The 57671-nt window shown below is 63.1% G+C and carries 51 protein-coding genes (1 of these 51 running past the window's edge); 39 read left to right on the forward strand and 12 right to left on the reverse strand.

Going from position 1 to position 57671, the window contains the following annotated elements:
• Nucleotides 1-89: 89 nt before the first annotated feature.
• The gene (locus B4I46_RS10610; protein ID WP_058542066.1) at nucleotides 90-632 is read right to left on the reverse strand and encodes a hypothetical protein; all 543 of its coding nucleotides are present in this window, start codon (nucleotides 630-632) and stop codon (nucleotides 90-92) included.
• Nucleotides 633-949: 317 nt separating this feature from the next.
• On the opposite strand from B4I46_RS10610, the gene B4I46_RS10615 reads away from it, so the two are divergent.
• A complete protein-coding gene (locus B4I46_RS10615; RefSeq protein ID WP_054915652.1) occupies nucleotides 950-1954 on the forward strand; it encodes a sensor domain-containing diguanylate cyclase in 1005 nt (334 codons plus the stop codon).
• Between the two features lie 37 nt (nucleotides 1955-1991).
• Here the strand turns inward: B4I46_RS10615 and lpdA are convergent, their stop codons facing one another.
• The 4 genes from lpdA to B4I46_RS10635 are packed head-to-tail and all read right to left on the reverse strand — an operon-like array spanning nucleotide 1992 to nucleotide 6965.
• Nucleotides 1992-3374, reverse strand: a complete 1383-nt coding sequence (gene lpdA, locus B4I46_RS10620; protein ID WP_286900081.1) for a dihydrolipoyl dehydrogenase — start codon at nucleotides 3372-3374, stop codon at nucleotides 1992-1994.
• 2 nt (nucleotides 3375-3376) lie between these two features.
• Nucleotides 3377-4672: a dihydrolipoamide acetyltransferase family protein gene (locus B4I46_RS10625; RefSeq protein ID WP_286900084.1), complete on the reverse strand. Its 1296-nt coding sequence runs from the start codon at nucleotides 4670-4672 to the stop codon at nucleotides 3377-3379.
• Complete coding sequence (locus B4I46_RS10630; protein ID WP_043861770.1) at nucleotides 4673-5731, reverse strand: alpha-ketoacid dehydrogenase subunit beta; 1059 nt, start codon at nucleotides 5729-5731, stop codon at nucleotides 4673-4675.
• Between the two features lies 1 nt (nucleotide 5732).
• On the reverse strand, nucleotides 5733-6965 hold the full coding sequence (locus B4I46_RS10635) for a 3-methyl-2-oxobutanoate dehydrogenase (2-methylpropanoyl-transferring) subunit alpha (protein WP_043861771.1): 1233 nt from the start codon (nucleotides 6963-6965) through the stop codon (nucleotides 5733-5735).
• A gap of 199 nt (nucleotides 6966-7164) precedes the next feature.
• On the opposite strand from B4I46_RS10635, the gene bkdR reads away from it, so the two are divergent.
• The 3 genes from bkdR (at nucleotide 7165) to B4I46_RS10650 (ending at nucleotide 10647) form a co-directional block, all read left to right on the forward strand.
• Nucleotides 7165-7656 (forward strand): Bkd operon transcriptional regulator BkdR, encoded by a 492-nt coding sequence (gene bkdR, locus B4I46_RS10640; protein ID WP_043861772.1) that lies wholly within the window; start codon nucleotides 7165-7167, stop codon nucleotides 7654-7656.
• Nucleotides 7657-7891: 235 nt separating this feature from the next.
• Nucleotides 7892-9133: a glutamine synthetase family protein gene (locus tag B4I46_RS10645; protein WP_177332976.1), complete on the forward strand. Its 1242-nt coding sequence runs from the start codon at nucleotides 7892-7894 to the stop codon at nucleotides 9131-9133.
• A gap of 173 nt (nucleotides 9134-9306) precedes the next feature.
• On the forward strand, nucleotides 9307-10647 hold the full coding sequence (locus B4I46_RS10650) for an MFS transporter (protein ID WP_123753571.1): 1341 nt from the start codon (nucleotides 9307-9309) through the stop codon (nucleotides 10645-10647).
• 136 nt (nucleotides 10648-10783) lie between these two features.
• Here B4I46_RS10650 and B4I46_RS10655 read toward each other — a convergent pair whose 3' ends face one another.
• From B4I46_RS10655 to flgA, 4 genes are all read right to left on the reverse strand, one after another.
• Nucleotides 10784-11527 carry a flagellar brake protein gene (locus tag B4I46_RS10655; protein WP_043861775.1) on the reverse strand — a complete coding sequence of 248 codons (744 nt, stop codon included), beginning with the start codon at nucleotides 11525-11527 and terminating at the stop codon, nucleotides 10784-10786.
• An 80-nt stretch (nucleotides 11528-11607) separates the two neighbouring features.
• Nucleotides 11608-12075: a flagella synthesis protein FlgN gene (locus B4I46_RS10660; protein WP_043861776.1), complete on the reverse strand. Its 468-nt coding sequence runs from the start codon at nucleotides 12073-12075 to the stop codon at nucleotides 11608-11610.
• Nucleotides 12076-12121: 46 nt separating this feature from the next.
• Complete coding sequence (flgM, locus tag B4I46_RS10665; protein ID WP_043861777.1) at nucleotides 12122-12433, reverse strand: flagellar biosynthesis anti-sigma factor FlgM; 312 nt, start codon at nucleotides 12431-12433, stop codon at nucleotides 12122-12124.
• Between the two features lie 175 nt (nucleotides 12434-12608).
• Complete coding sequence (flgA, locus tag B4I46_RS10670; RefSeq protein WP_043861778.1) at nucleotides 12609-13361, reverse strand: flagellar basal body P-ring formation chaperone FlgA; 753 nt, start codon at nucleotides 13359-13361, stop codon at nucleotides 12609-12611.
• A 68-nt stretch (nucleotides 13362-13429) separates the two neighbouring features.
• On the opposite strand from flgA, the gene B4I46_RS10675 reads away from it, so the two are divergent.
• Complete coding sequence (locus B4I46_RS10675; RefSeq protein WP_043861779.1) at nucleotides 13430-14359, forward strand: chemotaxis protein CheV; 930 nt, start codon at nucleotides 13430-13432, stop codon at nucleotides 14357-14359.
• Nucleotides 14360-14408: 49 nt separating this feature from the next.
• A complete protein-coding gene (gene cheR, locus B4I46_RS10680; RefSeq protein WP_043861780.1) occupies nucleotides 14409-15236 on the forward strand; it encodes a protein-glutamate O-methyltransferase CheR in 828 nt (275 codons plus the stop codon).
• Between the two features lie 58 nt (nucleotides 15237-15294).
• Here cheR and B4I46_RS10685 read toward each other — a convergent pair whose 3' ends face one another.
• Both B4I46_RS10685 and B4I46_RS10690 read right to left on the reverse strand, forming a co-directional pair.
• Nucleotides 15295-17889, reverse strand: coding sequence for an autotransporter outer membrane beta-barrel domain-containing protein (locus B4I46_RS10685; RefSeq protein WP_286900187.1), 2595 nt, complete (start codon nucleotides 17887-17889; stop codon nucleotides 15295-15297).
• A gap of 139 nt (nucleotides 17890-18028) precedes the next feature.
• Nucleotides 18029-18187, reverse strand: a complete 159-nt coding sequence (locus B4I46_RS10690; RefSeq protein ID WP_286900092.1) for a hypothetical protein — start codon at nucleotides 18185-18187, stop codon at nucleotides 18029-18031.
• 59 nt (nucleotides 18188-18246) lie between these two features.
• Here B4I46_RS10690 and flgB point away from each other — a divergent pair, with 59 nt between their 5' ends.
• The 22 genes from flgB to B4I46_RS10800 all read left to right on the forward strand — a co-directional run bounded on the left by flgB (nucleotide 18247) and on the right by B4I46_RS10800 (nucleotide 46496).
• A complete protein-coding gene (flgB, locus tag B4I46_RS10695) occupies nucleotides 18247-18654 on the forward strand; it encodes a flagellar basal body rod protein FlgB (protein ID WP_054915646.1) in 408 nt (135 codons plus the stop codon).
• A gap of 3 nt (nucleotides 18655-18657) precedes the next feature.
• On the forward strand, nucleotides 18658-19101 hold the full coding sequence (gene flgC, locus B4I46_RS10700) for a flagellar basal body rod protein FlgC (RefSeq protein ID WP_043861782.1): 444 nt from the start codon (nucleotides 18658-18660) through the stop codon (nucleotides 19099-19101).
• A 15-nt stretch (nucleotides 19102-19116) separates the two neighbouring features.
• On the forward strand, nucleotides 19117-19821 hold the full coding sequence (gene flgD, locus B4I46_RS10705; protein WP_043861783.1) for a flagellar hook assembly protein FlgD: 705 nt from the start codon (nucleotides 19117-19119) through the stop codon (nucleotides 19819-19821).
• A 31-nt stretch (nucleotides 19822-19852) separates the two neighbouring features.
• Nucleotides 19853-21214, forward strand: coding sequence for a flagellar hook protein FlgE (flgE, locus tag B4I46_RS10710; protein WP_043861784.1), 1362 nt, complete (start codon nucleotides 19853-19855; stop codon nucleotides 21212-21214).
• A gap of 72 nt (nucleotides 21215-21286) precedes the next feature.
• A complete protein-coding gene (locus tag B4I46_RS10715; RefSeq protein WP_376787206.1) occupies nucleotides 21287-21478 on the forward strand; it encodes a hypothetical protein in 192 nt (63 codons plus the stop codon).
• 192 nt (nucleotides 21479-21670) lie between these two features.
• The gene (locus tag B4I46_RS10720; RefSeq protein ID WP_043861786.1) at nucleotides 21671-22411 is read left to right on the forward strand and encodes a flagellar basal body rod protein FlgF; all 741 of its coding nucleotides are present in this window, start codon (nucleotides 21671-21673) and stop codon (nucleotides 22409-22411) included.
• A 45-nt stretch (nucleotides 22412-22456) separates the two neighbouring features.
• Nucleotides 22457-23242 carry a flagellar basal-body rod protein FlgG gene (gene flgG, locus B4I46_RS10725; RefSeq protein ID WP_043861787.1) on the forward strand — a complete coding sequence of 262 codons (786 nt, stop codon included), beginning with the start codon at nucleotides 22457-22459 and terminating at the stop codon, nucleotides 23240-23242.
• A gap of 53 nt (nucleotides 23243-23295) precedes the next feature.
• Complete coding sequence (gene flgH / locus B4I46_RS10730) at nucleotides 23296-23991, forward strand: flagellar basal body L-ring protein FlgH (protein ID WP_043861788.1); 696 nt, start codon at nucleotides 23296-23298, stop codon at nucleotides 23989-23991.
• 12 nt (nucleotides 23992-24003) lie between these two features.
• The gene (locus tag B4I46_RS10735; protein ID WP_054915656.1) at nucleotides 24004-25113 is read left to right on the forward strand and encodes a flagellar basal body P-ring protein FlgI; all 1110 of its coding nucleotides are present in this window, start codon (nucleotides 24004-24006) and stop codon (nucleotides 25111-25113) included.
• Nucleotides 25114-25123: 10 nt separating this feature from the next.
• Complete coding sequence (flgJ, locus tag B4I46_RS10740; RefSeq protein WP_043861789.1) at nucleotides 25124-26329, forward strand: flagellar assembly peptidoglycan hydrolase FlgJ; 1206 nt, start codon at nucleotides 25124-25126, stop codon at nucleotides 26327-26329.
• A 10-nt stretch (nucleotides 26330-26339) separates the two neighbouring features.
• Nucleotides 26340-28379, forward strand: coding sequence for a flagellar hook-associated protein FlgK (gene flgK, locus B4I46_RS10745; protein ID WP_054915644.1), 2040 nt, complete (start codon nucleotides 26340-26342; stop codon nucleotides 28377-28379).
• A 13-nt stretch (nucleotides 28380-28392) separates the two neighbouring features.
• Complete coding sequence (locus B4I46_RS10750; protein ID WP_043861791.1) at nucleotides 28393-29976, forward strand: flagellar hook-associated protein 3; 1584 nt, start codon at nucleotides 28393-28395, stop codon at nucleotides 29974-29976.
• Between the two features lie 70 nt (nucleotides 29977-30046).
• Nucleotides 30047-33604 carry a glycosyltransferase gene (locus B4I46_RS10755; RefSeq protein WP_286900104.1) on the forward strand — a complete coding sequence of 1186 codons (3558 nt, stop codon included), beginning with the start codon at nucleotides 30047-30049 and terminating at the stop codon, nucleotides 33602-33604.
• Between the two features lie 57 nt (nucleotides 33605-33661).
• The gene (locus tag B4I46_RS10760; protein ID WP_286900107.1) at nucleotides 33662-36448 is read left to right on the forward strand and encodes a glycosyltransferase; all 2787 of its coding nucleotides are present in this window, start codon (nucleotides 33662-33664) and stop codon (nucleotides 36446-36448) included.
• Nucleotides 36449-36667: 219 nt separating this feature from the next.
• Nucleotides 36668-37831 carry a dTDP-4-amino-4,6-dideoxygalactose transaminase gene (rffA, locus tag B4I46_RS10765; RefSeq protein ID WP_058542058.1) on the forward strand — a complete coding sequence of 388 codons (1164 nt, stop codon included), beginning with the start codon at nucleotides 36668-36670 and terminating at the stop codon, nucleotides 37829-37831.
• Between the two features lie 37 nt (nucleotides 37832-37868).
• Entirely contained in the window at nucleotides 37869-41444 is a 3576-nt protein-coding gene (locus tag B4I46_RS10770; RefSeq protein ID WP_286900110.1) for a glycosyltransferase family 2 protein, read from the forward strand.
• Between the two features lie 238 nt (nucleotides 41445-41682).
• Nucleotides 41683-42624, forward strand: a complete 942-nt coding sequence (locus B4I46_RS10775) for a ketoacyl-ACP synthase III (RefSeq protein WP_286900112.1) — start codon at nucleotides 41683-41685, stop codon at nucleotides 42622-42624.
• A gap of 268 nt (nucleotides 42625-42892) precedes the next feature.
• Nucleotides 42893-43741, forward strand: coding sequence for a flagellin domain-containing protein (locus B4I46_RS10780; protein WP_043861795.1), 849 nt, complete (start codon nucleotides 42893-42895; stop codon nucleotides 43739-43741).
• A 72-nt stretch (nucleotides 43742-43813) separates the two neighbouring features.
• Entirely contained in the window at nucleotides 43814-44179 is a 366-nt protein-coding gene (locus tag B4I46_RS10785) for a flagellar protein FlaG (RefSeq protein WP_043861796.1), read from the forward strand.
• Between the two features lie 72 nt (nucleotides 44180-44251).
• Nucleotides 44252-45661 carry a flagellar filament capping protein FliD gene (fliD, locus tag B4I46_RS10790; protein WP_043861797.1) on the forward strand — a complete coding sequence of 470 codons (1410 nt, stop codon included), beginning with the start codon at nucleotides 44252-44254 and terminating at the stop codon, nucleotides 45659-45661.
• Between the two features lie 133 nt (nucleotides 45662-45794).
• Nucleotides 45795-46190: a flagellar export chaperone FliS gene (gene fliS, locus B4I46_RS10795; protein ID WP_043861798.1), complete on the forward strand. Its 396-nt coding sequence runs from the start codon at nucleotides 45795-45797 to the stop codon at nucleotides 46188-46190.
• A gap of 9 nt (nucleotides 46191-46199) precedes the next feature.
• Nucleotides 46200-46496, forward strand: coding sequence for a flagellar assembly protein FliT (locus tag B4I46_RS10800; protein ID WP_043861799.1), 297 nt, complete (start codon nucleotides 46200-46202; stop codon nucleotides 46494-46496).
• A gap of 94 nt (nucleotides 46497-46590) precedes the next feature.
• Here the strand turns inward: B4I46_RS10800 and B4I46_RS10805 are convergent, their stop codons facing one another.
• Nucleotides 46591-46779: a hypothetical protein gene (locus B4I46_RS10805; protein ID WP_229590459.1), complete on the reverse strand. Its 189-nt coding sequence runs from the start codon at nucleotides 46777-46779 to the stop codon at nucleotides 46591-46593.
• On the opposite strand from B4I46_RS10805, the gene fleQ reads away from it, so the two are divergent.
• The 11 genes from fleQ to B4I46_RS10860 all read left to right on the forward strand — a co-directional run.
• Nucleotides 46726-48144 carry a transcriptional regulator FleQ gene (fleQ, locus tag B4I46_RS10810; RefSeq protein ID WP_235384250.1) on the forward strand — a complete coding sequence of 473 codons (1419 nt, stop codon included), beginning with the start codon at nucleotides 46726-46728 and terminating at the stop codon, nucleotides 48142-48144. The two genes, B4I46_RS10805 and fleQ, sit on opposite strands and share 54 nt — an antisense overlap.
• A 206-nt stretch (nucleotides 48145-48350) precedes the next feature.
• Nucleotides 48351-49559, forward strand: coding sequence for a sensor histidine kinase (locus tag B4I46_RS10815; protein ID WP_286900119.1), 1209 nt, complete (start codon nucleotides 48351-48353; stop codon nucleotides 49557-49559).
• Nucleotides 49556-50941, forward strand: a complete 1386-nt coding sequence (locus tag B4I46_RS10820; RefSeq protein ID WP_104572215.1) for a sigma-54-dependent transcriptional regulator — start codon at nucleotides 49556-49558, stop codon at nucleotides 50939-50941. Before B4I46_RS10815 ends, B4I46_RS10820 begins: the two co-directional genes overlap by 4 nt.
• Nucleotides 50942-51057: 116 nt before the next feature.
• The gene (gene fliE / locus B4I46_RS10825; RefSeq protein WP_043861803.1) at nucleotides 51058-51384 is read left to right on the forward strand and encodes a flagellar hook-basal body complex protein FliE; all 327 of its coding nucleotides are present in this window, start codon (nucleotides 51058-51060) and stop codon (nucleotides 51382-51384) included.
• 15 nt (nucleotides 51385-51399) lie between these two features.
• Nucleotides 51400-53178 carry a flagellar basal-body MS-ring/collar protein FliF gene (gene fliF / locus B4I46_RS10830; protein ID WP_043861804.1) on the forward strand — a complete coding sequence of 593 codons (1779 nt, stop codon included), beginning with the start codon at nucleotides 51400-51402 and terminating at the stop codon, nucleotides 53176-53178.
• A complete protein-coding gene (gene fliG / locus B4I46_RS10835; RefSeq protein WP_043861805.1) occupies nucleotides 53171-54190 on the forward strand; it encodes a flagellar motor switch protein FliG in 1020 nt (339 codons plus the stop codon). Before fliF ends, fliG begins: the two co-directional genes overlap by 8 nt.
• Before the next feature lie 131 nt (nucleotides 54191-54321).
• Nucleotides 54322-55104 carry a flagellar assembly protein FliH gene (fliH, locus tag B4I46_RS10840; protein ID WP_054915633.1) on the forward strand — a complete coding sequence of 261 codons (783 nt, stop codon included), beginning with the start codon at nucleotides 54322-54324 and terminating at the stop codon, nucleotides 55102-55104.
• Entirely contained in the window at nucleotides 55094-56452 is a 1359-nt protein-coding gene (fliI, locus tag B4I46_RS10845) for a flagellar protein export ATPase FliI (protein ID WP_043861807.1), read from the forward strand. Before fliH ends, fliI begins: the two co-directional genes overlap by 11 nt.
• A 6-nt stretch (nucleotides 56453-56458) precedes the next feature.
• On the forward strand, nucleotides 56459-56911 hold the full coding sequence (gene fliJ / locus B4I46_RS10850) for a flagellar export protein FliJ (protein WP_043861808.1): 453 nt from the start codon (nucleotides 56459-56461) through the stop codon (nucleotides 56909-56911).
• Nucleotides 56912-57001: 90 nt separating this feature from the next.
• Entirely contained in the window at nucleotides 57002-57307 is a 306-nt protein-coding gene (locus B4I46_RS10855) for an STAS domain-containing protein (protein WP_043861809.1), read from the forward strand.
• On the forward strand, nucleotides 57304-57671 hold the beginning of the coding sequence (locus B4I46_RS10860; RefSeq protein WP_043861810.1) for a fused response regulator/phosphatase. The gene runs 1348 nt beyond the window's last position; 368 of the gene's 1716 nt are visible here — the first part of the coding sequence; it begins with the start codon at nucleotides 57304-57306; the stop codon falls past the right edge of the window. Before B4I46_RS10855 ends, B4I46_RS10860 begins: the two co-directional genes overlap by 4 nt.

Here is a 57671-nt window from a genome sequence, read left to right on the forward strand (position 1 = left end):
TAGGGGTTTTGTCTTTGTGGGCTGAAAGTTTCCTGCAAGGCGGGCATAAAAAAACCACCTTGGGAGGTGGTTTTTTTACGTAATACGATTCAGGCCAGCGGGTCCGTCCTGTCCTTCTCGTCGGTGCCTTCTGCCGACAGTGTCTGTGAACCTGCCAGTGCATTGACCGCATCCATCTGTTGAGGCGGTTGCAGCTTGGCCATGGTTTTTATCTCCATTTCTTCCTTGATGCGTTGAGCGATCTGCTTGTCGATCAGTTCTTTCTTCTCAGGGGGTAACTCTTCGTATTCTTCAAGGCTCAGCCCAAGTTCGCGCAGCATCTTTTCGCGAATTTTCTGCTCGGGAGACAGTGCCATGTAGTCGCGAAACTCTTGCAAGGCAGTGCTCTCTGGTTCTTTCGTGTCGAAGATCTCTTCCAGGTTCTGCAGACTGACCTTGAACTTTGCGAACGCTTCTTGCTGGTTGTCGTGAAAGCGCTGCTCGGAGTGACTGGCACTCCCGCGCGTGTCGGACGTCGACTGAATGGCAACTGAAACAGGTACATACGGCACAGCATCGCTGTCTGTAGAAACACTGCTACGTTGCTGAGTGGTAGCGGCTACCTGCCAACCATAATCATTGATGATGCTCACCTGAAGGTCTCCCGATACTGTGCAGAGCAAGGGAAGAGCAAGGGCTGTGCCAGTTACCTCACGCTCTGAACCCTCTGTATTACAAGGGGGCAGCAATGCTCGGCCGTTTACTCTGGCACGCTGTTGCCCCAAAGAGGAGGATGATTGCCGCAGGCGGCAACAGCCAAGGCCTGCAGTTGGACGTGCGGTCGGTTCCGCCTGCCGCTTCCATTCTTTCGCGAGTATATTGTTCGAAATTTCGCGCAGGCTTTGGCGCATAACAATCGGCAGCACCATCATTGAGCTGGGGCGTAGTTGCTGGACAGGGGAGAGTGTCCATGAGTGAGAATACCGCTTGCGTGATGGCGCCATTGAGCGACCTGGGGCAAGAGCAACTGCAAACCCTTCTGGACCTGGTCAGTGATGGCATCTGGGACTGGAACGCCAACACCGGGCATGTCTATCGCAACCCGGGTTGGTATCGCATGCTGGGCTACCCCAGCCACTCGCTGGACAATACGGTGTTCACCTGGGAAAACGTCATTCACCCCGAGGACTACCCGCGGGTGATGGCCTGCTTCGAGGACTACCTGAGCCAGCGCGCGCCAAGCTACCAGGTGGAGTACCGTTGCCGTTGCAAGGATGGCAGCTACCTGTGGATCGAGGACAGCGGGCATGTGGTTGCGCGCAACCCTGATGGGTCGGTGGCCAGGATGTTCGGTGCACACCGCAACATCGACGACCGCAAGCGCCTGGTTGCCCATCTGGAGCAGCGCAACAGCTCGCTGGAGTCACTGATTGCCGAACGGACCCGGGAACTGTGCTGGGTGAACGAGCAACTGAAACGTCAGCTCGATGAGAACCGTGACCTGGCCGAGCGCGACTCGTTGACCCTGGCGGCCAATCGTTATCGCCTGGAAAAGGCCCTGCTTCAGGAATGCGAACGTGCCGGCCGCTTTCGTTTGCCCTTGAGCCTGATCCTGATGGATTTCGACGATTTCAAGCCGATCAATGATCGTTACGGCCACGCCCGTGGCGATACCGCCCTGGTAGAGGTGGTCGAACAGATCCGTAAGTGTGTCGGCCCCGAGCACCTGCTTGCCCGATGGGGGGGTGACGAGTTCATGGTGTTGATGCCAGGGAGTGACCTGCAGGCAGCAATGGCGGTAGCCGATGCCATCCGCCAGCAGGTGTTGAGGTTGCCCCCAATTGGCGAGCACCGCGTCACATTGAGTTTTGGCATCGCCCAGTGGCGTGGCGGCGAGCGCCCGGAGCAACTGGTCGCCCGTGCCGACCAGGCGCTCTATCGCGCCAAGGCCGGCGGCAAGAACCAGATCGCCTGATGCCTGGGCGTCGATGATCGACGCCCAGTGGTTCTGGCTACAGGTGCAACGCGTGCCCCAAGGCACGCAATGCAGCCTCCTGCACAGCCTCTCCGAGGGTAGGGTGGGCATGGATGGTTCCGGCCACATCCTCGAGCCGGGCGCCCATCTCCAGTGATTGTGCAAACGCGGTAGACAGTTCCGAAACCCCCACGCCGACAGCCTGCCAGCCCAGGATCAGATGATTGTCGCGACGCGCCACCACGCGTACGAAGCCGCTTTTGGATTCCAGCGTCATGGCCCTGCCATTGGCCGCGAACGGGAACTGCGCAACGATGCAATCCAGGCCTTGCTGTTGTGCGGCCTCGGGTGTCTTGCCTGCCACCACCACCTCGGGGTCGGTAAAGCACACTGCCGCGATGGCCACCGGATCGAAAACCCGCTGCTTGCCGGCGATGAGTTCGGCCACCATCTCGCCCTGGGCCATGGCGCGGTGGGCCAGCATCGGCTCGCCGCTCAGATCGCCGATTGCCCACACATTGCGCATGCTGGTCTGGCAACGCTCATCGATGGCAATGGCAGAGCCATTCATCTTGAGCTCCAGGGTTTCCAGGTTGAACCCTTGAGTGCGTGGCCGACGTCCTACGGCAACCAGCACCTGATCGGTTTCCAGCCTCAACTGTTCGCCATGCGGGTCCCTGATCTGCAGGCACTGGGTGGCGTTATCGAAGCCTTCGACGCTGTGCTTGAGGTACAGCGTCATGCCCAGTTTCTTCAGCGACTCGGCTACCGGCTGAGTGAGCTCGCTGTCATACGTAGGCAGGATACGCTCGCGCGCTTCCACCACGCTTACCTCGACCCCCAGCTTGCGGTAGGCAATACCCAGCTCCAGGCCGATATAGCCTGCACCCACCACCGTCAGGCGCCTTGGCAGGCGTTGCGGGGCCAGGGCTTCGGTGGACGAGATGATCGCGCCGCCCAGTGGGAGCATGGGCAGCTCCACACTGCTGGAGCCTGTGGCGAGCAGCAGGTGCTCGCACTGAATGCGCTGGCCTTCGACGTCGACGGTTTTGCCGTCGACGATCCTTGCCCAGCCATGAATCACCGTCACGCCGTGTTTCTTCAGCAAGGCGGCAACGCCGCTGGTCAGGCGGTCGACGATGCCGTCCTTCCAGGCCACGCTCTGGGTAATGTCCAGGCTGGGAGCCTGTACCTTGATCCCCAGGCTGGAGTGCTGGCTGTGCTGACAAGTCTGGTGGAACTGCTCCGCTACATGGATCAGTGCCTTGGATGGAATACAGCCGATGTTCAGGCAGGTGCCGCCCAGTGCCTGGCCTTCGACCAGTACAGTGGGGATGCCCAGTTGACCGGCACGAATCGCCGCGACATAACCGCCGGGGCCGCCCCCAATGATCAGCAGGGTGGTATTGAGAGTCTGCATGGTCACTCCACAAACAGGCTGGCAGGTTGTTCGAGCAGGCCGCGGATGGCCTGGATGAAGAGCGCGGCGTCCATGCCGTCGACCACACGATGGTCGAACGAACTGGACAGGTTCATCATCTTGCGCACCACGATCTGGCCGTTGACCACCATTGGCCGCTCGACGATGCGGTTGACCCCGACAATGGCCACCTCCGGCGTGTTCACCACCGGTGTGCTGACGATGCCGCCCAGTGCGCCGAGGCTGGTGAGCGTAATGGTCGAGCCGGACAGCTCTTCACGGCTGGCCTTGTTGTTGCGGGCGGCGTTGGCTACCCGGGCGATCTCGCTGGCATTGCTCCACAGGCTGCCGGCCTCGGCATGGTGCAGCACCGGTACCATCAGCCCGTTGTCGCCCTGGGTGGCGATACCCACATGCACTGCACCATGGCGGGTAATGAGCTGGGCTTCGTCGTCATAGGTGGCGTTGATCTGCGGGAATTCGCGCGCGGCGATCACCATTGCCCGTACCAGGAAGGGCAGCAGGGTCAGCTTGCCGCGGCTGTCACCATGCTTCTTGTTCAGGTGCACGCGCAGTTCTTCCAGCGCGGTCACGTCGATTTCCTCGACATAGCTGAAGTGCGCGACGCGGCGCTTGGCATCCTGCATGCGCTGCGCGATCTTGCGGCGCAGGCCGATCACTGGCACCTGCTCGTTGTCGTCACGCCTTGCATAGCCACCGGGGCCCGATGCACTGCTGGTACTCGGTTGAACGAGAAAAGCGTCCAGGTCTTCGTGCAGGATGCGCCCGGCAGGGCCACTACCATGTACATAGCGCAGCTCTATGCCCGCATCCAGCGCGCGCTTGCGCACCGCCGGGGAGGCCAGCGGACGCTCGTTGGCCTCACGTGGCACGATCGTCGGTGAACGCTGTGCGTTGCCTGAAGATGCCGCTGCCGGGGTAGACACGACGGCGGGCTGGGGTTGGGCTTCGGGTACGCTGGCCTTCGGTGCGGCAGCTACCGCAGGCGGCGTGGCTGCTGCCGGCTTGCCGGCGCCTTCCTGATAGTTGCCGGCCCCTTCGACCTCGATGCGAATCAGCTCGCTGCCTACGGCCATGACCTCACCGGGCTGGCCGCCCAGGGCCAGCACCTTGCCGGTGACCGGCGAAGGAATTTCCACGGTGGCCTTGTCGGTCATGACGTCGGCGACCACCTGATCTTCGGTGACGGTATCGCCGACCTTTACGAACCACTCCACCAGCTCAACCTGTGCGATGCCTTCGCCGATGTCCGGCATCTTGATGACGTGCGTGCCCATTCAGACCTCCATGACCCGTTTCAATGCCGCACCCACTCGCGATGGGCCGGGGAAGTACGCCCATTCCTGCGCGTGCGGGTAGGGGGTGTCCCAACCGGTGACGCGTTCGATCGGGGCTTCGAGGTGATGGAAGCAGTGCTCCTGTACCAGCGCTACCAGCTCGGCGCCAAAGCCGCAGGTGCGGGTGGCTTCGTGCACGACCACACAGCGGCCGGTCTTCTTCACCGACTCGACGATGGTCTCCAGGTCCAGTGGCCAGAGGCTGCGCAGGTCGATGACCTCGGCGTCGATGCCGGTCTCTTCGGCAGCCACCTGGGATACATACACCGTGGTGCCGTAGGTCAGTACCGTCACCGCATTGCCTGGGCGGGTGATGGCAGCCTTGTCCAGTGGCACGGTGTAGTAGCCATCCGGTACGGCGCTGGCGGGGTGTTTGGACCAGGGCGTTACCGGCCGGTCGTGGTGCCCGTCGAAAGGGCCGTTGTACAGGCGCTTGGGCTCCAGGAAGATCACCGGGTCGTCGTTTTCGATCGAGGCGATCAACAGGCCCTTGGCGTCGTAGGGGTTCGAAGGCATCACGGTACGCAGGCCGCAGACCTGGGTGAACATCGCCTCCGGGCTCTGGCTGTGGGTCTGGCCGCCGTAGATGCCGCCACCGCACGGCATGCGCAGGGTCAGCGGGGCCACGAACTCGCCGGCGGAGCGGTAGCGCAGGCGGGCCATCTCCGAGACGATCTGGTCCGAGGCAGGGTAGAAGTAGTCGGCAAACTGGATTTCCACCACAGGGCGCAGGCCATAGGCACCCATGCCCACGGCGGTGCCGACGATACCGCTTTCGGAGATCGGTGCGTCGAACACCCGCGACTTGCCGTACTTGTTCTGCAGCCCTTCGGTGCAGCGGAACACGCCGCCGAAGTAACCGACGTCCTGGCCATAGACGACAACATTGTCATCGCGCTCAAGCATGATATCCATGGCCGAACGCAGGGCCTGGATCATGGTCATGGTGGTAGTCGCCATGGCGGTTTCCAACTGGATAGTGGTGTTGTGATCGTTCATGTCAGATCCCCAGTTCCTGGCGCTGGCGCCGCAGGTGTTCCGGCATTTCCTTGTACACATCCTCGAAAATGCTCGCCGGGCTGGGCATCTGCCCGCCGGCCAGGGTGCCGTACTGCTCGGCTTCCTTCTGCGCACTGATGATTTCGGCTTCCAGCTCAGCAGTCACCGCCTGATGCTCTTGCTCCGACCAGTGCCCGATGGCCACCAGGTGCTGCTTGAGGCGGGCGATCGGGTCGCCGAGGGGGAAGTGGCTCCAGTCGTCGGCCGGACGGTACTTGGACGGGTCGTCCGACGTGGAGTGCGGCCCGGCGCGGTAGGTCACCCATTCGATCAGGGTCGGGCCCAGGCCGCGGCGGGCACGTTCGGCGGCCCAGCGCGAGGCCGCGTACACCGCGATGAAGTCGTTGCCGTCGACCCGCAGCGAAGCGATGCCACAGCCAACGCCGCGGCCGGCGAAGGTGGTGGATTCACCACCGGCGATGGCCTGGAAGGTGGAGATGGCCCACTGGTTGTTGACCACGTTGAGAATCACCGGGGCCTGGTACACGTGTGCGAAGGTCAGCGCGGTGTGGAAGTCCGACTCGGCCGTAGCACCATCGCCGATCCAGGCCGAAGCGATCTTGGTATCGCCCTTGATGGCCGAGGCCATGGCCCAGCCGACCGCCTGCACGAACTGGGTCGCCAGGTTACCGCTGATGGTGAAGAAGCCGGCTTCGCGCACCGAGTACATGATGGGCAGTTGGCGACCCTTGAGCGGGTCGCGCTCGTTGGACAGCAGCTGGCAGATCATTTCCACCAGCGACACGTCGCGGGCCATCAGGATGCTCTGCTGGCGGTAGGTGGGGAAGCACATGTCGCTGCGGTTCAAGGCCAGTGCCTGGCCGCTGCCGATGGCTTCCTCGCCCAGACTCTGCATGTAGAAGGACATCTTCTTCTGGCGCTGCGCAACGACCATGCGGCTGTCGAACAGCCGGGTCTTGAGCATCGCGCGCATGCCTTGGCGCAGCACTTCGGGGCCGATGTCCTCGGCCCAGGGGCCAAGCGCACGGCCCTGTTCGTCGAGCACGCGGATCAGCCCGTAGGCAAGGTCGGCGGTACCGGCGGGTTCGGCATCGATGGCGGGTTTGCGGACCTGACCGGCGTCATTCAGACGCAGGTAGGAAAAATCGGTCTGGCAGCCTGGCCGGCCTGTAGGCTCGGGCACATGCAGACGCAGGGGGGCGTACTCGTTCATGCTTTTTTACGCTCGCTCTGTCTTGTGTTTTTGTTGAGCTTTGAAGCGGTCGCTACTGAACCCGGCTTGTGACCGGAGAGTCAGTCTTGCCTACATCATATTCCGCTGGCGGAAGAATATTTTTCTCAAGTTCATTGCCTTTGGGCTGGCTTGCGGATAAACATTCTTCAAAAGAACAAGAAGCAGGTGAATTTGTCTCATGCGCAAACTGGATCGTACTGACATCGGCATTCTCAACAGCCTTCAGGACAATGCCCGCATCACCAACGCCGAGCTGGCCCGTTCGGTAAATCTGTCGCCCACCCCCTGTTTCAACCGGGTCAAGGCGCTGGAGGAGCTTGGCGTGATTCGCCAGCAGGTGACCTTGCTGTCGCCCGAAGTGCTGGGGCTGGACGTGAACGTGTTCATCCACGTCAGCCTGGAAAAACAGGTGGAGCAATCGCTGCACCGCTTCGAAGAGGAAATCGCCGAGCGCCCGGAAGTGATGGAGTGCTACCTGATGACCGGCGACCCGGATTACCTGCTGCGTGTACTGCTGCCGAGCATCCAGGCCCTGGAGCGGTTTCTGGACTACCTCACCCGCTTGCCCGGGGTGGCCAATATTCGCTCCAGCTTCGCCCTCAAGCAGGTGCGCTACAAGACTGCGCTGCCGCTGCCGGCCAACGGTATTACGCTGCCAGGCACAGTGTAGACAGCTTCTACGGGTTGGCTGGCGGCGTTCGTCCAGCGATCGGGACTATATGGTGCTTGATATTTTTAACACCCCCGGACTATGTTGTTCGGGTCGCCGTTCGCGGCTTGTTAAAAATAACAAGGATCAAGTCATGACGACCAATGGCCAACGTTCTCTCGCCGAGCGATTGACGGGCATTGATGAAATCGAATGCGTCACCCCCGACCTCAATGGCGTGCCTCGCGGCAAGGTGATGACCGCCGAGGGGTTCCTGGAAGGGCGGCGCCTGCAGATGGCACGCGGCGTGCTGCTGCAGTGCATCATGGGCGGATACCCTGCGGCACGCTTCTATGGCAGCGACGACGGCGACCTTGCCCTGGCGGCCGACCCCCTGCATATCTACCGCCTGCCCTGGAGCGACGAACCAAGGGCACTGGCGATCTGCGATGCCAATGAGCTCGATGGACAGAGCTCGGGCTTGTCCACCCGCGGCCAGCTCAAGGCGGTGATCGAGCGGTATCGCACGCACGGCCTGGCGCCAGTGGTGGCCACCGAACTCGAGTTCTTCGTGTTCGCTCCCAATCCCGACCCGAGCCAGCCGTTCCTGCCGCCCACCGGGCTGGACGGTCGGCGCGAGGACGGCCATTCGGCGTTCAGTGTCAGTTCCAACAATGGCCTGCGCCCGTTCTTCAGCGAGGTCTACCGTTGCATGGAGGCCCTGGGCCTGCCGCGCGACACCTTCATGCACGAGATGGGCGTCAGCCAGTTCGAGATCAACCTGCTGCACGGTGACCCGCTGCTGCTTGCCGACCAGACCTTCCTGTTCAAGCACCTGCTCAAGGAGGTTGCGCTCAAGCATGGCCTGAATGTGGTGTGCATGGCCAAGCCGCTGGCCAGAACTCCAGGCAGTTCGATGCACATTCACCAGAGCGTGGTCGAGATCGACAACGGCCGCAACGTGTTCAGCGACGCCCAGGGGCAGCCCACGCCCGCCTTCTATCACTTCATCGGCGGCCAGCAGGCGTGCATGGCCGACTTCACCGCGTTGTTCGCGCCCAACGTCAATTCCTATCAGCGCCTGTGTCACCCCTATGCCTCGCCCAACAATGCCTGTTGGTCTGAAGACAACCGCGCTGCGGGCCTGCGTATTCCTGCCAGCGCACCGGTAGCGCGCAGGGTCGAGAACCGCCTGCCCGGGGCCGATACCAACCCCTACCTGGCCATCGCCGCCAGCCTGGCGGCCGGCTTGTACGGCATCGAACAGCAACTGGAGCCGGCGCCAGCGATCCAGGGCGAATTCGAGGTGCCCGACAACCTGTCACTGCCCTGCACGCTGCACGCGGCACTGGAGCGTCTCAAGCGCAGCCAGTTGGCGAGGGAACTGTTCGGGACTGAGTTCATCGAAGGTTACATCGCGTCCAAGACCCTGGAACTGACCAGCTTCTTCGACGAGATCACCCCGTGGGAGCGGCGCGTGCTGGCGGCACAGGCGTAACTGCGGGGCGGCAATGCCGCCTGGCGCCAGGGTAAGCGGAGGCAGGTGGCAGCCATGATCGAGATCATGGTTTGTCACCTGTTTTTTTATGCCCGGCCCGCCGCGTCGGCGTTTTTTTCACTTATGCTTTCAAGCAGTTTTTTCACCTGCTCAAGGGGCCCTCAGGGACGTCGATGCGAAGTATCTGGAAGTCTTTTCGCGCGCTGTATTTCGCCGCATTGATGATGTTGATCGGTTCCGGCCTGTTGAGCACCTACCTGGCCCTGCGCCTGGCGGCCGATCAGGTCGACAGCCTGTGGGTCGGTGCGCTGATGGCGGCCAACTATTTCGGCCTGGCGCTGGGGGGCAAGATCGGTCACCGGCTGATCGCCAGGGTGGGGCATATCCGCGCCTACGCTACGTGTGCCGGCATCGTCGGCGCAGCGGTGCTTGGTCATGGTCTGGTCAGCTGGCTGCCGGCCTGGCTGCTGCTGCGGGTGATCGTCGGCCTGGGCATGATGTGCCAGTACATGGTGATCGAGAGCTGGCTCAACGAACAGGCCGACGCCAAGCAGCGTGGGGCGGTGTTCAGCGGTTACATGATCGCCTCCTATCTGGGCCTGGTACTGGGCCAGCTGATTCTGGTGGTTCACCCGCAGCTGGGCCTGGAGCTGCTGATGCTGGTGGCCATGTGCTTTGCGCTGTGCCTGGTTCCGGTGGCCCTAACCCGGCGCATCCACCCCGCACCGCTGCGTCCGGCCCCCATGGAGCCGCGGTTCTTCATCAAGCGCGTCCCCCAGTCGCTGAGTACGGTGCTGGGGGCGGGGCTGATCGTGGGGTCGTTCTATGGTCTGGCGCCTCTGTACGCCTCCAAGCAGGGGCTCAGTACAGAACAGGTCGGTGTGTTCATGGGCTGCTGCATCTTTGCCGGCCTGCTGGTGCAGTGGCCATTGGGCTGGTTGTCGGACCGTTACGACCGGGCCGTGCTGATTCGCAGTGTGGCGGTGGGGCTGGCCGTCACCTCCCTGCCATTGGCGCTGCTGCCGAGCGTGCCGCTCGAGGTGCTGTTCATCACCGGTTTTGCGGTCTCGCTGCTGCAGTTCTGCCTCTACCCGCTGGCGGTGGCGTTTTCCAACGACCACGTTGAAAGCGAGCGACGGGTCTCGCTCACCGCGATGCTGCTGGTGACCTATGGCGTGGGGGCGAGCATCGGGCCGCTGGTGGCCGGTGTGCTGATGAAGACCCTGGGCGACCAGATGCTGTACGCGTTCTTCTGTTTCTTCGCGCTGGTGCTGGTGTGGCGCATCCGTCCCAAAGCTGTTACCAACCTGCATCAGGTCGAGGATGCGCCATTGCTTCACGTAGCGATGCCGGCGGCAGGTTCACCGCTGTCTGCGGCGCTCGACCCGCGGGTTGATGAGCAGGTGGTGCAGGATCAGATGCAGGCACCGGTAGGTGCCGAAGATACCGAGGAGGAGGGCTCGCCCGGGGAGGCTGAGGGCGTCGAACCTGTCAAGCCTGCGCCAGAAGTGTGAGTGGCGTGGGGGCAGATAGTGGCGAAGGGCTGCGTCTGAGTTCCGCCGGCAGGCGGGGCGCCAGGCGCCCCTTTGCGGATGAATCCGTTGCCGCTGAATGGGTAGCTACCCTTGGAAATGTGAAGCGTGATGTCTATCAGTAATCGTCTTTGTCGAAGCGTCGCGCTTCACGTTGCAGCTGGTACACAAAACTTTCGATCTTGCGCGCCATCTGTCCTGTCACGTTATGAAAGCGAATGCCGGCGAAGGTGGCGTTCAAGCGCTCTTCATAGTGCAGGTGGCGCAGCTCGACCATTACCTGAGAAAGCCCCAGCGGCAGGCCGGTAGCAAACTTCTCGTAGACCTGGCCCAACTGCAACCGCTCCTCGATATCGCCCTCGAAGCGAAGCTTGCAGCCAGTAGCCGAAATATCCAGCAGCTTGCCCTTGAGCGGGTGCTCGCCACGCAGTTTCTCGCCGTCGAAAATCACGTCGACCAGTTGCGACAGCTTCAGTGCCGCGCGAAACGCATTGCGACGCTGGTGATAGGTAACTTCTGTGGGCAGGCTGCCGCGGTAGCAGCGTGAGCCGTCAGAGGTGCTGATGCTCAGCGGGGTAGTGCAGTCCCAGGCAATGCGCACGCCGTCATGGAAGCCTTCGATACGGAATGGTTCGCCATTTTCGAGGAAGCGTTCGCCATCGCGCGGGATCATTTCGTCCAGGGCCATGCTGTTGCTGTCCCGGTCTACCTCCACCACATAACTCTGGAAGCGCTGGCTGCGTTCGGGGAACGTGATGATCAGTGGGTCATGGCTCTCTAGCAACATCCGCAAATGAGCGGCAATTTCCAAAGGCGTAGTCAGCACCTTCGGAGGCTGAGGAGCTTCTTCGTCATTGAACACGGTTGATGAATCTCCAGGCAAAAACGACACAGGCAATTGCTGGCATTCTGCCAGCATGAATCGTGCCTTGATAGAGGGGGTCACGCCTGGCTGAGTGCACGAGGCTTTGAAAGCGGCGATGTAGTGCCACGGGCATCGTAGAGCGACGGTGATTCGCCACCCATGAGGATCTTGATCTGGTTTTCGGTGGTGTACTGCTGAAGCTGGATCGCCTGGCCGTTGCGTGCGTTGACCGCCTGGCAATCATTCATCAGCGCAGCCAGCACATCGAGCTGCTCGATGAGCAGGGAGCCCAGGTCCGATTGCTCGGCCATGGCCACTACACCTTCGCGGCTTTGCGGCAGGCCCAGGTTCGCAAGCAGCGCACTACGTCGTTGTCCGCCTTGATCGAGCAGCACCACCAGCGATTGCTTGCGGGCCAGAATATTTTCCAGCAAGGGCATGTCGCGGCCATGCAGGGCCACGGCTTCAGCCTGCAACAACTCGAGCAGTTGTTGCGCTGGAGCAATATCATCTTCGATCAGTTGCAGCAGAGTAGTGTCGTGCATTGGCTGGCTCTTGGTTCTAGCGTCCTGAAGTCAGCGCGCCAGAGGGCTAGCGCTGGGCTTCGAAATTAAGCAGTTTGCTGGCGACGCGCTGGGCGTCCACCTGGTAGCTGCCGTCGGCGATGGCCTGTTTCAACTCGGCCACGCGGGCGCTGTTGACAACCGGTTGATCGCGCAGCTTGTCGCTGACCTGTTGCAACTGCTGGGCCTCGTGGCTCAGGTGTACGGCTTCTCCGCTCTGGCCAGCCTCGGTAGCGCTGGTGGCGGTGCGAGCAGTGGCCGTGCTTTCCTGGCTGTTGCCAGTGCGCACGGCGCCCGTCACGGACGGGGAATTATTCAAACGACTGAAGTCGATGACCATGATCAGAAAACCTCTGGGTGTTTGGACGCTTGCCTTGTTTTCGGCCAACCCGAAAGAAACTTTAGACGCAAATGCAGTGCAGCTTGCGCGGCCAGCCCATCAACCCGGTTCGACACAGTTTAGGAAAAGCGGTTCCTGATCGCCAGCCTTGTTTGTTCTGGCGTCGTGACCCGCTTCACATCGCGACTTCCACCTGCCCTGGTCCAGTGACCCGTGCCTTCACCACCCGTTTGGAGTTCAGATTGCGTACCCGTATCTGTTCACTGATGCCGCCCTTGCTCAAGGCTTCTCCCGGCATGCGCACGCTCAGCGTGCCGCTGCGGGCGATGATGACCACATGATCGCCCTTGCGGACCACTTCGGCCTGCTCCAGATGCAGCGGCGTGAGCACCTGATCGATGACCGTCGGTCGGATGACCTTCAGGCCCACGGCCTGCTCCAGGCTGGTCAGGTAGCCCTGGTTGAGCATGCCCACGTCCCGCTCGCGCAGGCTCACGTCCTGTTCGCCGACCACGCTGTCGCGCTTGAGCGGACGCGCCACGGTCACCACATTGCGAAACAGCCGCACCTGGGCCGGCACGAACACCGTCCACGGGGAGCTGCCATCGCAGCGTACGCGCACGGTCACCCTGCCCAGCGGTTGCGCCGGGCTTTCCAGGGTGGCGCCCAGTTGCTGGTCGCACAGTGGCATGCGCAGGCGCGGGTCGAGGCTGTTGACCTGGATCTCGAAGCGCCCTTCGGTCTGGCTGGTCGCCAGGTAATCCTCGACCGTGAATTCAAGAAACCCCTGAGTGACACCGATAAGCTGTTCAGGCAAGGTGAAAGCGTCAGCCAGAGTTCGAACGCCGGGGGCCAGCAGGCACAGCGCAGCAAGGATGCCGGGCAAGGGGCGGGTCAGGCGTCGGAAAAATGTCGTTTTCGTGTTCATACAGTTAAAAAAGCAAGGCGCGTGCCGACTGCGGTACGACGCTCGAGCATTTGGTCGAGGAGTCTGGCATGGCTGGTGTAATGGATTCGGTTAACCAGCGCACACAACTGGTAGGGCAGAACCGTCTCGAACTGCTGTTGTTCCGCCTCAATGGCGAGCAGCTGTACGGGATCAACGTGTTCAAGGTGCGGGAGGTGCTGCAATGCCCGAACCTGACCGTGATGCCCAAGTCCAACCCGGTGGTGCGCGGTGTGGCGAATATTCGTGGGGCAACCATCCCGATCCTGGATCTGGCGATGGCGACCGGCATGCCCGGTCTGAGTGAAGATGTCAGCAAGAGCTTCGTGATCATCACCGAGTACAACACCAAGACCCAGGGGTTTCTGGTGCACTCGGTCGAACGCATCGTCAACATGAACTGGGAGGAGATCCATCCGCCACCCAAGGGCACCGGTCGTGACCATTACCTGACGGCCGTGACCCGGGTGGACGGCAAGATGGTCGAGATCATCGACGTGGAGAAGATCCTCGCCGAGGTCTCGCCGACCTCCGAGGCGATCTCCCTGGGTGTGGTCGACGAAGAAGTGCAGGTCAAGGCCGTGTCGCTGCGCGTGCTCACCGTGGATGACTCCTCGGTGGCACGCAAGCAGGTCAGCCGTTGCCTGCAGACGGTGGGGGTCGAGGTGGTTGCGCTCAACGACGGCCGGCAGGCGCTGGATTACCTGCGCAAGATGGTCGATGAGGGCAAGCATCCGGAAGAGGAATTCCTGATGATGATTTCCGACATCGAGATGCCGGAAATGGACGGCTATACCCTGACTGCAGAAATCCGCAACGACCCGCGCATGCAAAAGTTGCACATCATCCTGCATACTTCGCTTTCCGGCGTCTTCAACCAGGCCATGGTCAAGAAGGTGGGCGCGGATGATTTTCTCGCCAAGTTCCGGCCGGATGACCTGGCGCAACGCGTGGTCGACCGGATCAAGGCCACCCACTAACGGCCAGGGCTCGTCCCTGGCGTTACACATGATTTAAGAGGCGGCATCATTGTCTACGGGTAATTTGGATTTCGAACAATTCCGGGTCTTCCTGGAAAAAGCCTGTGGCATCCTGCTGGGCGAAAACAAGCAGTATCTGGTCTCCAGCCGTCTCAACAAGCTGATGGAACAGCAGGGCATCAAATCGTTGAGCGAGCTGGTGCAGCGGATCCAGACCCAGCCGCGCAGCGGCTTGCGCGAGCAGGTGGTCGATGCGATGACCACCAACGAAACCCTGTGGTTTCGCGACAACTATCCGTTCGAGGTGCTCAAGAACAAGGTCTTGCCCGAGCAGATCAAGGCCAACCCTGGCCAGCGCCTGCGCATCTGGTCGGCGGCCTGTTCGTCGGGGCAGGAGCCGTACTCGATCTCCATGGCCATCGATGAGTTCGAGCGCAGCAACATCGGGCAATTGAAGATGGGCGCGCAGATCGTCGCCACCGACCTGTCCGGCTCGATGCTGGCCAACTGCAAGACCGGTGAGTACGACAGCCTGGCCATTGCCCGTGGCTTGTCCCAGGAGCGCCTGCAACGCTATTTCGACCCCAAGGGGCCGGGGCGCTGGGCAGTCAAGGCTCCGATCCGCAGCCGCGTCGAGTTTCGTTCGTTCAACCTGCTCGACAGCTACGCGAGCCTGGGCAAGTTCGATATCGTGTTCTGCCGCAACGTGCTGATCTACTTCTCCGCCCAGGTGAAGAAGGACATCCTGCTGCGCATTCACGGCACGCTCAAGCCCGGCGGTTACCTGTTCCTGGGGGCGTCCGAGGCGCTCAACGGGCTGCCCGACCATTACCAGATGGTGCAGTGCAGCCCGGGGATCATCTACCAGGCCAAGTGAAAAGAAAAAGGCCGGTGTCGCGAGACACCGGCCTTTTTCATGCAGCTGCTGTCATCGATCAGAAGTCGTAACGCACCTTGGCCGAGAACACATCGGCGTCAAAGCCCGATTTGCCGATGTAGTCGTAGTTCACGCCCAGGGTCACCGCGCCCAGCTTGTAGTCGGCGCCTACGCCGGCTTCGTAGCTGTTGCGCACGGCCTTGGCGCCGCTGGTGACGAACGGGGTGCTACCCAGCAGGAAGGTCGAGGTGCTCTTGGCTTCGTCCGCCGCGAAGTCATGGTATGCCATCAGGCGAGCCTGTGGCTGCAGGGTGCCGGCGCCCAGCGGATACTCGCCGGCAACGCGCAGGCCTGCGCCCAGCTCGATGGCCTCGTAGCGCTGGTCTTCGACCTTCAGTGCAGCCGACGAACCCTTCTCGCGGTAACCGTCGATGTTCACCAGGCTGTAGCGCGCGGCAATGCGCGGCTCGACCAGCATCTGCGGGTTGATGTGATAGGTGTAGCCACCCACCACGTTCAGGCCCAGCAGGTCGCTGTCGTAATCGGCCTTGGCCGAGGTGCCGGCAATCTTGCGTTTGCTGTCGTTGTCGTTCAAGCCATAGCTCAGGCTGGCATCGACGAAGTAGTTACCCTGCTCGAAGCCGCCGTACAGCGTGAAGGCGTGGCTGTCCACCTTGGTCTGGTTGCCGCTTTTGCCGTTGACGTCGGTGTTGATGAAGCTGTATGCCAGGCCCAGGGTCAGGTTGTCGTTGAGCTTGCCGTCGGCACCCACCGCGATGCCGCGGCTGTAGGCGTTGTAGCCGGCCACGCCGTCGCGCAGGTCCTGGCTGGCATCGCTGTAGAGGGTCTGCACCCACACGCCGGTGTTCTTGAACGCTTCGCCCGAGGAGGCGCCGCGCAGGCTGCTGGTACGGCTGCCGGTGACATTGCTCACCAGGTTCTGGCTGGTGGTGGCTGCCTGGGTGGCGCCGCCGTTGACTTCAGGTGTCAGTTGCTCGGCCAGCTTGGCCAGCTGGGCCTCGTCGGCATTGGCGAAGGCTTGCAGCAGCGGGTCGTTGGCGCTCAGTTTGCTCAGGATGCTGTCGCGGTTCAGGCTGCCCAGGGCCAGTTGGCTGTTGGCCGAGGCACCCTGGCCGACCAGGATGTCGGTGACTTCTTCGGCGCCCTTGCCGGTGACGGTAGCCACCAGCTTGTTGTCCTGCAGGCTGTAGCTGTCGATCTTGAGCAGGGCCGAGCTGCTCACCAGGTTCAGCTTGCCGTTGGCGTCGACATTGTCGGAAGCGTCCAGCAGATCGATGCGCCCGGCCTGGAACAGGTTGTACGTGCTGCCTTGGGCGCTGAAGTCGCTGCCCTGTGCGGCCAGGCGAATCTGTGCGCCCTTGCCGAACTCGGCAGTACCGCTGACGGCCACCACGGCGGTGTCGGCACGGGTGGCGCTGCTCAGGTTCAAGTCCAGCGACGAGTTGCCGGCCACGTACAGGTTGCCGTCGATGGTGGTGTGCGGCTGCACGAAGTTCAGGTGCGCTGGCGCATTGCGGCTGACGCTGCCCACGTCCATCCAGCCGCCCTGGCGCAGACGGATGTTGGCACCGTCGCTGCTGCTGTCGGTGCCGCTGAAGTCCACCTTGCCGTACACCTCGACGGTGGTCAGGTCGATCAGGTTGCCGGTGATCTTGCTGCCGTCCAGCAAGGTCAGGTACACGCTGCGCTCGGTTTCGGAGGCATCGACCGCTTCGTCTTCGGAGATCAGCGTGCCGCTGTTGACGATTTCCAGCCCTGCATAGCTGTTGTACAGCCGGTTGTCATCGTAGGCATCGATGTCGAAGTTGCCGATCACGATGGCCGCATCGGTCGCCTTGATGGTGCCGGTGTTGACGATCTGGCGCTCGGTGGTGGTGAAGCTGGCGCCGTCCACACGGATGCCTTCGGCGTCATCGCCGGTGGCGATGATGGTGCCGTTGTTGACGATGCCGGCCAGGTCGACCATGTCCACATTCTGCCCGTTGAAGCTGGTAGTGGCGTCGATGGCGGTAGCGCCGTCGCCGGTAACCTGGATCAGGCCGTTGTTGATCAGCTTGCCGTCGATACGGCCGCCTTCCAGGTTGATGCCCTTGGCGCTGGTGCCCTTGGCGATGATGCGGCCAGTGGTGTCATTGAGCAGGTCGCCCTTGATCGTGCCGGTGAAGTCCAGTGCACGGGCCACGTCCATTTCGCTGCCGTCGAGCAGCGGTTCGCCGGTAGCGCTGAGCAGGCCCTGGTTGATGACGCTGCCATTGATGGTGGCCGGGTCGATCATCAGGGCATTGGAGCCGCCGCCCACGGCGCTGATGCTGCCCTTGTTGATCAGGTTGCCGTCGATCTGGTTGCTGGCCCAGCTGCTGCCGTCTTCCCAGGCGTCCAGGTCGATGCCGCCGGCAAAGTCGCCGCTGCTGTTGATCGTGGTGTTGAGAATCAGGTCGCCCTTGACGTGGTTGCCGTTGAATTCGATCGCGTCTTCGGCGGCACTGCCGGTGTAGGCGCCAGTGAATTCGAGGTTGCCTTCGTAGGTCTTGTGCTCGCTGATGAAGCCGGCATCGGTCAACTCGATGGTCTGGGCGCCGACAGGCAGGGCGGTGGCAGTGATTGCCAGGGCGAGCAGGGTCTTGCGAAACATCACAGGAGTCACGGTTTATTCCTTAAACACAGCGTATTGAATTCGGCGCTTGCCTGCGTGGCGTGACGGCTGTGCGGTGATAGCCAGATGCCACGTAGCGGAGCGGGACGGATCTTAGATGAGAGATGGCGAATTGACATTAAAATTTGACGACAAAAGGGCGCAGGGTGGGGTTGCCGCTGCCAGGCAATTGCCGCTTTGCCGGTGTCTGGCGGAAATCCGTTGCCGCTTTTCTGGCATTACCATCGCTGGCAAGCGCGGCAAAGCCCCGGCTTTGCTGGGTTTTGTGTTTTGGCACGGGACTTGCTCTATCACCGGCAACGAACCCTACGGTCAACCTTCAAAGGTTTCCCCGACATGAGCATCAGTTTCGACAAAGCGCTTGGCATTCACGAAAAGGCACTGGGCTTTCGCGCCCAGCGTGCCGAAGTGCTGGCCAACAACATCGCCAACGCCGACACGCCCAACTACAAGGCGCGCGACATGGACTTCTCGTCCGTGCTGGCGGCCGAGACCGACAAGGTCAAGAACGGCCATTTCTCCCTCGAGCGCACCAACACCCGGCACATCGAGGCCCAAGGCCTGGCGATGGGTGACGAAACCCTGCAGTACCGCACGCCCATGCAGCCCTCGATCGACCAGAACACCGTTGACGCGCAGCTCGAGCAATCCAGCTATGCCGAGAACGCCGTGGGTTTCCAGGCCAGCTTCACGCTGCTCAACAGTAAATTCAAAGGGCTGGTGTCAGCCCTGCGCGGAGAGTAAGTCATGTCCCTTGCCAGCGTTTTCAACATTGCCGGTAGCGGCATGAGCGCGCAGACCACGCGCCTGAACACCGTTGCCTCCAACATCGCCAACGCCGAGACCGTTTCCTCGAGCATCGACCAGACCTACCGTGCCCGCCACCCGGTGTTCGCCACCACGTTCCAGCAGGCCCAGAATGGCGTCAGCCAGTCGCTGTTCCAGGACCAGGGCGAAGCCGGGCAGGGCGTTCAGGTGCTGGGTGTGGTCGAAGACCAGAGCAACCTCGAGGCGCGCTATCAGCCCAACCATCCGGCGGCGAACAAGGACGGCTACGTCTACTACCCGAACGTCAACGTGGTCGAGGAAATGGCTGACATGATCTCCGCCAGCCGCTCGTTCCAGACCAACGCCGAACTGATGAACACGGCCAAAACCATGATGCAGAAGGTCCTGACCCTGGGTCAGTGATAAGGGGCGTTTTTTATGGCTGATGTAAACCTGAACGACGTCATTTCTAATTCCGGCGTCAAGAAGTCCAGCAATACGAACGCGGCAAGCGGCCTGGGCGGCAAGACCGCCAACGGCCAGACCCTGGGCAAGGACGCGTTCCTTCAGCTGCTGGTTACCCAGATGCAGCACCAGAACCCGCTCGACCCCCAGGACAACAGCGAGTTCGTGGCCCAGCTGGCGCAGTTCTCCAGCCTCGAAGGCATCACCTCGCTGAACGATTCGGTCAACGCCATCACGGGGGCCATGGGTTCCTCGCAGGCGCTGCAGGCCTCCGGGCTGGTCGGTCGCTCGGTGATCACCCAGGCCGACAAGGCCGTGGTCGACACCACCAAGAGCTTCACTGGCCAGGTGGTGGTCCCGCAGTCGATCACTTCGGGCACCGTCACTGTCACCGACAAGGATGGCAAGACCATCAAGACCATCGACCTGGGCGAGCAGAAGGCCGGCAATGCCGACTTCATCTGGGACGGTACCAACGAGAAGGGCGAAAAGGTCGACCCGGGTACCTACACCTTCACGGCCAAGACCACCGTCGATGGCAAGTCGGCCGAGATGTACACCCTGCTGCCGGCCACCGTCAGCAGCGTCACCATCAGTCAGACCGGCGGCGAGCTGATGCTCAACCTCGCTGGCCTGGGCAGCGTTGCGCTGTCCAAAGTCCAAACTATCGGTATATAGAGCCGGCTAACGCGGCACAAGGAGTGGAAAGATGTCTTTCAATATCGGCCTTAGCGGTCTCTATGCAGCCAACAAGCAACTGGCTGTCACCGGCAACAACATCGCCAACGTTTCGACCACCGGCTTCAAGGCCTCGCGCGCCGAGTTCGCCGATGTGTACTCGGCCAGCAAACTGGGCGTGGGCAGCAAGACCGTCGGCAACGGGGTGCGTCTGGCTGCAGTCTCCCAGCAGTTCGGTCAGGGTGACATCAACAACACCGGCAACGTACTGGACATGGGTATCCAGGGCCAGGGCTACTTCGTCCTGAGCGACAACGGCTCGCTGAGCTACACCCGTTCCGGTGCGTTCCAGACCAACAAGGACAACTACGTGGTGACCTCGGACGGTATCCGTCTGCAAGGTTACGCGGCCGACGTCAACGGCAAGATCATCAAGGGCGTGCTGACCGACCTGAAGATCGACACCTCCGCGCTGGCGCCAAAGACCACCACGCTGATCGATCAGGGCATCAACCTGAACTCCTCGGCGCCGTCGATCCCGCTGCAGGTACTGGATGACAGCACGCCGCCGGTGCTGGTGGACAACAAGACGTTCGACCCTTCGGACGAGAGCACCTACACCAAATCGTTCCCGACCAAGATCTACGACAGTCAGGGCAACGAGCACACGATGGAGCAGTTCTATCGCAAGACCGGCGACAACCAGTGGACCACCTACACGCTGGTCGATGGTCGCAACCCGTTCGACCCTGCCAGCACCAAGCCACTGTCCGGCACCATCAGCTTCAATCCTGATGGCAGTGTCAAGGCCATGACTGCCGACAATACCGGTCACCCGGCGGGCTCCGAATTCACCGTGGTCAACAACAACTTCACCATGAAAGGCTGGGTGCCGGCGTCCTACGACAAGGCCACCGACAAGTGGGCATCCAACGGTTCGGCCGGCAATGCCGACGGCATCCGTATGAACATGACCAGCACCACGTCGTACAACACCGACACTGCCCGCATGTCCCAGGCGCAGGACGGCTATGCCACCGGCATCCTGTCCAGCCTGAGCATCGACTCCACCGGTGTGATGTTCGCCAGCTTCAGCAACCAGCAGTCCCGCGCCATCGGCCAGGTCGCGATTGCCAGCTTCGCCAATGAGCAGGGTCTGGAGCAGCTGGGTGGTACCCGCTGGAAAGAGACCTACGCCTCGGGCATCCCGGGCATCGACACCCCGAAGACCGGTACCCTGGGTTCGATCGAGTCCAACGCACTGGAAGCGTCCAACGTCAACCTGACCATGGAGCTGGTCGAGCTGATCAAGGCGCAGAGCAACTTCCAGGCGAACTCCAAGACCATCTCTACCGAAAGCACCATCATGCAGACCATCATCCAGATGACCTGATGATCGCCTGATGGAATGAGCATGGACGAACCCCTTTCTCGGAAGGGGTTCTTTGTTTCGGAGGCAGTAGAAATGAAGTGCGCACTCGCAATCGTGGGCTTCGCCTTGCTGGTGGTGGCTGTGCAGGTCGGCGCCGACATGGCCGCCTGGTATCGCTGGGAAAGCCAGGCCGATGGCCGGCTCGTCTGTTCGCAGGTTTCGCCGGGCGAGGGCTGGCGTCGGTTTGCCGGGCCTTTCAACAATGGCGGTTGCCGTGACAACTGAGGTTTGCCGCTAGCGGCAAGCTGGCGCCGTATTTTCGACGGTGCATCGCACGCGCAGGCGCTGGCCTGTGCTCCAGCCCCCGCATTGACGGGGCTTTACCCCTGTTTTGCAGAGTTGGTTTGAAACTTGCTTGAGTGACCGGCAAAGCAGCGGTGAACGGCAAGTGTTCGCCAGCGCAGCGGAGGATGATCTGTGGACAAGATGCTTTACGTGGCCATGACCGGTGCCAGCCAGAACGCACTGGCGCAACGGGCGCATGCCAACAACCTGGCGAACATTTCCACCAGCGGCTTTCAGCGCGACCTGGAGCAGGCGCGCTCGATGCCGGTGTTTGGTGACAGCTTTCCGGCGCGTGCCTATGCCATGACCGAACGTCCTGCCACCGATTTCAGCCCCGGTGCCATGCAGGAGACCGGCCGCGACCTGGACATCGCCATTGGTGGCGACGGCTTCATCGCCGTGCAGGCCCCGGATGGCAGCGAAGCCTACGTGCGTACCGCCAGCCTCAACATCGATGCCCTGGGCGTGCTGCGCGCGGGCAACGGCATGCCGGTGATGGGCAATGGTGGCCCGATTGCCGTGCCGCCCGAGCAGAAGGTCGAGATCGGCCAGGACGGCACCATCAGCATTCGCGCCATGGGTGAAGGCCCGCGGGTGATGGCCGAGGTCGATCGCATCAAGCTGGTCAACCCCGACGTCAAGACCCTCAACAAGGGCCTGGACGGCATGATCCACACCAAGAGCGGCCAGCCTGCCGATGCCGATGCCAACGTGCAGGTGGTGTCCGGTTTCCTGGAAGCCAGCAACGTCAATGCCGTCGAGGAAATGACCTCGGTGCTGGCGCTGTCCCGTCAATTCGAACTGCACGTCAAGATGATGACCACGGCCAAGGAAGGCGACGAAGCCATGGCTCGGGTTTTGCAAATCGGCTAATTACACAGACGTAGCGCCGTAAAACAGGCGCACGAGGAGAACAGCATGCTTCCGGCTCTTTGGGTCAGTAAAACCGGTTTGTCCGCCCAGGACACCAACCTGACCACCATTTCCAACAACCTGGCCAACGTCTCGACCACCGGCTTCAAGCGTGATCGTGCCGAGTTCCAGGACCTGCTCTACCAGATCAAGCGCCAGCCAGGTGCACAGTCGACCCAGGACAGCGAGCTGCCATCGGGTCTGCAGGTGGGTACTGGTGTGCGCATCGTCGGCACCCAGAAAAACTTCAGCACCGGCAGCCTGCAAACCACCGAGAACCCGCTGGACATGGCCATCAACGGTCGCGGCTTCTTCCAGGTACTGCAGCCAGACGGCACCGTTTCGTACAGCCGTGACGGTACCTTCCACCTGAACTCCGATGGCCAGGTGGTCACCGCCAACGGTTTCGCCCTCGAGCCTGCCGTGGTCGTGCCGCCAGACGCGCAGACCTTCACCGTGGGCCAGGACGGCACCGTATCGATCACCACCGCCGGCAACCCGGCCGCGCAGATCATCGGCAACATCCAGACCGCCGACTTCATCAACCCGGCCGGCCTGCAGGCCATGGGCAACAACCTGTTCCTGGAAACCGCCGCCAGCGGTGCGCCGCAGATCGGCACGCCGGGCCTGAACGGCTTCGGTACCACCCTGCAGCAGACCCTGGAAAACTCCAACGTCAGCACCGTGGAAGAGCTGGTCAACATGATCACCACCCAACGTGCCTACGAGATGAACTCCAAGGTGATTTCCACCGCCGACCAGATGCTCTCGTTCGTTACCCAGAACCTGTAAGTGAAGCCCCAGGGGCGCTGATGCGGCGCCTGTTACACCGTGAGGTCAGAGTCATGAGCCGTTTGTTGTCCGTATTCGCCCTGGGTGGGGTGGTGTTGCTGGCCGGTTGCGTCGCGCCGACGCCAAAGCCCAACGACCCGTACTACGCGCCTGTGTTGCCGCGTACACCCCTGCCTGCAGCGGCCAACAACGGCTCCATCTACCAGGCCGGTTTCGAGCAGAACCTGTACAGCGACCGCAAGGCGTTCCGGGTGGGCGACATCATCACCATCACGCTCAACGAGCGTACCCAGGCGAGCAAGAACGCCAACTCGCAGATCGCCAAGAACAGCAAGGCCGAGCTTGGCCTGACCTCGCTGTTCGGTGCCGGGGTCAACACCAACAATCCGTTTGGCGACGGTGACCTGAGCCTCAGCGCCGGCTACAGCGGCGACCGCGCCACCAAGGGCGACAGCAAGGCGGCCCAGGGCAATACCCTGACCGGTTCGATCACCGTCACCGTGGCCGACGTGCTGCCCAACGGCATCATCGCGGTACGCGGCGAGAAGTGGATGACCCTCAACACCGGCGACGAGCTGGTGCGTATTGCCGGCATGGTACGCGCCGACGACATCGCCACCGACAACACCGTGCCGTCGACCCGGGTCGCCGATGCGCGCATCACCTATTCGGGCACCGGCTCGTTTGCCGATGCCAGCCAGCCCGGTTGGCTGGACCGCTTCTTCATCAGCCCGCTTTGGCCTTTCTAGGTTCGGATGATCATGTTCAACATCAAGCAGCTGATTGCCGCGACTGTCCTGTTGTCCACCGCGTTCGGCGTACATGCCGAGCGCCTCAAGGACATCGCCAGCATTTCCGGCGTGCGTACCAACCAGTTGATCGGCTACGGCCTGGTGGTGGGGCTCAACGGCACGGGTGACCAGACTACCCAGACCCCGTTCACCCTGCAGACCTTCAACAACATGCTCTCGCAGTTCGGTATCAAGGTGCCGCCGGGCTCGGGCAACGTGCAACTGAAAAACGTCGCGGCAGTGTCGGTGCACGCCGACCTGCCGGCGTTCGCCAAGCCGGGCCAGGTGGTGGACATCACGGTGTCGTCCATCGGCAACTCCAAGAGCCTGCGCGGCGGCAGCCTGCTGATGACCCCGCTCAAGGGTATCGACGGCAACGTCTACGCCATTGCCCAGGGCAACCTGGTGGTGGGCGGCTTTGATGCCGAGGGCCGTGATGGTTCCAAGATCACCGTCAACGTGCCATCGGCCGGGCGTATTCCGGGCGGTGCATCGGTAGAGCGCTCGGTGCCGAGCGGCTTCAACCAGGGCAACAGCCTGACCCTGAACCTCAATCGCCCCGACTTCACCACCGCCAAGCGTATCGTCGACAAGGTCAACGAACTGCTCGGCCCGGGTGTGGCCCAGGCGCTGGATGGTGGCTCGGTGCGCGTCACCGCACCCCTGGACCCGAGCCAGCGCGTCGACTACCTGTCGATCCTGGAGAATCTCGAGATCGACCCCGGCCAGGCAGTGGCCAAGGTCATCATCAACTCGCGTACCGGTACCATCGTGATCGGCCAGAACGTCAAGGTATCGCCAGCGGCGGTCACCCACGGCAGCCTGACCGTGACCATCACCGAAGACCCGATCGTCAGCCAGCCCGGCCCGTTCTCCAATGGCGAGACGGCAGTGGTGCCGCGCTCGCGGGTCAACGCCGAGCAGGAAGCCAAGCCGATGTTCAAGTTCGGGCCGGGCACCACGCTCGACGAGATCGTGCGTGCGGTCAACCAGGTGGGCGCGGCCCCCGGTGACCTGATGGCGATTCTCGAAGCCCTCAAACAGGCCGGCGCGCTGCAAGCCGACCTGATCGTGATCTGAGGGGCTGGTCATGGATATGCCTAAAAGCGGCATCAGTGCCGCCGACAGTGGTGCCTACACCGACCTCAACCGCCTCAACTCGCTCAAGGTGGGTGATCGCGACAGCGACGCCAACCTGCGCAAGGTCGCCCAGGAATTCGAGTCGCTGTTCCTCAACGAGATGCTCAAGTCGATGCGCTCGGCCAGCGATGTGCTGGCCAAGGACAACCCGCTCAATACCGAAACCACCAAGCAGTACCAGCAGATGTACGACCAGCAGCTGGCGGTGAGCATGTCCCGCGAGGGCGGCGGCATCGGCCTGCAGGATGTGCTGATGCGCCAGCTGTCCAAGCAGAAGGCCACCAACGCTGCAGCGGCGGCCAGCAGCCCGTTCCCGCGGGTCGACCTGCAGCAGCGCAGCCTGTGGGCGACCAAGGTGGCCGAGCCACTGCGTGATGCCGCCAGCACCAGCCACCGCAACGACATGGCGGCGCTCAATTCGCGGCGCCTGGCGTTGCCCGGCAAGCTCACCGATCGCCTGCTGGCCGGTATCGTGCCGTCGGCAGATGGCACGCCAGCCACCACCAATACCGCCGCGTTGCCGCAGCGCACCACGGCCATGACCGATGCGCTGGTCAAGGGCGACTGGGCCCCGGCCCAGACTTTTGCCGCGCCGGGCTCGATGCGTATCTACGGACGTGCCGTGGCGCAGCCGCCACTGGCCCCGGCCAAGCGCGCGTTCGATTCCAGCGACGAGTTCGTCACCACCATGCTGCCGATGGCCGAGCAGGCCGCCAAGCGTATCGGCATCGACCCGCGGTACCTGGTGGCACAGGCCGCCCTGGAAACCGGCTGGGGCAAATCGGTGATGCGCCAGGCCGATGGCAGCAGCAGCCACAACCTGTTCGGCATCAAGGCCACCGGCAACTGGAAAGGCGATCAGGCACGTGCGATCACCAGCGAGTTCCGTGACGGGCAGTTCGTCAAGGAAACCGCTGCGTTCCGTTCCTATGACTCCTACCAGGACAGCTTCCACGACCTGGTGAGCCTGTTGCAAAACAATGCTCGCTATAAAGATGCGGTAAATGCGGCCGATAAGCCTGAACAGTTTGTGCGAGAGCTGCAGAAGGCCGGGTATGCAACCGATCCGGACTACGCCAGCAAGATCTCGCAGATCGCAAAACAGATGAAGTCGTACGAGAGCTACGCAGCTGTCGCTACTACAACGAAACTATAAGGTTTGAATTATGGCGAGTTTGATCAATATCGGCTTATCCGGTGCCAGCGCTGCCCAATCGGGCATGCACACCACGGGTAACAACATCGCTAACGTCGATACCGCTGGTTACTCGCGCCAGCAGAACATTCAAAACTCCAAGAGTTCGATCCGCGAAGGCCAGGTGTTCATCGGCACCGGCACCACGCTGGCCGATGTGCGCCGCGTGTACAACAACTTCCTGGAAAACCAGCTGCGTACCACCAACTCGCTGAGCAGCGAGGCCAACGCCTTTCTCGATCAGGTCAGCCCCACCGACAAGCTGCTGTCGGACAAGGACACCGGTATCACTGGCGCCCTGCAGAGCTTCTTCACCGCCCTGCAGAGCGCTGGCGCCAAGCCGACCGAAGACGCCTCGCGCCAGTTGCTGCTGACCAGCGCCCAGGCACTGAGCAAGCGCTTCAACACCATCGCCGCGCAGCTCAACCAGCAGAACACCAACATCAACGGCAACCTGTCGTCGATGGCCACCCAGGTCAACAACCTGACGGCCACCATTGCCAACTACAACGACCAGATCTCCCGCGTGTCGTCATTGCAGGGCAGCCCCAACGACCTGCTCGACAAGCGCAACGAAGCGGTGCGCCAGCTCAGCAACCTGGTGGGCGTGGATGTGGTCGAGCGCGAGGGCAACCTCGACGTGTACCTCAAGAACGGCCAGTCGCTGGTGCTCGGCAAGACCACCAACACCCTCGAGACGGTGAACAGCCCGACCGACCCGACGCGTTCCAACCTGGTGCTCAACCGCGGCACCACCAAGATCGATATCACCAACAGCGTCAGCGGTGGCGAGATCGGCGGCCTGATCACCTACCGCAATGACGTGCTGGAACCGGCGCTCAACGAACTCGGCCGTGTGGCCCTGGTGGTGGCCGACCGGATCAACAGCCAGCTGGCGCAAGGTATCGACAAGAACGGTGACTTCGGCGCAACCCTGTTCAACGATATCAACAACGCCACCATGATGGCTCAGCGCAGCATCGCCAAGGCGGGCAACAACGCCGCCACCGGCAGCCTTAACGTCAACATCAAGGACACCGGCAAGCTGACCACCAGCGACTACCAGGTGACCTTTACCGACGACAACAACTACACCGTCACCCGGCTCCCGGGTGGCACTGCAGTGGGCTCCTACAAGCTGGACGAGACCCCACCGCCGGTGATCGACGGCTTCACCCTGGAAATGAACGGTGGCCTGCCCAGCAAGGGCGACTCGTTCAAGATCACCCCGACCCGCGGCGCCGCGGGCAGCCTCGACACCGTGCTCACCGACCCCAAGCGCATCGCGCTGGCGGCGCCGCTGACCGGCACCAGCGGTGCAGGCAACCAGGGTACCGGCATCATCGGTCAGCCCAACCTGACTTCGATGATCGACATCTACGACTCGGCCCAGCGCATCGAGCTGCAGAACGGCCTGAAGTACTCGACGCCGGTCAAGCTGGTGTTCGGTGATGAAAGCACCAACCCGCAGACCTACAAGATCCACAACGCCCAGGGCGATGAAATCGGCAGCGGTACTATCATTCCGGGCCAGGAAAACAAGCTGCAGATCAACGTGCCGATGGTCGATGCCAGCGGCAACCCGGTGGGTACGCCACAAAAGAACATCACCTTTGAAATGACCGTGGCCGGTTCGCCCAAGCAGGGCGACAACTACACGGTGGGCATGACCGGTGCCGGCTCGGCCGACAACCGCAACGGCCAGGCGGTGATCGATCTGCAGACCAAGGCCACCGTCGACGTCGGCCCCAACGGCAAGGGCATCAGCCTGACCGATGCCTACGGCAAGCTGGTGGAGAACGTCGGCGGCAAGGCGGCCCAGGCCAAGCTCGATACCGAGGCCACCGGAGCCCTGCAGAAGTCTGCGGTAGCCGCCAGCGCTTCGGTGTCCGGCGTCGACCTGGACGAAGAAACCGGCAACCTGATCAAGTTCCAGCAGTACTACACGGCCTCCTCGCAGATCATCAAGATCGCGCAGGAAATTTTCTCCACGCTGATCAACAGCCTTTAAGGAGTCGTAGATCGTGCGCATTTCCACCGCCCAGTTCTACCAGACCAGCACCTCCAACTATCAGGCTAACTTCGCCAAGGCCGTGGAGTCCCAGCAGCAGGCCAGTGACCAGTTGCGCGTACGTACCGCCGCGGACGACCCGGTCGGTGCCGCGCGCCTGCTGCAACTGGAACAGCAGAACAACCTGATCACCCAGTACAGTGGCAACATCTCCAGTGCACGCTCCAGCCTGGGCACCTCCGAGGCCACCCTCAACAGCATCACCAATGTGCTGTCGCGGGTGAAGGAGCTGGCGATCGGCGCCGGCAGCGGCAACATGACCGACAACGATCGCAAGGCCAACGAGCAGGAGTTGTCGCAGCTCGAAGAGCAACTGTTCAGTCTGATGAACAGCCGCGACGAGAACGGCAAGTACATCTTCTCGGGTTCGCGTGGTGACACCCAGCCGTTCGAACGCAATGCCGATGGCACCTACTCGTACAAGGGCGACCAGAGCACCACCAACCTGCAGGTCGGTGACATGCTCAGCGTGGCCACCAACGAGACCGGCTACGACGTGTTCCAGAAGGCGCTAAACACCAGCCGCAGCCAGACCACCATGACCGCGCCTGCCAACCCGGCCGACGTGCGTGTCAACCTGTCCAATGGCCAGGTCTCCGGCAGCTCGACCTACAACGACCTGTTCCGCAGCGGCGAGCCGTACAAGATCGAGTTCGTCAGCGCCACCGAATTCAAGATCACCGACGTCAACAACGTCGACCGTACCCTGGAAGCCACCAATGGCGGGGTCTTCAACCCGAAGGGCGGCAACACCACCATCAATTTCCGCGGCGTCGACATCCGCATGGAAGTCGGCCTGCAGGGCGACGAATTGACCGACCCCACCGCCGCTGACGACGCGGTGCGCGGGCACGAGTTCACCCTCGCTTCCAAGCCCGACGAAATCACCGGCACCCGCAGCCCCGGCAACGTGTCGCCCGACGGCCAGCTCAGCGGCCTGTCGATCGCGGACAAGGCAAAATACGACGCTGCGTTCCCCGGTGGCGGTGCGATCGTCAAGTTCACCAGCGACACCACGTTCGATGTCTATGCGCAGCCGATGACTGCCGACAGCCGTCCTGTGGGCAGCGGTGATACCACCGTCAGCCCGACCCGTGTGGCCGGCGTCGACTTCACCTTCACTGGTACTCCGAAAGATGGCGACCAGTACTCGGTGCAGGTCAACAACCACCAGAACCAGAACGTGCTCGACACCATCCATCAGTTGCGTACCGCGCTGCTGACACCTGTCGACAACGATCCGACAGCCCGCCGCAACTTCCTCGCGTCGATGGACTCGGCTATCTCCAACCTGGCCAGCGCAGCGGACAAGATCGCCGAATCCATCAGCTCCATCGGTGGACGCGGTGCGGCACTGGATGTGCAGGCAGAAACCAACGAAGCCTTGCAGTCGGCCAACACCATCACGCAGAACTCGATCCGCAACGCCGACCCTGCCGAGACGATGATCCGTCTCACGCTTCAGCAGAACATGCTGCAAGCCTCGCAACTGGCCTTCAGCAAGCTGGCCGCGCTCGGGCTGTTCAACCGGCTCTGATTGACCCTTTTCTGCAGTACCCACCCGGGGGCGCTCAGTCGCCCCCGGGGTTTTCTCCAGGTCTATCTCAATGAACGAACTGCCGCTCGTCAGCATCGCCATCCCCGCGTTCAACCCCGAATTTTTCAGCCGCGCCCTGCACAGTGCCATTACCCAGCGTTATGCCAATGTGGAAGTGGTCGTGTGCGACGACAGCCAGGGTGACGAGATCAAGGCGATTTTCGACCTGTGGGCAGGCCAGGCCACGTGCGCGCTGCGGTATGTGCGCAACCCGTCGACGCTGGGCTTTTCGCGCAATGTGCTGATGTGCCTGGAGCAGGCGCAGGGTGAATTCATCAAGTTTCTCTGCGATGACGACTGGCTGGTGAGTGACTGCATCGCTCAGTCGGTGCAGGTGATGCTCGACTGCCCGGATGTGAATGTGCTGGTTCACCATCGGCTGATCTGCGCGGCGGACGAAACGGTACTGCCCATGCGCCCGGCCAACTGCATGATTTCCCCCAGCAGTGCGGTGATCAACGGCGGCGATTTGCTGGAAGCGCTGGAGAGCAGCCTGCCGAACCTGTTCGGTGGCATCAGCCATGCCCTGGTGCGCCGCGCCCAGGTTCAGGCATTGCTGCCGCAACTGGTGCAGGACGGCGAGGGCTTTCGCGCGCGTCTGGTCGAGGCACTGTTCATCTGCCTGCTGCGCCGTGGCCACCTGGTCTACCTGAACACCATGCTCAGCCTGGAGCGCGTTCACCCTGGGCGCTTGAGCCATCACCCCAGCATGACCCTGGCTTTCGCTACCGAAAGCGAGTGGTTGCGCCAGATGCTCGCCTCGCGCACCAGTGAACCGGCGCCGGCCAGCGGTTGGGTGCGGCACATACCACTGGAGCTCTACACCGCCGGCGCAGACAAGGCCTGGGAAGAGTTCGAGCTGACGCGCCTGTATGCGCGCCAGGTCGCCAGTTTTCAGCAACAGGTCGGCACCAGCAGCCTGAGCTTCACCGAGCTGTACGGCGAGTGGCTGGGGTGTCGGGTATTGTCGGCGGCGCAGCTTGACCTGCTGCCCAAGCGCATTGCGCAATGGCCGCGTCGCCCACGCATCGACGTGCTGGTGCTCGCTGCCCAAGACGATGGCGTGGCACTCAAGGCCACGCTGGACAGCCTCGAGCAACAGTCCTATGCCGCTGCGGCCATTTGCGTGCTGGGCCCGGCAGCGCTGCAACCGTTGAACCCCAAGTTCGTGCAGGTGCACGCCCAGGGCCATGCCATCGAGCAGCTCAATGACTGCGTGACCCGCGATGGGGCGGGTGACTGGGTATTCCTGCTGCGTGCAGGCGACTGCCTGCACCCGCATGCGTTGGTCATCATGGCCGAGCGCATGGCACTGCAACCCGACTGCGCGTGCCTGTACACCGATGAAGGCACCCACGACAACCTGCAGCCCAGCCAGCCGATCTTCAAGCCGGACTTCAACCTGGACCTGATGCGCAGTGTTCCCTACGTAGGCAGGCTGCTGGCCTTCGATACCGCCCGGGTGCGTGAGCAGGGCGGTTTCGACCCGCAGTTCGAGTCGCTGGCACCCCACGACATGCTCTGGAAACTGGTCGAGAGTCAGGGGCTGGGCGCGGTGGGGCATGTCGCCGAGCTGCTGGTGCAATGTCGCTACGGCTATGAGGCCTGGCAGCGGGAAGCGGCCTGTGCCGCACAGGCACCCAGGGTGCTGCGTGCGCATCTGGCACGCCTGGGCGTCGAGGCCGAGGTGGTCAGCGCCGAAGGCTCGATGTTTGCCCATGTGCAGTATCGACATGCCGATACGCCGGCGGTGTCGATCATCGTTGCCGCAGGCGATGACGTAAAGGCACTGACGCGCTGCGTCGAATCGATTTTCGAGCACACCGCCTACCGCAACTACGAGATCCTGATTGCTGTCAGTGGTCGTGAGTCGATGCCGGTACAAGGCTGGCTGGCTGCAATGCAGGGGCTTGGCAGCGAGCAGTTGCGCATTGTGCCGGTAGCCTCGGCGAATGGCCCGGCGCTTTACAACCAGGCCAGCCTGCAGGCACGTGGCAGCTACCTGCTGTTGCTCGATTCGGACTGCGTGTTTTTCGACGCGCAATGGCTTGATGAACTGGTAGGTCAGGCCCAGCGTCCAGAGGTCGGCATCGTCGGGCCAAAATTGTGCAACCAGACTGGCAACGTGACCGGAGCAGGCCTGGTGCTGGGGCTGCACGGCCTTGCCAGCAGTCCGTTTTTCGGCCAGCCCGCAGACGCCAATGGCTACATGAATCGGTTGGCCTGCGTGCAGAACTACAGCGCCGTGAGTGGCGTCTGCCTGATGGTACGTCGCGAGCTGTTCGACCAGCTTGGCGGTCTGGACGGCGAAACCTTCTCGACCGGCTTGAGTGATGCCGACCTTTGCCTGCGTATGCGCGACCATGGCTATCTGATCGTCTGGACTCCCTTTGCGGTGGTTGCCAAGGCCACCTCGCAGACGGTGGCCCTGGACGAGCAGCACAAGGACAGCTTCTACGAGCGCTGGCTGCCGCGCGTGGCCAATGACCCGGCGTACAACCACAACCTCAGCTTGCGCATGGCCAGTTTCAACCTGGAGCCGGGCCTGCGCGAGGGATGGGTGCCGTTCATCCAGCCGGTGCTGCCTTTTGTCATGGCTTTGCCAATCAACACCACTGCGGTCGGACACTATCGCGTCAGCCAGCCGTTCAAGGAGCTGGAACGGGCCGGCTGGATACAGGGACAGTTGAACTATGTGCTGCCGAGCATGGTGGAGCTTGAGCGTTGCAAGCCGGATGTGATCATCCTGCAGTGCCGCTATACCACCGGCTCGCTTGAGGAGATGGCGCGCATCCAGCGACTTTCTTCGGCTCGGCGCATCTACGAGATCGATGACTACATCATCGATGTGCCCGAGAAGAATGAACACCGGCGCAACATGCCCGGCAACATGCGCGAAATGGTCAGCCGCGGTATCGCCCTGTGTGATCGGGTGGTGGTCTCCACCGAGCCACTGGCCGACGCGCTGTCGAGCATGCACCGGGATATTCGCGTGGTCCCCAACATGCTCTCGCGCTCGTTGTGGGGCGGCCTGAAGGGGCGCCGCCAGACGTCGGCGCGTCCGCGTGTCGGCTGGGCGGGCGGCACCAGCCACCGCGGCGACCTCGAACTGCTGGCCGAGGTGGTCAAGACCTTGGCCAATGAGGTCGACTGGGTGTTCTTCGGCATGTGCCCGCAGCTGCTGCGTCCCTACATCAAGGAGTTTCATGCCGGCGTGCCGCTGCACCTGTACCCGCAGAAGCTGGCGGGCCTGAACCTCGATCTGGCGCTGGCGCCGCTCGAGCAGAACCTGTTCAACGACTGCAAGAGCAACCTGCGCCTGCTGGAATACGGTGCTTGCGGTTTCCCGGTGATCTGCACCGAGACCAAGGCCTACGGTGGTTACCTGCCCTGTACGCGGGTCGCCAGTAACACCACCGAGCAGTGGCTGGACGCGATCCGCATGCACCTGGCAGATCCGCAGGCCAGTTATCGCCAGGGCGATGCGCTACGCGAAGCGGTACTGCGTGACTACGTACTCAATACACACAATCTGCAGCAATGGGCCAACGGCTGGTTGGCCGATTGACCTCCACCGGCCGGCAAGTCGCCTGGCCGGGCATCCAACAACAGAGGTAGGTGCTTTATGACTGACAACGCAACCGGGTTGGGCAAAGACGTTACGGTCGTGCTGCTGGGGCATGAAGAGCAGGGCTATCGCGAGCGCGCACTGCATTACTACAAGACGCAGGGTCTCGCCTGTGCAGTGGTCGAGCACGCCTCGTCGAACCTGACTGGCGATGCCTGCACCCAGGGGCTGCAGGCGCTGCTTTCGCAGCTTGCAACGCCGTTCGTGAGCCTGGCGCTGGATACCGACTTTGTCCGTGTTCAGGCCCTGGAGGCTGCGGCAGAGCATCTTCATGCGCACCCGCAGTGCCAGTTGGCCCAGGGCTACGTGCTGGGCTACGCCCCCGGCAGCAAGCAGGTGGCCTACCACAAGATCGGCGATGCACTTGATGCCACCGTTGGCGAAAACGCACGTGTTGCCATCGAGCAGTATGCCGCCAGCGGACAGTCGGCCTGGCGTGCGCTCGTGCGAGTACCGACGCTGCAGGCTGTGCTGTCGACCTTGCCCGCCGGGCTCGATTTCGATACCTGGCTGGTGGTGGTGTCGTACTCGATGCTCGGCCAGGGCGCGCTCAAGCGGCTGGACCAGACCGATGCGCTGGTGCAGTACGCCGACAGCCGGCTGAGCCAGGTCGAACGCGAAGAGCAGCGAGTGCGTGCGGTGCGCGTGCTGCGCCAGTGGGACGCCGACCACCTTCGGCTATGCGCCGACGATGAGGGCTTCACCGTCATCGACCGGTTCGTTGGTGCCACCCAGGGTGGTGTTGCTACCGATCTGCTGTTCACCTCCACCTGGAGCGGCATGAATGCAGCGCCCGAGCGCAGGTTCGAGCCGCGCCAGTTTGTCGCGCTGCCTTACTACAATGCGCCGTTGTTCGAGGTACTGACCGGTCTGGAATTCCTGTTGCACGCCTGGCCGGTCGGACAGGCCCATCGGCAGGCGGTCGAGGGTACCTGGGTGAGCCAGTTCGAGCTGTTGCGCGAGCACCCCAACGACACCGTCGATACCCTGAGGGCACGCTACTGGCAAGCGTTGGACCTGGGGGTGTTCACCCCCGAGGTTTGCCGCCGTCTGCTTGCGACCCTGGTGGATGAGGACGTCCAGGCCGATGCCCGCGAGCTGCAGGCATGGCTGGAACGCCTGGATGGTCTGCCGGGCATCGACCCGGCCGCGTGGCTCAGGGCCACCGCCTCGGGCCTGGTGCAGGAGTCGATTGCCGCTGCCACGCCGGACGCCGCCACCCAGCAGCGCATCGTCGCCCACCTGAACAAGCAGCGTGCTGCGCAGATCGCCTTCGTGGTTGTCGACCTGGAAGACGACAACGGCGCACTGCAGAACACCTTCGACAGCCTGTTGGCCAGTGGCCTGCGCGACTTCAAGCTGGTCGTGCTCAAGGCCGGCAAGCCGCCGGTGGTGACCACGCCCCGCGATACCCTGCATTTCATCCAGGTGACGCCGGGCAATTTCGTCTCCCACCTGAACCAGGTGGCGCGTCAGGTACCAAGTGAATGGCTGTTGCTGCTGCAGGCCGGCGACCTGCTGACCGTGGGCGGCTTGCTGCGCCTGCAGGTGGAGCTGGCGTCAGCCCCGGGCTGCCTGGCCATCTGCGCCAACGAAGTGCAGCGCGACTCCGACGGGCGTCTGGTCAGCGTGGTGCGCCAGGGTGGCAACCTGGACCTGCTGCGCAGCCGTCCCGATCTGATGTCGCAGCACTGGCTGGTACGTCGCGAGGCAGTGGTCGAACTGGGCGGCTACAGCGAAACCTACCCGCAGGCGGTGGAGTTCGACCTGCTGCTGCGTCTGGTCGAGCACAACGGCCTGAACTGCCTGGCACACATGGACGAGTACCTGGTGATCGGTCGGGGCGGGCGTGAGGGCATGGCCCAGGACGCGCTGTCCACGCTCAACCGTCACCTGGCGGCGCTGGGCTACCGTGGCCAGGTCAATGATGCAGGCGAGGGGCAGTTGCAGATCGACTTCCGCCATCAGTCCACGCCGCTGGTGAGCATCCTGATCGCGGCCGACGATGACCTCGAGCAACTCAAGGCCTGCGTGGCCAGTGTGCTGCAGCGTACCCGCTACCCGCGCTACGAAGTGCTGGTGGCCTGCCGCGACACCCTGGCAGACCTCACGGTCGCTGCGCTGCAAGGGTTTGGCGGGCGGGTCAAGCTGCTGGCCGGCGAACACGTGCAGTCAGCCTCGCAGCTGATCAACCTGGCTGCCGTCAACGCCAGTGGCGAGTACCTGGTGCTGCTCTCCAGCCGTTGCCAGGTGGTGACGCCGGCCTGGATCGAAGCCCTGCTCAACCAGGCCCAGCGCCCTGAAGTGGGCGTGGTGGGTGCGCGTCTGGTGGACCGCGAAGCCGCCATCAGCCATGCCGGTTACGAACTGCTTGCCGGCGCCCAGGTGCAGTCGCCCTGGCTGGGGGTGTCGACGCGCGACAGCAAGGCGTCGCTGTGGTCGGGCGTGGTCCGCAGTTGTGCGGCGGTGTCGGCTGACTGCCTGATGGTACGCAAGGCACTGTTCGAGCAGTGCGATGGCCTGTCTGCCGAGGGCGGTGCCGACATCGAGCTGTGCCTGAAGGCAGCCGATGCCGGCCTGCTGGTGATCTGGGCGCCACAGGCGCAGTTGCTCAGCGACCAGGTGCCAATGCCGGATGCCCAGGCCTGCCAGGCGCTGGAAGGCCGTTGGCCGGCTGCGTTCAGCAGCCGGGTGATCATCGACGGCCGGTTTGGTGTCGATGTGTCGCGCTCGGTCGCTGCCGGTGGTTCGCCGGTGCTGGAGTGGCTCGCCGACCTGGGCTGATGGCGCGGGTTTTGCAAAAGCCGGGTTTCGTACCCGGCTTTTTTGTGCCCGACCCGCTCAGGCATGAGCGCCGCGTCAGGATCATGCCGGGGTACGGCAGTTTATTGACAGCCATCGCAGGGCGGGCGGGCTTTTCGAGCCGCAGGTGCGCCGTTGTGATCGCCTGAAAAACCTACACAGATCGTACCGGCCCCAGGGCCGTGCGATGGAGGCGTTACCGTGAGCAAACAGGTTATCCCTTTCAACAAGCCGTTCGTGGTTGGCAAAGAGCTGTTCTACATTGCCCAGGCGGTCATGAACGGCTCCATTGCGGGGGACGGCGAATTCACCACCCTGTGTCAGGGCTGGCTGGAAAACAACCTGGGCTGTGAAAAGGCGCTGCTGACCCATTCGTGCACCGCTGCGCTGGAAATGGCCGCGATCCTGGCCGACGTCGGGCCGGGCGACGAAGTCATCATGCCGTCCTTCACCTTCGTCTCCACGGCCAATGCCTTCGTGCTGCGCGGCGCGGTACCGGTGTTCGTGGACATTCGCGACGACACCCTGAACCTGGACGAGCGCTTGGTCGAGGCGGCCATCACCGACAAGACCAAGGCCGTGGTGGCAGTGCACTACGCCGGGCAGCCGTGCGACATGGATGTCTTGGCGCAGATCTGCGAAAAGCATGGCCTGTTCCTGATCGAGGATGCCGCCCAGGCGATCCTGGCCCGCGACCGCAAGCGCGCCCTGGGCACCATCGGGCACCTGGGCTGCCTGAGCTTTCACGAAACCAAGAACGTCATCAGCGGCGAGGGCGGTGCCCTGCTGATCAACGATCCGCGGCTGGTCGAGCGGGCCGAGATCATCTGGCAGAAGGGCACCAACCGCAAGGCCTTCAGCCGCGGCGAAGTGAGCAAGTACACCTGGGTGGATGTCGGCTCGTCGTTCCTGCCCAGCGAGCTGACGGCAGCATTTTTGTACGCGCAGCTCGAGCATGGCGAGCGCATCAACAAGCACCGTCGGACCCTGTACGAGAAGTATTTCAGCCTGCTGCGACCACTGGCCGCCGATGGTCTGTTTCAGCTGCCGCGTACCCTGGACGACAAGCCGGCCAACGCACACATCTTCTACCTGCTGATGCGCAGTGTCGAAGAGCGCACGGCGTTGATCGCGTTTCTGCGCGAGCATGGGGTGAATGCAGTGTTCCACTATGTGCCATTGCATGACTCGCCAGCAGGCCTGCGTTATGCGCGCAGCAGCGGCCAGTTGCCGATCACCACGGATGTCTCGCAGCGCCTGTTGCGCCTGCCGTTGTTTTCCGACATGCGTAGCCGCCAGGTGGCGCATGTGTGTGCGTGCATCGCGCGCTTTTTCCAGGACAAGCCTTCGAGCGCCTCGCGCTGACAGCAGCACGCCCCTAATCAGAGATTGGAGTTTCACCATGTCGCATGCCTCGCAGGTCGACGCGCAGGTCCTTGAGCAGGCGTTGTTTCGACACACCCTGATGTTCGCCAAACCCGAACACCCTTACTACATCATGGCGCCCGACTACCGGGACACCTCCTCGGGCATCGTGTCGCTGCACTACCTGTGTCACGTGCTCAACCTGAACGGGCGCGAGGCGTATCTGTGCGGGCCCAAGGTGGTCAACCCCAACCTGAAGACGCCGCTGCTCGACGCCGCCACCGAGCAGCGGCATCAGCAACACGGCAAGGTGGCCATCGCCGTGTATCCGGAGGTGGTGGTCGGCAACCCGCTGGGGCGCAGGGTGGTCTCGCGCTTTTTGCTGAACTTCGAAGGGCTGATCAACGGCAAGTCGATGGAGGCCGCGCCCACCGACCTGCTGTTCTACTACGGCCCGGCGCTGGCCGAAAAACGCGGCCACGCCAACCCCGACCTGCTGGGCCTGCCGGTGCTCGACATCGACCTGTTCAAGGCGCCGCCGGCGGGCACGCCACGCAGGGGTTGCTACCTGTATCAGAACCGTCATCCCCTGGAGCAGATCGACTACTCGCTGTTGCCCGAGGGTATCCAGTTGCTGCGCATCGCCAATGCACTGCCGCTTCATGAACTGGCCCAGGTGCTGCGCTCGGCCGAGGTGATGTACAGCTACGAATGGTCGATGACCTGCGTGATTGCCGTGCTGTGTGGCTGCCCTGTGATCTTCATGCCCGGTAGTGGTATCGACCAGACGTTTCTCGAAACCGGCTTCCTTGGCAGCGCCGGCTTTGCCCTGCTTGACCAGCCGGACGCGCTGGCCACCGCCAGGGCAGGGGTGGAGGGGGCATTGCAGCGCTACGTGCTGGCAACGCTGCCGTTCTGGAAGCAGCTGGATACGTTCATTGCCAAGACCCAGGCGGCGGCCGCGCTCGAAGCAGCGGACCTGAACCTGGGCGTGCTGTCCTGGTTGCGCGAGCGCCACCCTGATGCCCAGCAGCTGCGCCTGATCAACGAGCGCCTCGACAGCCAGCCGATGCCGGTCATCGGTGTGCTTGTGCTGGATGACGCTGATGATCGCCAGCGCCTGGCCGCCACCCTGGCCAGCCTGGGTACGCAGCGCTGCCTGTACCCGCACCTTGAGGTCAGCGTGCTCGGCAACCAGTCGTTGGCCAACCCGCAGGTACGGCATGTGCCCTGTGCCCGGGAGCGGCAAGCTGAAGCCATCAATACTGCGCTGCAGCACAGCCGGTGCGACTGGTTCCTGATCGTGGAGGCGGGCGTCGAATTCACGGCCTCGGGCCTGCTGATAGCGGCACTCGAGCTTGTCGGTGCCGAGGCCGGTTGCCTGGCGTACATGGCGGATGAAGCGATGCGCGCGACCAGCGGCAGCACCGACATCGCACTGCGACCGGATTTCAACCTCGATCTGCTGCTGAGTTTCCCGGCGAGCCTGTCCCGGCACTGGTTGTACCAGCGCCAGGCCTTGTTGCAACGGGGCGGCTTCGCCCTCGACTGCGCTCGGGCCTTCGAGCTGGAGTACCAGCTGCGCCTGGTCGAACAGCAGGGCCTGGGCTGCGTGGGGCATGTCGCCGAGCCGTTGCTGATCGGCGAGGCCCTGCCGTTGCGTGATTGCGCCCACGAGCGCGCGGTGCTGGAACGCCACCTGCAGGCCCGCGGTTACACGCAGGGGCAGGTCGCGGTGCTGGCGTCGTCGCCGGGCCGTTATCGTCTCGATTACGGGCATGCCCAGGCCGCCTCGGTGAGTATCCTGATCGCCCTGGAAGGCAGCGTCGGCCACTTCCAGCGCTGCATCGAAACCTTGCTGGAGAACACGGCGCTGGCTGGCGGCTTCGAAGTGCTGTTGCTGGCGCCGTCTGCCCTGGACGAGGCTGCCCGTGAATGGCTGGCGATGGTCGAGCAGATCGGCGGTGAGCAGATTCAGGTCCTGCACTATGCTGCCGGCCAGTCGCGGGTTGCCATGTGCAATCACGCGGCGCAGCAGGCCCGTGGCGATTTCCTGTTGTGGCTGGATGCGCGTGCGGGGATCCTCGCGCGCGACTGGTTGCAGCAATTGCTCAATCACGCCCAGCGGCCCGAGGTGGGCGCGGTGGGGGCCAAGCTGCTGGCGGCCGACGGCAAGGTCCGGCATGCCGGCCTGGTGCTGGGGCTCACCGGCCTGGTGGGCTCGGCATTCGACGGGGTCGATCATCAGCAGGCCGGTTACATGGGGCGGCTGCAGGTCGATCAGGGCTGTTCGGCGCTCAGTGGCGAATGCCTGATGCTGCGCCGGGCGCTGTTCCTCGAGGCCGGCGGCTTTGCCGAAGATCCGCTGCTGGCCCGCTGGGTGGATGTCGACCTGTGCCTGAGGCTGCAGGAGGCCGGTTACCTGAACGTCTGGACGCCCCATGTGCAATTGCTGATGGACGCTTGCGAGCGCGACGCGGCGACCACGGAGCAGGAGGACGCTCTGCTGGCCCGCTGGCTGCCACGCCTGGCCCGCGATCCGGCATACAACGCCAACCTGTCGTTGCAGGTGCCGGGCGGCTTTGTCCGGGCGAGCAACTCGCTGGTGTGGAACCCGCTGAAAAGCTGGCACCCGCTGCCCATGTTGCTGGCTCACCCGGCCGAGCCGCAGGGCGCCGGCCAGCAGCGCATCGTCGAGCCGTTCAAGGCGCTGCGCGAGGCGGGGTTGGTGGACGGGCTGGTCACGCCACACCTGCTGTCTGCCGTGGAGCTGGAGCGCTATGCACCGGACACCGTGCTGCTGCAGCGCCCGCTCGATGACGCGCAACTGCTGGCCATGCGGCGCCTGCGGGCGTTCTCGCGGGCGTTCAAGGTGCTCGACGTGGACGGCTATCTGCCGCAGATGCGCTTGCAGGGCGCGCATGCCGGGTTTGGCGCCGACGAAATCAGCCAGCGCTTGCAGAGCGCGGTGATCCTCGCCGATCGCATCATCGTGCCTGCGCCCGCGCTGGCCGAGGTGCTGGCAGGCCAGCACGACGATATTCGTGTGCTGGAGGCCAGTTTGCCGGGCCGATGGTGGCGCAATCTCCAGGGCAAGCGTGGCATGGGCAGCAAGCCCCGTGTCGGCTGGGCCGGGGCGGTGGATGCCGACCTGCTGGTCGATGTGGTCAGGACGCTGGCCGCGGAGGTGGAGTGGGTGGCGCTGGGCGACTGCCCCGAGGCCCTGCGCCCCTACATGAAGGAGGTGCACGCCGCCGTCGCCCCCGAACGGCAGGCCGCAGCACTGGCCGCGCTCAACCTGGACCTGGCGCTGGCGCCCATGGCCCAGAGCCTGCTCAATGCCTGCTCGGGCAACCCGGGGTTGCTGGAGTACGCCGCCTGTGGCTACCCGATCATCTGCAGCAAAGTGCCGGGCTTTGCCGGTGTCGATGTGCTGCCGCTGACCCGCGTGGCCAACACCACGGCCGACTGGCTGGCCGCGATCCGCCTGCACCTGGGCGACCCGCAGGCTTCCGCCAGCCTGGGCGAGGTGCTGCAGGCCAGCGTGCGGCGCGACTGGCTGCTCGAGGGCGAGCGCCTGGCGCTGTGGCACGCGGCCTGGCTGGCGGGCTGAGCGGTTTTGCAGGGCGGTCGGGCCTTCCCGACCTGGCCGTCCTCACGTGACCGTGAAGTGCTGTGCACAAGCATCGCCCTGGTTCGCGTACAATGCCGTGACTTGGCAGTCGAAACGTGCATCTCTAAGCTAATGAATCAGCGGGCGGTGCAGGTGGCCTGGAGCGGCGCTGCGTGAGATCCCTTGCCTGCAGGGGAGTGAGGCCCGTGAAAATCCGCATATCTATCGGGAAGCCACAATGATTGGCATCAAAAGTATCGCGAGTTACGTACCTGTCGAGGGTCTGAACAATTACGCCCAGGGTGCGAAATTCGGCAAGGATCAGGACTTCATTCTGGGCAAGATCGGTTCGACCTTTCTGCCGCGCAAGGAGGCAGGTCAGGAGACCTCGGACTTGTGTGTAGAGGCCGCCAAGGTCCTGTTCGCTGCCAATCCTTCGTTGTCCCCGGAGTCGATCGATGTGCTCATCGTGGTCACCCAGAACGGCGACGCCGAAGGGTTGCCGCACACTGCCGCGATCGTCCAGCACAAGCTTGGCCTGCCCACCCACGTGGCAGCCTTCGACATTTCCCTGGGCTGTTCCGGTTACGTCTACGGCCTTTACGCCATCAAGGGCTTCATGGAGGCGGCGGGGCTGAAGAACGGCCTGCTGATCACCGCCGATCCCTATTCCAAGATCGTCGATCCGGAAGATCGCAACACCACCATGCTGTTCGGTGATGCTGCCACGGTCACCTGGATGGGCGAGGACGCGGCCTGGCAACTGGGCAAATCGAGCTTTGGCACCGACGGTGGCGGCGCAGAGCACCTGAAGGTGAATGACGGGGTGTTCTTCATGAACGGTCGCCAGGTGTTCAACTTCGCGTTGCTCAAGGTGCCTGCGCACCTGCGTCAGTTGCTCGAGGCGAGCAACCTGGGGGCCAACGACATCGACCTGTTCTGCATTCACCAGGGCAGTGCGGCAATCGTCGATGCCGTGGCGCGCCGCTTCGAGGAAGACAAGCCCGAAACCATCGATAAATTCGTCAAGGACATGGTCGAGACCGGCAACACGGTGTCCTCGAGCATTCCGTTGCTGCTGGAAAAGCACGTGCTGGGCACCCAGCACAGGCGTGTGGCCTTGAGCGGTTTTGGCGTGGGCCTGTCGTGGGGCTCGGCAATCATCGAGCGTCGGGACTGAACCGACCTCCCGTCTACAGAAGCGCTGCCTTGAAGGTGGCGCTTTTTTTTGCCTTGGCGGTATGCCACAACCAAGGCTGTGCCGCAGGGGCCATAAAGCTGGCGTCAAACCCTTGATTTCATTGGAGTGGCAGGGTGCCAGTAAAAATTTTCAAAAAACCCCTAAAGCAACCTGCACAGACGACGATAACTATTACGAAGGTTCTCTAGGCCACACCCGGCGCTTGCCAGGGCCGGAAGCCGCAATACCCACAAACGAGGAATTCGTCATGGCATTAACCGTAAACACCAACGTCACGTCGCTGAACGTTCAGAAAAACCTGAACCGCGCTTCCGACGCCCTGAGCACCTCGATGACTCGCCTGTCTTCCGGCCTGAAAATCAACAGCGCCAAAGACGACGCCGCTGGCCTGCAGATCGCTACCCGTATGACCTCGCAGATCCGCGGTCAGACCATGGCAATCAAAAACGCCAACGACGGTATCTCGATCGCCCAGACCGCTGAAGGCGCGATGCAAGAGCAGGTCAACATCCTGCAGCGTATGCGTGAACTGGCTCTGCAATCGCGAAACGACTCGAACGATTCGGATAACCGTGACTCGCTGAACTCCGAATTCGCCCAGATGCGTGACGAGCTGACCCGTATCGCTCAGTCCACCCAGCTGAACGGCAAGAACCTGCTGGACGGTTCCGCCAGCACCATGACCTTCCAGGTCGGTTCGGAAACCGGTGGCATCAACCAGATCAGCATCGACCTGACCGGCAAGTACCTGGCCAGCGACCTGGGTATCACCAACGCCATCACCATCGCCGGTAGCGACAGCGCCGCTGCCGAGACCAACTTCTCGGCTGCAATGGACGCGATCGATGCTGCGGTCAAGACCATCGGTGAAGGCCGTGCTGCACTGGGTGCCGTTCAGAACCGTCTGACCAGCACCATCAACAACCTGCAGAACATCAACGAAAACGCCGACGCTGCCCGTGGTCGTGTACAAGATACCGACTTCGCTGCCGAGACCGCTCAGCTGACCAAGCAGCAGACTCTGCAACAAGCTTCGACTTCGGTTCTGGCCCAGGCCAACCAACTGCCATCCGCCGTACTGAAACTGCTTCAGTAATCGCCTGATGGTTATCGGCGGGGGAGTGCACCTGTGGCGCTCCCCCGCCTTTTGCATTGAGAGGTGGTTGGCATGGATATGAGCGTCAAGCTGAACCTGTCCTACCAGGCTGCAAAGCCTGTGGAGCAGCCCACCGAGCGCCCTGCGGTCAAGCCCGTGGAGGCTGTCGAATCCATCAAGCCAGCGAAGGAAAGCGCCGACAGCGGCCTGACCGAAGCTGAGAAGGTCAAGAACGCGCTCAAGGACATCGAGAAGTTTCTCGCCTCGTCGCGTCGCAATCTCGAATTTTCCACGGATGAAGAATCCGGCCGAATTGTAGTTAAAGTCATCGCCAGTGAAACCGGTGAGCTGATCCGCCAACTTCCTTCGGAAGAGGCGTTGAGAATTGCCCACAGTCTGAGCGATGTTAACAGCCTGCTGTTCAACGCCAAGGTCTGATGCTGGCGTCCGAGCAGCACGTTCGCTAGCCTTGATCGGCTAGGGGCGGCGCGCAACCAAGAGGGAATAGCAATGGCGAGTTCAATTTTACCGGGCACCGGTCTGGGTTCTGGCGTCGATATCAACAAGATCGTCAGCACGCTGGTGGCGTCTGAAACCGATCCGAAAGCCAACCAGATCAAACGCCAGACTGCCAACAACTCGGCCATGCTTTCTGGTGTCGCATCGCTCAAGAGCGCGCTGTCTGTCTATCAGGCGGCGATGAAGAAGCTCAATGATCCCCTCGCGCCGTCGTTCAATGCCTATGCGGCAACGTCCAGCAACGACGCCGCGATCAAGGCAACCTCCAACAATACCGCGGTGCCCGGTACCTACACGATCCGTGTCGACAACCTGGCCACCTCGTCCAAGGTGGCCAGCCAGAACTTCGACACCGGTGCCACTACGCCGATTCCCGAAGGTGACCTGCTGATTACCCAGGACGGTGTCACCCACACCGTCAAGGTCGGCCCTGGTGCAACCTTGCAGTCCGTGCGCGACACCATCAACTCGTCGCTGTCCGAGAAAGGCATCACTGCCAACCTGGTCAATGGTGCAGACGGTTCGCGCCTGGTGTTCAGTTCGACCAAGACCGGTGAGGGTACGGACATTTCCGTCGACGGCACCATCGACGCGCTCAAGATCGCGCCGGGCGAGAAGATGGTTGGTGACGGTGCCGGCTACATCGGTGAGCCGGCCAAGGACGCAAAACTGTACGTCGACGGCCTGCCGGTCACGAGCAAGAGCAATACCGTCACCGGTGCCATCAGTGGCATCAGCCTGGACCTGCTTCAGGCAACCGGCCCCGACGACAGCAAGGCTGTACAGGTTACGGTGGGCGAGAACACCGATGGCCTGAAAAAATCGGTGCAGGCCTATGTCGATGCCTATAACACCCTGATCAAGGCGGTCACCAACCTGACCTCCGTGAGCAAGGATGCCGATGGCAACACCGTGCTGGGCCCGTTGACCAACGACCCGACCACCCGTTCGCTGCTGAGCGACCTGCGCAGCCAATTGGCGACCGAGTCGGACGGTACCCGCCTGACCACCCTCAGCCAGCTGGGCATCAACACCCAGAAGGACGGTACCCTCGAGTTCAACTCCGTCAAGTACGACGCGGCGATGAAGGACAAGAAGCTCGGTGCCGACGTGCAGGAGCTCTTCACCGGTAAAAATGGCGTGTTCGCGCACATGAACAAGGCGATCGAACCGTACCTGCAGACCGGTGGCATTCTCGACTCGCGCAAGAACGGCCTGGACAGGCTGCAGAAAGACCTCGAGAACCAGCAGGAGGCCCTGGATCGGCGCATTGCGTCGCTGACCGAGTCGCTGACCAAACGCTACGTGGCCATGGATACCCTGGTCGGCAAGCTCGAGGCGCAGCGCAAGAACATTGCCTCGATGTTCGCCTCGATCGAAGCGCAGCAGAAGAACTCCTGATAGCAGGGGCCGCAAAAAAGCCCGGCAGCACCCCTTCGGGTGCTCCGGGCTTTTCGTTTTCGGGGTTAAAGTTTTTTGACCCGCAGGCGATACAGGCGGTATATGAACCTTTTCGTTTGTTACGAGGTAGAACATGAACCCTATGTTGGCCCTTCGGCAGTACCAGAAAGTCAACGGCGTGGCGCAGACCTCCGAGGCCAGCCCGCACCGTCTCGTGCAGATGCTCATGCAGGGCGGGCTGGATCGCATCGCGCAGGCCAAAGGTGCAATCGCGCGCAATGACCTGGCCCAGAAGGGCATCCTGATCGGCAAGGCCATCGGGATCATCGGCGGTCTGCGCGAAGGGCTCGACCTCGAAAACCAGGCCGAGGCACTGGCCGACATCGATGGGCTGTACGCCTACATGAGCAGGCGCCTGGTCGAGGCCAACGTGCAGAACGACCCGGAGATCCTCAATGAAGTCGCACGCCTGCTGATTACCGTCAAGGAAGGTTGGGACGCGATCGGCGATCAGGTCGCCGACGTCTAGGAGAACGCCATGAGTGCCGTGCTCGAACGTATCGAACAAACCCGCGAAGCCCTGCTCGGGGCATTGGCCAGCCGCGACTGGGAAACGATCACCGAACTGGACCTGAGCTGCCGTGTTTGCGTCGAGGACGTACTGGCCGAGGCATCGACCAACGAACAGGTTCTGCGCACCAGTCTTGAGGAATTACTCGACGTCTACCGCCAACTAATTGATGTTGCAAGTGGTGAACGTCAAACAATAGTCGACGAGATGACGCAGATCCGCCAAGCGAAAAACGCCGCAAAGGTATACCATCTGTTCAGCTGACGCTGGACGGTTCGAAAATGCAGTGCGCCATAAATTTGACTGTGTACGATTTTTTGACTTAACTAGTGGCTGTTTTCTAATTTCAGACGTCCGATCACTGACCGCTCCAGTCGGAATGGATGTCGAGCATGCCCACATTGGGTGTCGAGTTGACTAGGGAAGTTTCGATTGCATGTGGCGTGAAACCAAAATTCTCCTGATCGATGACGATGACGCTCGCCGCCGCGACCTGGCGGTGGTGCTGAATTTTCTTGGCGAAGAAAATCTTTCCTGCTCCAGCCACGATTGGCAGCAGGTCGTTCAGTCGTTGTCATCCAGCCGTGAAGTACTCTGTGTCCTGGTCGGCACCGTGAACGCTCCGGCAAGCCTTTTGGGCTTGCTTAAGACCGTGGCTGCCTGGGATGAGTTCCTTCCGGTATTGCTGTTGGGTGAAATATCTTCTGCCGAGTTGCCCGAGGACCTGCGCCGCCGGGTGCTTTCCAACCTGGAGATGCCGCCCAGCTACAGCAAGCTGCTCGATTCGCTGCACCGTGCCCAGGTCTATCGCGAGATGTACGACCAGGCCCGCGAGCGCGGTCGTCAGCGTGAGCCCAACCTGTTCCGTAGCCTGGTCGGTACCAGCCGCGCCATCCAGCATGTGCGCCAGATGATGCAGCAGGTGGCCGACACCGACGCCAGCGTGCTGATCCTCGGCGAGTCGGGTACCGGCAAGGAAGTGGTCGCGCGCAACCTGCACTACCATTCCAAGCGCCGTGAAGCGCCGTTTGTACCGGTCAACTGCGGCGCGATCCCGGCCGAGCTGCTCGAAAGCGAACTGTTCGGTCACGAGAAGGGGGCGTTCACCGGCGCCATCACCAGCCGTGCCGGGCGTTTCGAGCTGGCCAATGGCGGCACTCTGTTTCTCGACGAAATCGGCGACATGCCGCTGCCGATGCAGGTCAAGCTGCTGCGCGTGCTGCAGGAACGCACCTTCGAGCGTGTGGGCAGCAACAAGACCCAGAGCATCGATGTGCGCATCATCGCCGCCACTCACAAGAACCTCGAGAGCATGATCGAGGTGGGCAGCTTTCGCGAAGACCTGTACTACCGCCTCAATGTGTTCCCGATCGAGATGGCCCCGCTGCGTGAGCGGGTCGAAGACATTCCGCTGCTGATGAACGAGTTGATCTCGCGCATGGAGCACGAGAAGCGGGGGTCGATCCGCTTCAATTCCGCCGCGATCATGTCGCTGTGCCGCCATGGCTGGCCGGGCAACGTGCGCGAGCTGGCGAACCTGGTGGAGCGCATGGCGATCATGCACCCGTATGGCGTGATCGGCGTGTCCGAGCTGCCGAAGAAGTTCCGCTACGTCGATGATGAAGACGAGCAACTGGTCGACAGCCTGCGCTCGGACCTGGAAGAGCGCGTGGCAATCAACGGCCATACGCCCAATTTCAGCAACCATGCGATGTTGCCGCCCGAAGGTCTCGACCTCAAGGACTACCTGGGCAGCCTCGAGCAGGGCCTGATCCAGCAGGCGCTGGACGATGCCAACGGTATCGTGGCGCGTGCCGCGGAGCGCCTGCGCATCCGCCGCACCACGCTGGTGGAAAAAATGCGCAAGTACGGCATGAGCCGTCGCGATGGAGACGAACAGGCGGAGGATTGACGCCTGCTTCCTGCCGGCAGGCCCCGACCGGGGCCTGCCGAACGCAATACCCCTATTTTCCACAGGGCTGTAAAGCCTGCCCTTGCTGGCTTTGGGCGGCGCGCCGCTGCTGCTGGCAACCCCCCGTCAAAGTATCCGGCACGGCTATTGCTATACCGCTGGCAACATACCGTTTTATGACGGTGAGCCATGCGAGAGAGCAACCCATGCCCCACGCCGCCCACATCCCCGCCGCCGAGCCCAGGCGTTCTGACGCCGCCGAACAGCAGAGTCGTCAGGGGCTCGAGCAGGCGTTTGCCCTGTTCGACCAGGTGTCGACCCAGCTGAGCCAGTCCTACAACCTGCTCGAGGCCCGTGTCACCGAGCTCAAGGGGGAGTTGGCCGTGGTCAGTGCGCAGCGCATGGCGGAGCTGGCGGAGAAGGAGCGACTGGCCAACCGCCTGCAGAACCTGCTGTCGCTGTTGCCCGGCGGGGTGATCGTGATCGACGGCCAGGGCCGCGTGCGCGAGGCCAACCCGGCCGCCGTCGAACTGCTGGGCCAGCCGCTGGTGGGCGAGCTGTGGCGTCAGGTGATCGCCCGCAGCTTTGCGCCGCGCGAGGACGACGGCCACGAAGTGTCGCTGCGCGATGGTCGCCGCCTGTCGATCGCTACCCGCTCGCTGGATGCCGAGCCGGGCCAGCTGGTGCTGTTGACCGATCTCACCGAAACCCGCCACCTGCAAAGCCAGCTGGCGCGGCACGAGCGCCTGTCGACCCTGGGGCGGATGGTGGCCTCGCTGGCGCATCAGATCCGCACGCCACTGTCGGCCGCCTTGCTGTATGCCAGTCACCTGGCCGAGCAGGACCTGCCGCTGGACACCCGTCAGCGTTTTGCCGGCAGCCTCAAGGAGCGTCTGCACGAACTCGAGCACCAGGTACGCGACATGCTGGTGTTCGCCCGCGGCGAACTGCCGCTGACCGACCGCGTGACCCCCAAGGCGTTGTTCCAGGCGCTGCAGCAGGCCGCGCAGGTACATGTACAGGGGTATGCTGTGCGCTGGCAGTGCGACAGCCACCTGGGTGAATTGCTGTGCAACCGCGACACCCTGGTGGGGGCGCTGCTCAATCTCATTGAAAACGCCCTGCAGGCCGCGCCCGGCGCTGCTCGGCTCAAGGTACACCTGTATCGTCGCGGGCAAAGCCTGCGCCTGTGCATCAGCGATGCCGGGCCGGGCATCGACAGTGCATTGCTGGCGCGCCTGGGCGAGCCGTTCCTGACCACCAAGGCCACTGGCACCGGGCTTGGCCTGGCGGTGGTGATGGCGGTTGCCCGAGCACACCAGGGCACCGTGCAGCTGCGCTCGCGCCCCGGGCGCGGTACCTGCGCGCTGGTGACCCTGCCGCTGATCGGCGCACCGCTGGAGGCAACGGCATGAGGGCGATCAAGGTTCTGCTGGTCGAGGATGACCGCGTACTGCGCCAGGCCCTGGCCGATACCCTGGAGCTGGGTGGCTTTGCCTATCACGCGGTGGGCTCGGCCGAAGAAGCGCTGGAAGTGGCGGCCAGTCAGCCCTTCAGCCTGGTGGTCAGCGACGTCAACATGCCGGGCATGGACGGCCACCAGTTGCTGGCCGCGTTGCGGGCCCGCCAGCCGCAGTTGCCGGTGTTGCTGATGACCGCGCACGCCGCCGTTGAGCGTGCAGTGGATGCGATGCGCCAGGGCGCTGCGGACTATCTGGTCAAGCCCTTCGAGCCGCGCGCTTTGCTCGACCTGGTGGCCCGTCATGCCCTGGGCGTTGCCAGCGGCGCGGACGCCGACGGTCCGGTGGCGCGCGAGCCTGCCAGTGCGCAGTTGCTCGAACTGGCCGCGCGGGTGGCGCGCAGTGATTCCACCGTGCTGATTTCCGGCGAATCGGGCACCGGCAAGGAGGTGCTGGCGCGCTACATTCACCAGCAGTCCCTGCGTGCCGACCAGCCATTCGTGGCCATCAACTGCGCCGCCATCCCCGACAACATGCTCGAAGCGACGTTGTTCGGACATGAAAAGGGCTCGTTCACCGGGGCGATAGCCGCCCAGCCAGGCAAGTTCGAGCAGGCCGACGGTGGCACGCTGCTGCTCGACGAGATTTCCGAAATGCCGCTGGGGCTGCAGGCCAAGCTGCTGCGAGTGCTGCAGGAGCGCGAGGTCGAGCGGGTAGGCGGGCGCAAGCCGATCGCGCTGGACATCCGCGTGGTCGCCACCACCAACCGCGACCTTGCCGGCGAAGTGGCGGCGGGGCGGTTTCGCGAAGACCTGTTCTATCGCCTGTCGGTGTTCCCGCTGGCCTGGCGACCGCTGCGCGAGCGCAGCGCCGACATTCTGCCGCTGGCCGAGCGTCTGCTGGCGCGACACGTCAATAAAATGAAGCATGCCCCCGTGCGCCTGTCGGCCCAGGCCCAGGCCTGCCTGCAAGGCTATCCGTGGCCGGGCAACGTGCGCGAGCTGGACAACGCCATCCAGCGGGCGCTGATCCTGCAGCAGGGCGGGGTGATCGAGGCGGCGGACTTCTGCCTGGCCGGGGTGCTGCCGCTGCTGGCGACATCGCCCGTAGAGCCGGTGCCGGTGCTGGCCGAGCCGTCCGAACCAGCCGGGCTGGGGGATGACCTGCGCCGCCACGAGTTCCAGGTGATCATCGATACCCTGCGCGCCGAGCGCGGGCGCCGCAAGGAGGCTGCCGAGCGTCTGGGCATCAGCCCGCGCACCTTGCGCTACAAGCTGGCACAGATGCGTGATGCCGGCCTGGATGTGGAGGCGAGTCTCTACGCCAGCGGCGTGTGACGCCGTAACCGGTCGTTTTTGTTGGTCCTGTGGGTAGAGCTGGCACTCTTGTTGCTAAGTTCTGCCTGTCCGCTGCGTAGTGTCAAAAAAATGCGGGTCGTCGGAGAGAAGAGTCAATGAGCCAAGGTGTTGAATTTAATCGATTGATGTTGGACATGCGGGCCATGCAGGCGGACGCCATGTCGATGTCGAAGGCTGCCCCTGCGCCAGAGCTTGGCTCGAGCGGTTTTGCCGACATGCTTGGCCAGGCCATCAACAAGGTCAGCGATACCCAGCAGGCGTCCACCCAGTTGGCCAACGCCTTCGAGATCGGCAAGAGCGGCGTCGACCTTACCGACGTGATGATCGCCTCGCAGAAGGCCAGCGTGTCGTTCCAGGCCTTGACCCAGGTGCGCAACAAGCTGGTGCAGGCGTATCAAGACATCATGCAGATGCCGGTATAAGGGCGAGATTGAGTCATGGCCGAAGCAGTCGTTGATAACGTGCCCGCCAAAGGCAGCCCGGCGCCCAAGCCGCCGCTGTTCGGCATGTCCTTTCTGGAAAACATCGCAGAGATGCCCATGCTGCGTCAGGTCGGCCTGCTGGTCGGGTTGGCGGCGAGCGTGGCGATCGGCTTTGCCGTGGTGCTGTGGTCGCAGCAGCCCGACTACCGCCCGCTGTACCCAAGCCTTGCCGGCATGGACACCAAGCAGGTCATGGACACCCTGTCCGCCGCCGACATCGCCTACAACGTCGAGCCCAGCTCCGGGGCGCTGCTGGTCAAGTCCGAAGACCTCTCCCGTGCGCGCCTGAAACTTGCCGCGGCCGGCGTGGCGCCAGGCGACGGCAACGTCGGCTTCGAACTGCTCGACAAGGAGCAGGGGCTGGGCACCAGCCAGTTCATGGAGGCCACCCGTTATCGTCGCGGCCTGGAAGGTGAACTGGCGCGTACCATCTCCAGCCTGAACAACGTCAAGGGTGCCCGCGTGCACCTGGCCATTCCGAAAAGCTCGGTGTTCGTGCGCGACGAGCGCAAGCCCAGTGCCTCGGTACTGGTCGAGCTGTATTCGGGGCGTGGCCTCGAGCCCGGCCAGGTGGCGGCCATCGTCAACCTGGTGGCGTCCAGCGTTCCGGAACTGAACAAGTCCCAGGTGACCGTGGTCGACCAGAAGGGCAACCTGCTGTCCGACCAGGGCGAGAACTCCGAGCTGACCATGGCCGGCAAGCAGTTCGACTACAGCCGCCGCATGGAAGGCATGCTCACCCAGCGCGTGCACAACATTCTGTTGCCGGTGCTGGGCAACGACCGCTACAAGGCCGAAGTCTCCGCCGACGTCGACTTCAGTGCGGTCGAGTCCACCTCCGAACAGTTCAACCCCGACCAGCCTGCCTTGCGCAGCGAGCAGTCGGTGAACGAACAACGCTCCAGCAGCATGGGCCCGCAGGGCGTGCCTGGTGCCCTGAGCAACCAGCCACCCGGCCCGGCCACTGCGCCACAGCAGACCGGTCAGGCACAGGCTGCCGCGGGCATGGTGCAACCAGGCCAGCCGCTGCTGGACGCCAACGGCCAGCAGATCATGGACCCGGCCACCGGCCAGCCGATGCTCGCACCGTACCCGGCCGACAAGCGTCAGCAGTCGACCAAGAACTTCGAACTGGACCGTTCCATCAGTCACACCCGCCAGCAGCAGGGGCGCCTGAGCCGCCTGTCGGTCGCGGTGGTGGTCGACGACCAGGTCAAGCTCGATCCGGCCACTGGCGAGTCGACCCGCGCCCCATGGGGGGCCGAAGACCTGGCGCGCTTCACGCGCCTGGTGCAGGACGCCGTCGGCTTCGATGCCAGCCGCGGTGACAGCGTCAGCGTGATCAACGTGCCATTCGCCGCCGACCGTGGCGAAGTGTTCACCGAGATTCCGTTCTACCAGCAACCGTGGTTCTGGGACATCATCAAGCAGGTCATGGGCGTGCTGTTCATCCTGGTGCTGGTGTTCGGCGTGCTGCGCCCGGTGCTCAACAACATCACCGGCAACGGCAAGCAGGGCGCCGGTGCCGATGGCGACATGGAACTGGGCGGCATGCTCGGTCTGGATGGCGATCTGGCCAACGACCGCGTCAGCCTGGGTGGTCCGCAAAGCATTCTGTTGCCTAGCCCGAGCGAGGGTTACGACGCTCAGCTGAACGCAATCAAGAGCCTGGTGGCCGAAGACCCGGGTCGTGTGGCCCAGGTCGTGAAAGAGTGGATCAACGCCGATGAGTGATAATCGAGCCCTTACCGCCAAACTGACCCGTGTCGACAAGGCGGCCATCCTGCTGCTGTCGCTGGGTGAAACCGATGCGGCGCAGGTGTTGCGCCACATGGGCCCAAAGGAAGTGCAGCGGGTCGGCGTGGCCATGGCGCAGATGGGCAACGTCCATCGCGAACAGGTCGAGCAGGTGATGAGCGAGTTCGTCGAGATCGTCGGCGACCAGACCAGCCTGGGTGTCGGCTCCGACGGCTACATCCGCAAGATGCTCACCCAGGCCCTGGGCGAGGACAAGGCCAACGGCCTGATCGACCGCATCCTGCTGGGTGGCAACACCAGCGGCCTGGACAGCCTGAAGTGGATGGAGCCGCGTGCCGTGGCTGACGTGATCCGCTACGAGCACCCGCAGATCCAGGCCATCGTGGTGGCCTACCTGGACCCCGACCAGGCCGGTGAGGTGCTGGGCAACTTCGATCACAAGGTGCGCCTGGACATCATCCTGCGCGTCTCCTCGCTCAACACCGTGCAGCCGGCGGCGCTCAAGGAGCTCAACCAGATTCTGGAGAAGCAGTTCTCGGGCAACTCCAACGCGGCGCGTACCACACTGGGCGGTATCAAGCGCGCGGCCGACATCATGAACTTCCTCGACAGTTCGGTCGAAGGCCAGCTGATGGACGCGATTCGCGACGTCGACGGCGAGCTGTCCGAGCAGATCGAAGACCTCATGTTCGTCTTCAACAACCTGGCCGATGTCGACGACCGCGGTATCCAGGCGCTGTTGCGCGAAGTGTCCTCGGACGTGCTCGTGGTGTCGCTCAAGGGCGCCGACGAGAAGGTCAAGGACAAGATCTTCAAGAACATGTCCAAGCGGGCTTCCGAGCTGCTGCGTGACGACCTCGAGGCCAAGGGCCCGGTGCGGGTCAGCGACGTGGAAACGGCGCAGAAAGAGATCCTCACCATTGCCCGGCGCATGGCCGAAGCCGGCGAGATCGTGCTTGGCGGCAAGGGCGCCGAAGAAATGATCTAAAGCCGTTCGCCGGCCCCGGCTCCTCCACAGGAGCCGGCCTTGCCGGCGGATGCCTCAACGCGGTACACGCCGGTGCCTGGCAGCCGCATCGCCGACCACCCCGGCGCCTACCCAATTGAACGCGTGGAATCATGTCGACCAACGAGCACCTGAGTGAACTGATCCCCGCCCGCGACGTCGAGGGCTTCGACCGCTGGGCGCTGCCCAGCTTCGACCCGGAGCCGGAACCCGAGCCCGAACCCGAGCCGGAAATCGTCGAGGAAGTCGAAGAAGTGCCGCTGGAAGAAGTCCAGCCGCTGACCCTCGAAGAGCTCGAAAGCATTCGCCAGGAAGCCTATAACGAAGGCTTTGCCACCGGCGAGCGCGAAGGGTTTCACAGCACCCAGCTCAAGGTCCGCCAGGAGGCCGAAGTGGCCCTGAGCGCCAAGCTGGCGAGCCTGGAGCAGCTGATGGGCCACCTGCTCGACCCGATCGCCGAGCAGGACAACCAGATCGAGAAGGCCCTGGTGCACATGGTCAGCCGCATCACCCGCGAGGTGATCGGGCGTGAGCTGGCCACCGACTCCAGCCAGATCACCCACGTGCTGCGCGAGGCCCTCAAGCTGCTGCCGATGGGCGCCGAAAACATCCGCATTCATGTCAATCCGCAGGACTTCGAGCTGGCCAAGGCCTTGCGCGAGCGTCATGAGGAAAACTGGCGCCTGCTCGAAGACGACGCCCTGTTGCCCGGTGGTTGCCGCATCGAGACGTTGCACAGCCGTATCGACGCCACCGTCGAGACCCGCATCGAAAAGGCCATGACCCAGTTGTTCGACCAGTTGCATGACCAGGGCCTGCACCCTGCCGCGCCAGACTTGCACGTCGACCTTGCTGGCGACGCGGGCACCCGCGAGGCCACGCCCGATGCGCCTTGACCGCACCAGCTTCGGCAAGCGCCTGGGCACCTATGCCGAGGCCGTAAGCCTGCCGGCGCAGCCGGTGGTGGAGGGGCGGTTGTTGCGCATGGTCGGCCTGACCCTGGAGGCCGAAGGCCTGCGCGCTGCCGTCGGCAGCCGCTGCCTGGTGATCAACGACGACAGCTACCATCCGGTGCAGGTCGAGGCCGAGGTCATGGGCTTTGCCGGTGACCGGGTGTTTCTCATGCCGGTGGGCAGCGTTGCCGGCATCGCGCCCGGTGCGCGGGTGGTGCCGCTGGCCGAAAGCGGCCGCCTGCCGATGGGCATGAGCATGCTCGGTCGCGTGCTGGATGGTGCCGGCCGGGCGCTGGATGGCAAGGGCGGGATGAAGGCCGAGGACTGGGTGCCGATGGACGGCCCCACCATCAACCCACTCAACCGCGACCCCATCAGCCAGCCGCTGGACGTGGGCATTCGCAGCATCAATGGCCTGCTGACGGTGGGCCGTGGCCAGCGCCTGGGCCTGTTCGCCGGTACCGGCGTGGGCAAGAGTGTGCTGCTGGGCATGATGACCCGTTTCACCGAGGCCGACATCATCGTGGTGGGGCTGATCGGTGAGCGGGGGCGTGAGGTCAAGGAGTTCATCGAGCACATCCTGGGCGAGGAGGGCATCAAGCGCTCGGTGGTGGTGGCATCCCCTGCCGATGATGCACCGCTGATGCGCCTGCGCGCCGCCATGTACTGCACGCGGATCGCCGAGTACTTTCGCGACAAGGGCAAGAACGTGCTGTTGCTGATGGATTCGCTGACCCGTTTCGCCCAGGCCCAGCGGGAAATCGCCCTGGCCATCGGCGAGCCGCCAGCCACCAAGGGCTATCCGCCTTCCGTGTTCGCCAAGCTGCCCAAGCTGGTGGAGCGCGCCGGCAACGGCGAGGCCGGTGGTGGCTCGATCACCGCCTTCTACACCGTGTTGTCCGAAGGCGACGACCAGCAGGACCCGATTGCCGACTCCGCGCGGGGCGTACTCGACGGCCATATCGTGCTGTCCCGGCGCCTGGCCGAAGAGGGGCACTACCCGGCCATCGATATCGAGGCTTCGATCAGCCGGGTCATGCCGCAGGTGGTCAGCCCCGAGCAGATGACCCAGGCCCAGCAGTTCAAGCAGCTCTGGTCGCGCCTGTCGCAAAGCCGCGACCTGATCAGCGTGGGTGCCTATGTGGCTGGCGGCGACCGCGAGACGGACCTGGCGATTTCCCTGCAACCCAAGTTGGTGCAGTACCTGCGCCAGGGGCTCAATGAAAACGTCAGCCATGAGCAGAGCCGCGATGAACTGGCGGCGGTGTTCGCCCCAGCGGCATCGGGCTGATAACCGATGGCCCTGCCAAGTCGTGCCGCGCGCCTGGTGCCGGTGGTGGAGATGGCCGAGGAGGCCGAGCGCAAGGCCGTGCAGCGCCTCGGGCATTTCCAGCAGCAGGTGAGCATGGCCGAAACCAAGCTCCGGGAACTGGACCAGTTTCGCAGCGAGTACCAGAACCAGTGGATGGAAAAGGGCGGCCAGGGCGTTTCAGGCAGCTGGCTGCTGGGCTATCAGCGCTTTCTCAGCCAACTGGACACCGCCGTGGCCCAGCAACACCAGAGCCTGGTGTGGCACCAGACCAACCTCAACAACGCACGGGCCACCTGGCAGCAGGCCTACGCCCGGGTCGAGGGCCTGCGCAAGCTGGTACAGCGCTACCGCGATGAAGCCCGCATGCTCGAGGACAAGCGCGAGCAGAAGCTGCTCGACGAATTGTCCCAGCGATTGCCGCGCCACGATCGCTTCTAGCACGGCATTGGTCGGCGCAGGTTGCCCAGGGGCGGGCGGGCTGCTAAACCTGTGGTGTCTGCAATCGCCATGATCGAAGGAGTCGAGCATATGGCCGTGGAGCACGATCTATCGCCGGATGGGAACAGCCTGACGATCAGGGTCAAGGGACGGTTCGATTTCGGCAAGCACCAGGCGTTTCGTGAATGCTACGAGCGCGAGCCAGTACCTTCCAAGGGCGTGGTCGTCGACTTGAAGGACGCCACCTATCTCGACAGCTCCGCCCTGGGCATGCTCCTGCTGCTGCGTGACCACGCCGGCGGCGACGATGCGTATATACGGGTGATCAACGCCAGCTCCGACGTTCGCAAGATCCTCGCCATCTCCAATTTCGACAAGCTGTTCGAGATCACTTGAGCGACCTCGTGAACGAGCAGTCGTCGCTGACCGTGCTGATTGCCGAAGATGGCGCCACCGACCGCCTGTTGCTGGCGCGCATCGTGCGCGAGCAGGGGCATTCGGTGATCACGGCCGAGAACGGTGCGCAGGCAGTGGCGCTGTTTGCCGAGCTGCGTCCGCAACTGGTGCTGCTCGACGCGCTGATGCCGGTGATGGACGGCTTCGAGGCGGCTCGCCAGATCAAGCTGATGGCTGGCCAGGCGCTGGTGCCGATCATCTTTCTTACCTCGCTGAGTGAGGAGCAAGCCCTGGTGCGTTGCCTGGAGGCTGGTGGCGACGACTTTCTGCCCAAGCCTTATCGCCCGGTGATCCTGGCCGCCAA

Source organism: Pseudomonas sp. UBA7500 (assembly GCF_002478435.1).
Classification (GTDB): Bacteria; Pseudomonadota; Gammaproteobacteria; order Pseudomonadales; family Pseudomonadaceae; genus Aquipseudomonas; species Aquipseudomonas palmensis.

What these genes read in the sequence shown, in the direction of transcription:
- B4I46_RS10615 (WP_054915652.1), top strand. Translation starts at nt 950, where the DNA reads ATGAGTGAGAATACCGCTTGCGTGATGGCGCCATTGAGCGACCTGGGG.
- lpdA (WP_286900081.1), bottom strand. Translation starts at nt 3,374, where the DNA reads ATGCAGACTCTCAATACCACCCTGCTGATCATTGGGGGCGGCCCCGGC.
- B4I46_RS10625 (WP_286900084.1), bottom strand. Translation starts at nt 4,672, where the DNA reads ATGGGCACGCACGTCATCAAGATGCCGGACATCGGCGAAGGCATCGCA.
- B4I46_RS10630 (WP_043861770.1), bottom strand. Translation starts at nt 5,731, where the DNA reads ATGAACGATCACAACACCACTATCCAGTTGGAAACCGCCATGGCGACT.
- B4I46_RS10635 (WP_043861771.1), bottom strand. Translation starts at nt 6,965, where the DNA reads ATGAACGAGTACGCCCCCCTGCGTCTGCATGTGCCCGAGCCTACAGGC.
- bkdR (WP_043861772.1), top strand. Translation starts at nt 7,165, where the DNA reads ATGCGCAAACTGGATCGTACTGACATCGGCATTCTCAACAGCCTTCAG.
- B4I46_RS10645 (WP_177332976.1), top strand. Translation starts at nt 7,892, where the DNA reads ATGACCGCCGAGGGGTTCCTGGAAGGGCGGCGCCTGCAGATGGCACGC.
- B4I46_RS10650 (WP_123753571.1), top strand. Translation starts at nt 9,307, where the DNA reads ATGCGAAGTATCTGGAAGTCTTTTCGCGCGCTGTATTTCGCCGCATTG.
- B4I46_RS10660 (WP_043861776.1), bottom strand. Translation starts at nt 12,075, where the DNA reads ATGCACGACACTACTCTGCTGCAACTGATCGAAGATGATATTGCTCCA.
- flgM (WP_043861777.1), bottom strand. Translation starts at nt 12,433, where the DNA reads ATGGTCATCGACTTCAGTCGTTTGAATAATTCCCCGTCCGTGACGGGC.
- flgA (WP_043861778.1), bottom strand. Translation starts at nt 13,361, where the DNA reads ATGAACACGAAAACGACATTTTTCCGACGCCTGACCCGCCCCTTGCCC.
- B4I46_RS10675 (WP_043861779.1), top strand. Translation starts at nt 13,430, where the DNA reads ATGGCTGGTGTAATGGATTCGGTTAACCAGCGCACACAACTGGTAGGG.
- B4I46_RS10685 (WP_286900187.1), bottom strand. Translation starts at nt 17,889, where the DNA reads ATGTTTCGCAAGACCCTGCTCGCCCTGGCAATCACTGCCACCGCCCTG.
- flgB (WP_054915646.1), top strand. Translation starts at nt 18,247, where the DNA reads ATGAGCATCAGTTTCGACAAAGCGCTTGGCATTCACGAAAAGGCACTG.
- flgC (WP_043861782.1), top strand. Translation starts at nt 18,658, where the DNA reads ATGTCCCTTGCCAGCGTTTTCAACATTGCCGGTAGCGGCATGAGCGCG.
- flgD (WP_043861783.1), top strand. Translation starts at nt 19,117, where the DNA reads ATGGCTGATGTAAACCTGAACGACGTCATTTCTAATTCCGGCGTCAAG.
- flgE (WP_043861784.1), top strand. Translation starts at nt 19,853, where the DNA reads ATGTCTTTCAATATCGGCCTTAGCGGTCTCTATGCAGCCAACAAGCAA.
- B4I46_RS10715 (WP_376787206.1), top strand. Translation starts at nt 21,287, where the DNA reads ATGAAGTGCGCACTCGCAATCGTGGGCTTCGCCTTGCTGGTGGTGGCT.
- flgG (WP_043861787.1), top strand. Translation starts at nt 22,457, where the DNA reads ATGCTTCCGGCTCTTTGGGTCAGTAAAACCGGTTTGTCCGCCCAGGAC.
- flgH (WP_043861788.1), top strand. Translation starts at nt 23,296, where the DNA reads ATGAGCCGTTTGTTGTCCGTATTCGCCCTGGGTGGGGTGGTGTTGCTG.
- B4I46_RS10735 (WP_054915656.1), top strand. Translation starts at nt 24,004, where the DNA reads ATGTTCAACATCAAGCAGCTGATTGCCGCGACTGTCCTGTTGTCCACC.
- flgJ (WP_043861789.1), top strand. Translation starts at nt 25,124, where the DNA reads ATGGATATGCCTAAAAGCGGCATCAGTGCCGCCGACAGTGGTGCCTAC.
- flgK (WP_054915644.1), top strand. Translation starts at nt 26,340, where the DNA reads ATGGCGAGTTTGATCAATATCGGCTTATCCGGTGCCAGCGCTGCCCAA.
- B4I46_RS10755 (WP_286900104.1), top strand. Translation starts at nt 30,047, where the DNA reads ATGAACGAACTGCCGCTCGTCAGCATCGCCATCCCCGCGTTCAACCCC.
- B4I46_RS10760 (WP_286900107.1), top strand. Translation starts at nt 33,662, where the DNA reads ATGACTGACAACGCAACCGGGTTGGGCAAAGACGTTACGGTCGTGCTG.
- B4I46_RS10770 (WP_286900110.1), top strand. Translation starts at nt 37,869, where the DNA reads ATGTCGCATGCCTCGCAGGTCGACGCGCAGGTCCTTGAGCAGGCGTTG.
- B4I46_RS10775 (WP_286900112.1), top strand. Translation starts at nt 41,683, where the DNA reads ATGATTGGCATCAAAAGTATCGCGAGTTACGTACCTGTCGAGGGTCTG.
- B4I46_RS10780 (WP_043861795.1), top strand. Translation starts at nt 42,893, where the DNA reads ATGGCATTAACCGTAAACACCAACGTCACGTCGCTGAACGTTCAGAAA.
- B4I46_RS10785 (WP_043861796.1), top strand. Translation starts at nt 43,814, where the DNA reads ATGGATATGAGCGTCAAGCTGAACCTGTCCTACCAGGCTGCAAAGCCT.
- fliD (WP_043861797.1), top strand. Translation starts at nt 44,252, where the DNA reads ATGGCGAGTTCAATTTTACCGGGCACCGGTCTGGGTTCTGGCGTCGAT.
- fliS (WP_043861798.1), top strand. Translation starts at nt 45,795, where the DNA reads ATGAACCCTATGTTGGCCCTTCGGCAGTACCAGAAAGTCAACGGCGTG.
- B4I46_RS10800 (WP_043861799.1), top strand. Translation starts at nt 46,200, where the DNA reads ATGAGTGCCGTGCTCGAACGTATCGAACAAACCCGCGAAGCCCTGCTC.
- B4I46_RS10815 (WP_286900119.1), top strand. Translation starts at nt 48,351, where the DNA reads ATGCCCCACGCCGCCCACATCCCCGCCGCCGAGCCCAGGCGTTCTGAC.
- B4I46_RS10820 (WP_104572215.1), top strand. Translation starts at nt 49,556, where the DNA reads ATGAGGGCGATCAAGGTTCTGCTGGTCGAGGATGACCGCGTACTGCGC.
- fliE (WP_043861803.1), top strand. Translation starts at nt 51,058, where the DNA reads ATGAGCCAAGGTGTTGAATTTAATCGATTGATGTTGGACATGCGGGCC.
- fliF (WP_043861804.1), top strand. Translation starts at nt 51,400, where the DNA reads ATGGCCGAAGCAGTCGTTGATAACGTGCCCGCCAAAGGCAGCCCGGCG.
- fliG (WP_043861805.1), top strand. Translation starts at nt 53,171, where the DNA reads ATGAGTGATAATCGAGCCCTTACCGCCAAACTGACCCGTGTCGACAAG.
- fliH (WP_054915633.1), top strand. Translation starts at nt 54,322, where the DNA reads ATGTCGACCAACGAGCACCTGAGTGAACTGATCCCCGCCCGCGACGTC.
- fliI (WP_043861807.1), top strand. Translation starts at nt 55,094, where the DNA reads ATGCGCCTTGACCGCACCAGCTTCGGCAAGCGCCTGGGCACCTATGCC.
- fliJ (WP_043861808.1), top strand. Translation starts at nt 56,459, where the DNA reads ATGGCCCTGCCAAGTCGTGCCGCGCGCCTGGTGCCGGTGGTGGAGATG.
- B4I46_RS10855 (WP_043861809.1), top strand. Translation starts at nt 57,002, where the DNA reads ATGGCCGTGGAGCACGATCTATCGCCGGATGGGAACAGCCTGACGATC.